The following is a 56575-nucleotide window of genomic DNA, read 5'->3' on the forward strand; positions in this document are numbered from 1 at the left end:
CAGCATGAGCGCCATCTACACGGTGCTGGCCGAGGGCGACGACCAGCAAGACCCGGTGGTCGATACGGCGCGCGCAATTCTCGACGGGCACATCGTGCTCACGCGCGAACTGGCCGAGCGGGGTCACTACCCCGCCATCGACATCGCCGCCTCGATCAGCCGCTGCATGGCGCAAGTGATTACGCCTGAGCACATGCAGGCGGCGCGCGCGCTGAAGGCGTCGATGGCGCGCCATGCGCGCGTGCGCGACCTGATCCCGCTGGGCGCCTACGTGCCCGGCGCCGACCCGATCACCGACCGCGCCGTCCAGCTGCACACGCCCATCGAAGCCTTCCTGTGCCAGGGCACCAAGGAAGAGGCGCCGATGGGACCGTGCATCGAACAACTTGAACAGATCATGGCCTAGGAGCATATGTGAGCGACGCGCATACCATCCGCAACCTGACCACCCTGGTCGGCCTGCGCAGCACCGAAGTGGAACGCCTGCAAGGCGAAATGGCGGCGCAGACGGCCGTGCGCGAGCGCTATCAGAAAAACCTGGAGCGCCTGACGGGCCTGTACACGGAGAGCGGCCCCAGTGGCGCCCTGCCTCTGGCCCTATCCGTCAATTGCGGCAACTTCAAGCAAGCCGTGATGCAGATGGCCGACCAGCACCGTACCGACCTGCACTTGCACGAAGCCAACATGGCCGTTTCGCAACGCGCGCTGAATACGGCCTGGGCCAAGCGCGAGGTGCTGGACCAGGTGCTGACGCAAAAACAAAAACATGTTGCAAATGAGCAACAACGTGTCGATGCCAAGCGGCAAGACGAGCTGGCGACGCAGTTCTGGTTCCGCGGGCAGGTAAAATGAAGCTTGTGTAAGTTTCTTTCAGGAAAACTTCACGAAACGGGAATGGGGGTCGCCTTATACCGGTATATCCCTTTATTCAGGAGTCTGGCATGGCAAACGCAATTACCGCACCACGATACGATCCACTCGTCACAGCAGAACAACTGGCTACCAAATCGGTCGCGGCGCAAAAGGCGGCTCTGGCGGCTCAGACCACGCTTGCCAACAACACCTCCAGCGCGCTGGGCAACCTGAAATCGGCCATCTCGGCATTCCAGCTGGCGATGACGACCATGACGTCCAGCAAATCCGTGTTAAGCCAGTCCGCGACCTTCAGCAATACCGCGTATGGCACGGCCACGGCAGGCATCAAGGCGGCGCCGGGCAGCTACGCGTTCTTTGTCGAACAACTGGCCACGGCCAGCCAGACTTCGTATGGCGGCTTGAGCAGCACCACGCCCGCCAACGGCGGCAACATGACCATCCGCATCGGCGACCCGCTGGCCGCTGTCACCGCCGACAACGCCTTCGACATCGACCTGGCTGCCGCCAACAAGGATGGCGACGCCTACTTGACGCCGCAGGAAATCGCCGCCGCCATCAATGGCAACAGCAAGAATAATGCGCGCGTCACGGCTTCCGTCATCAATATCGGCAACCAGGCGCAACTGGTGCTGACGTCGAACCTCACCGGCGTCGCCAATGCCGTTTCGATCGACACCAACAGCGTGACGGATCCGGCGTTGCAGACAGCGCTGCAGAGCGACATGAAAAACCTCGTGGTGTCCAAGGATGCCATCGTCTGGCTGGGCGCCCAGGGTTCTGGCACCAAGATCACCCAGGCATCGAATACGTTTACCAACGTGCCCGATGTAAAAATGACGTTCACCAAGGCCATGACGGCAGGCGAGAGCCCGATGACCGTGACCGTCGGCACCGACAGCGCCGGCACGATTGCCAATGTGCAAGCCTTCGTCGATGCCTACAACAAGCTGAAAGGCGTGATGGATGGCCTGGCCAGCCCCGGCAATCCGCAGAAAAACATCGCCGCCGGCATCTTTGCCCACGACTCTGGCTTGAACGCGCTGCGCTCCAGCATGGGCGATGCCTTGCGCCTGAACGTCGATGGCGTGTCGCTGGTGGCGTATGGCATTACCGCCCAGCGCGACGGCACGATCAGCCTGAATACCGCCAAGCTGACGGCCAAGCTGGCGGACAACCCTGCCGGTTTGGACAAGCTGTTCGGCAATAACAGCCTGTCGGCGCCTGCCGGCGTGCTCGGTGGCCTGGACAAGGTGCTGGGCCAGTGGAGCAATGTCACCAAAGGCCAGATCACCCAACGTATGGCAGCGACGGACAAGTTGCAGAAAAGCCTGGCCAAGAGCAGCGAGCGCCTGACCAATCAGTACAACACTGCTTACAGCCGCTTCCTGGACCAGTATTCCCGCTTGCAGGTATTGCAGGAGCAAATGATCCGGAATTCTGACATGTTCGATGCCATGTTTAATAACAGCAAAACCTAAGGCGAACGTGCCAGTCGCGCCGCCACAGTTAACATAGCGAGAAGATAATAATGTTGAACAATGAAGCTTACGGCAGCTACCACGCCGTCAACCTGGATTCCCAGACCGCCCGCGCCACACCGGTCGAACTGGTGCTGGTGCTGACGGACGGCCTGCTGGAAGAACTGGCGCGCGCGCGCGGGCATATCGTGGGCAAGCGCTACGAGCAAAAGGCCATCAGCCTGGATAAATGCACGCAGATCATCAACGGTCTGTCGAGCTCGCTCGATTTCGACAATGGCGGCGAAGTGGTGGTCAACCTGGCGCGTCTGTACGACTATTGCGTGGCGCGTCTGTACACGGCCGGCATCAAGCTGGACCCGACGCTGATCGATGAAGTGACGACCTTGATGACTACCATCAAGCGTGGTTGGGTGGGCGTCCAGGCCAACAATGCCTAGGCGCGCCGCGCTGCAGCAGCTGAGCCTGCAATTCAGCGCGGCGATCGCGCAGCCGGACTGGGATGCGATAGAAAAACTCTCGGCCAGCCTGGCGAAAAACATCCCGCTATTGGCTGAACGGGGCGCATGGACTGCGCTGGAACACACAGAATTGTTGCAATTGCGCAAAATTCACGCGCAAGCGGTTAAAATTTGCTCTGAGGAAAAAGAACGCCTGGGCTTACACCTGGGTGCATTACAGGCAAATAAGGAAGGTTGGGTCGCCTACGCCGCGCTCGGCGAATACGACACTGAAGGGTATCAAGCATGATCATGAACTTCAACACGGCGCCGGCCGCTCCGGCACCGACGGCCAATGCGGCGCCAGCGCCGACACAGACGACCACCTTGCCCGGCACACCGGGCTATGGCAGCAGTGTGCCCGCCGCCGCCAATGGTGCCGTGACCGCCGCCCTGCCCCTGTTTGCGCAGGTGCTCGATGGCGCAGGCGAGCCGACGGCCGATGCCGATATAGCTGAACCGGCCAAAGAGAGCGACAGCCAGGCCGACAGCAGCCTGCCAGCCATGGCCGCCCCCGTCCTCGGTTTGCCCGTGACGCTGCTGCCACCGGCGGACGCGGCAGCAACGGAGGCACGCGCCAGCGCGCAGGCGCAAGCACAGACACAAATGATGCAGGCGAATGTGGCGCAGGCCAACCCGGCACTCAATATCAGCCTGCATCCGGCGGCCATCACCCTCACCGCGCAGGTAACGGCGCAACCGGCAGGACGCGACATGCGCGAACCGCTGGCAGCCGCCAACCCGGCAACAGCTGCCAAAGGCAGCGCGCCGGCACAGCCTTTCGAATCGCTGCTGCAGCAAAGCACGCCGGCAACAGCCGTCGCCGCCCCGGCCGTTGCCACGCGCGAAGGCGAACGTGGCGCCGCGACGCCGGCGCCCAACCTGGGCCTGACGGGCGCGGTCGGCAATACCGCCACGGCGGCCCCGGCCGGCGATACCATCAAACTCAACGGCCCGGCCCAGCAATGGCAGGAACCGCTGCGCGAAGCGCTGGGTGAACGCCTGCAGACACAGATCGGCCGCAACAGCGAACACGCGACGATTCGCCTCGATCCGCCCATGTTGGGCCGCATTGAAATTTCCATCCGCCACACGGCCGGCGCGCTGCAAGTGAACGTCACGGCGTCGAACTCGGAAGTCTTGCGCCAGTTGCAAGGCATCGGCGAAAACATGCGCAGCGACCTGGCACAGCGTCAGTACACCGACGTGGCAGTGAATATCAGCGCTACCCCGCGCAGCCCTGCCGCCCAGGCGTTTGCCGAAGGCGATGCGCGCGGCCAGCGTCAACCGGGCCGCCAGCAGGACGATGCCGAGCCGGGCCGCGCCCTGTCCGACGGCAGCACTGCCGCTACCACTTACGCCATGCACGAGCGAGAGACTGCCTGATGAATATGAAAATGAAACTGATCGCCGGCTTTATCGCCGTGGCCGTGCTGGCCGCCGGTGCGGCTGGTGGTGCCATGTGGTACCTGGCCAAGCCGGTCGCCGGCCATGCCGAGGTTGCCGAAGCAAAAGCCCCGCCACCGCCCGCCACGGGCAAGAAGGCCCGCAAGTTCCTCACGCTGGACAAGGTCATCGTGATGCTGCGCCGCGGGCCCGGCGACGGCGAAACGCATTATCTGTCGGCCGACCTGGTGATCGCCACCACCGAGGAAAAGGAAAAGCTGACCAAGGACCACTTGCCGCTGATGCGCTCGATCGCCGTCAGTACCTTGTCGAGCTTTCCCATGGACAAGGCACAGACCATGACGGTGGAGCAATTTGCCGAACAGATCAACAAGGCCTTCAATCTCAGCTATGAACGTGAGCAGATGGAAAAACCCTACACCGAAGTCATGGTCGGCAAGCTGATCATTGAATAAGCCAACACGCCAGACGACCTAGTGGGAGATCCCGTGGCCTATGTAGAGCAATACCAGGAAGCGTATGGCGCCGGCGAATACGCCGCCGCCAGCGCTTGCGCGGCCGCGCTCAGTGTTGCTGAAGAGCAACAGCATCTGGTGGCGTATGCCCCGTTGGTGAAGCGCATCGTGCGCCAGCTCAATGCGCAAGTGTCGGGCGCCATCGACCGCGACGACATGGAACAGATCGGCCTGATGGGCTTGCTCGAAGCGCTGCGTCGCTACGGCGTGCCGGACCAGTCTTTTGGCAGCTATGCCAGCCTGCGCATTCGTGGCGCGATCCTCGATGAACTGCGGCGCCAGGACTGGCGCCCGCGCGCCGTGCGCCAGGAAAGCCATCGCCTGCGCGACAGCGTGCGCGTCCTGACCCGGCGCCTGGGGCGCGAGCCGCTGGAAGCGGAAATCATGGCCGCCCTGAAGCTGACGCCCGAAGCCTTCTTGGAATACCAGCTGGCGGAAAACGCCGAGCTGATCATCAGTTTCGACGAAGTGCTGCAGGAAAGCCTGGGGCAGGCCGACAGCGCACCGAGCCCGGAAGAGCAATTGATGGTGCGGCGCAGCCTGGAACAGGCGCTGCGCGCGCTCGACGAACGCGAGCAGCGCGTGATCCAGATGTATTACGAATTCGAACTGAGCTATAAAGAAATTGCCGCCGTGCTAGACCTGAGCGACGCCCGCGTCTGCCAGCTGAACAAGACGGCACTGGGCAAGATGAAAGCCATGCTGCAAGACGCATAGAGGTTAAGCGGTAGTTCGGCAATAGTTTCAGCAAGACCCATCAAATTGACGTAGCACAATGACGCAGAAAGGCAGTTGACATGGTAATTATCGGTATCTTAATCGTGATGGGGTGTGTATTCGGAGGCTTCGCCCTGATGGGCGGCACCGTCCACGCGATCTGGCAACCGGTCGAGTTGATCATCATCATCGGCGCCGCCGTCGGCGCGCTGGTGCTGGGCAACCCCAAGCATGTACTCGGTGAAATGCTGCACCAGATGCGCAAGATCGTTACGCACAAAAAGCAAGGTTCGGAATTCCAGCGCCAGTTGCTGCTACTGATGTATGAACTGCTGCAAACGGCCGCCGGCGGCCTGAAGGCGCTCGACGCGCACGTCGAGGCGCCGCGCGAAAGCGCCCTGTTCCAGCGCTATCCGCTGGTGCTGGAAGAGCCGAAGTTGCTGGCCTTCATCGTCGACAACTTCCGTTTGATGGCAATGGGAAAAATCAACGCGCATGAACTCGAAGGCGTGCTGGAGCAGGAACTCGAAGCCATCCACGACGAGCTGCTGCAACCGTCGAAGTCCCTGCATAAAATCGCCGAAGCCATGCCGGGCTTCGGTATTCTGGCGGCCGTTCTGGGCATCGTGATGGCCATGAATTCCGTGGCCGACGGCGCCGATGCGGCGGAAATTTCGGAAAAAGTGGGTGCCGCCATGGTCGGTACCTTCATCGGCATCTTCTTTTGCTACGGCGTGCTCGATCCGATGTGCAACATGATGAAACAGCTGGTGGGCGAGGAAGGCTCGACCATGGAATGCGTGAAGGTCGTGCTGGTCACCCACGTGGCAGGCAAACCGCCCCTGCTGGCCATCGATGCGGGCCGCCGCCTGGTGCAGCTGAACATCAAGCCGAGCTTCGCCCAGCTGGAAAGCTGGATCAATGCGCTGGAAGATGGCGGCGCCGAACAAGAGCAAGGCCAAGGCCGGGGAGGCCGCCGTGCTAAAGCCGCATGAGAAACATGAACAGGCCATCATCAAGCGTGCTGGTCGCAAGCATGACGACGATGGCCATGGCGGCGCCTGGAAAGTAGCGTTCGCCGACTTTTGCCTGGCCTTGCTGTCGCTCTTCCTCGTGCTGTGGCTGATGGCCGCGCGCGAGCAGCAGGCGATGAAGGAAATCATGATGGACGCGTCGGCAGGCAGCCGCCAGGGCGAAGGCCAGGGCGTCATGCCGGAACAGAAGGGCGGCCCGCGCGGCAGCCTGATCGAGCGTTTCCCCATGCCCCGCAAGGGCACGGGCGACACGCGCACGGAAGGCAAGCAGACGCAGGACGGCAAGGCCGGTGCCGCGCCGCAGAACCAGACGAAAGTCAGCTACCAGTCGCCGGAAGACTTGATGTCCTTGTCGCGTGCGCTCGACAAGCTCAGCGACGAAGCGGGACTGAAAAGCAATCTGCAATCGGTGATCACGCCGTACGGCTTGCGCGTCATGCTGCACGATACGGACAAGCAAGGCATGTTCGTGCGCGGCAGCGCCGTGCCGACCGACCGCTTCCGCAAGCTGCTGCGCCAGATGGGGCCTGTCTTCGCCCAGATGGACAACCAGATGCTGATCGTCGGCCACACCGACTCGATGCAATACGCCAATAACGGCTATGAAGGCTATTCAAACTGGACGCTGTCGGCCAACCGCGCCATGTCGGCACGCGCGCAATTGTTGATCGGCAGCATGAATCCCGAAAGCGTGCTGCAAGTGGTGGGCATGGCCGACCGCGCGCCGCTGGACGTAAAAAATGCCAGTGCCGGCATCAACCGCCGCATCGAACTGTTAATATTGACGCGTGGCCAGGCCGACAGCATCGCCGCCATGTTCGGCATGGCCGGGCAAAAGGCACAGGGCGACGAGCTACAGGTGGGCGAACCAGACTCGGGCACTTTGCAACGTCTGCGCGAGAAACTGGGCCTGCCGGCAAAGAAGGAGCGCGATGAGCATGCAAATTAAGGGCAAGGGACAACGTATGAAAATCTCCTCCGGCAATACCGGTGCTGCCGTACGCAGCAGCGCCGTCGCGCCGGCCGAGGCGATCGCCGAGAACGCAGGCGCCGCCGGCGTCATGCAAGGCTCGTCGGCCGGGGCGGAATTGCAATCGGCCGTGCTGCAACCGGCCATGGCCGCCCTGCGCGCCATGCCCGAGATCGACCACGAGCGCGTGGCCATGCTGCGCGATGCGCTGGCCAAGGGCGAATTGCCATTCGATCCAGCGAAACTGGCAGGCCTGATCCAGCGTTTCCATGGCGGTGAATCGTGACCGCAGCGCGCAAGGGCATCACGCGTCAGGAAGCCGTACGCCGCGTGCTGCAAGGCATGACGGACGACAGCGTCGGCTACGCCGCCCTGCAAACATTATTGGAAGAGCAATTTAAGGCCACCTTGCACCACCAGAGCGCGCAGCTGACGGTGCTGGCAGACCAGGTCATCGCCGCCGTCGAGCCCCTCGATGCGCGCCGCCGCCAGCGCGTCAGCCTGGTCACTGCCCTCTTCGGCCCGCAAGGCGATATGCCGCAGTTGTTTGCATTGTTGCAAGAAGAAGCGCGCAACAAGGCTGAGGCAGACTGGGCCGCGCTGGAGCAGATGGTGCTGGAATGCAAGCGATTGAATACCCGCAACAGTGATTTATTAACAGAGCAGTACAGCATCATGCAGCGCGTGCTGCATGGCGAGGAAGATACGTATGCGCCAGGCTGATTTCCCCACACCCCGCGCCACGGCGGCGACACCATCGACGGCGGCAACGCATGCAGTGCAAAGCAATATGCGCGCCACTGACGCCACCAGCTCCAGCGGCAATTTCAGCGGCGTGTTCCGGCAAGTGCAGGGCGAGGTGGCGCGCTTCATCGAACAGGGCGGCGGCAACGCCACAAGCCTGAGCCCGCAAGGACGCGCCTACCTTGAGCAGAGCCAGCCCGTGAATGTGCTGGGAAGCATCAACCGGGGCGGCGAGATCGGCGAAGTGCAGCAGCAGTTCCTTGCCTCGATCAAGCCGTGGACGGAAGAAACGGGCGCGCGCCTGGGCGTGGCGCCGGACATTGTCGCCGCCCACGCCGCACTGGAATCGGGCTGGGGCCAGCGTCCGCTGCGCCAGGGCACGGGCGCGGACACGCATAATCTGTTCGGCATCAAGGCAGGCGGCAAATGGCAGGGCGACGTGGCCAGCAATGTCACCACCGAATACGAGGCGGGCAGCGGTACGGCGCTGAAGAAAACCGAGCGTTTCCGCAGCTACCCGGACCAGGCCAGCGCCTTCCGCGACTATGCCCAGGTATTGCTCGACAACCCACGCTACCGCGCTGCCCTGAACACGGGTGCCGACGCGGGCGCCTTCGCGCAAGGCCTGGCGCGCGGCGGTTATGCTACCGACCCCCACTACGCCACCAAGCTGACGCAGCTGGCGACGCGCTTGCAGCGCACGGCCGCCGCCGACTGACTTTCCTTAACGGCCGGCAATATCGGCCGGTTCCACCACGCCCGCATCGACCACTCTGGCACGTATCACCGTGCCGCTGGCGGCGTTGCGCACGCGAATCACCTCCCCCAGCGCGCCCGGGTCCATCGCTACACCGGCCATGCTCACTTCCACCTGCTCCTTGCGCGCCACGATATTCACCGCACTGCCCCGTTTGATCAGCATGGGCGCAGCCAGCTGCCCCTGGCGCAGCACTTCGCCGGCGCGCAAGCTGCGCCGGCTCGACAGTCCGACGACGCCGGGCAAGGAAGAAATACTGTCCGGCACCATCGTCACATCGCGCCGCGCCAGAGTCACGTCGCCCGCCTGCAAGGGCGTATTCGCCGTGACGGGTGCGCTGGTGACGGCGACCTGAGCCGTAATGCTGCCGCGCGCCAACATTTCGTAACGCCAACCGTTGCTTCCAGGACACACTGCGACAAAGCGCATGCGCTGCGCCGAACGGCTGTCCGCAGTTTCCAGCGCGACAGGCGCCGCGCAAGCCGGCATGGGGCGCGTGCTTTTCACCACGGCCACCTGAAACTGCGGTTCCAGCAATCCTGCCGTGCCTGCCTGCTGCGCCAATTGCTCTCGCGCCAACTGTTCCACACGCGAAAATATATTGTCGGCTGGCAATTCTGCGCGACCTGCACTACTATATAGGCTGGTCAGTAAAATTAGTCCAGGAAGCAGTATGTGACGACATGGCACCTTGTTCCACATCATGGAATAGTTCTCAAAGTAAATCATTGCTAACCTTAATCAAAGAGACTGAAGCGGCATGACCTTACCATGCGTCAACATGACCAGGCTGGAATTTTACTTCTGCACCACCTATTTTCTGGCCCGAACCGCTAAAAGCACGATCGAATTCAATACAAAGGATGACCATGGGGATTAATTTCAAGGATGCGCTGGGCGTGCACGCTGATGCACTCGCGCTGCGTGCCGACCGTACCCGCGTGCTGGCGGCCAATATTGCCAATGAAAATACGCCCGGCTTCCAGGCCATGGACATGGATTTCGGCAGCGCCCTGCAGCAGTTGCAGGACAACGAGGCCGGCCTGCTGTCGACCGATGACGATGCCAGCGCCCTGTACCGCGTACCCTACCACCCCAGCCGCGACGGCAATACCGTCGAAATCGGCGTCGAGCAGGCGGCGTTCTCGCAGAATGCCACCGACTTCCAGACCAGCCTCACTTTCGTTAACATGAAACTGAAGGGTCTGTCCAAGGCCATTTCCGGCCAATAAGGATCAGCATGAGCTTCCAGGATATTTCCAAGATCGCCGGTTCGGCGATGGCGGCGCAAACCGTGCGCCTCAATACCATCGCCAGCAACCTGGCCAATGCCGATTCCGTTGCCGGTTCCGAAGGCGAAACCTACCGCGCGCGCAAACCCGTGTTTGCGGCCGTGATGGACGGCCCCGGTGCCAGCGGCGCCGGTGGAAGAGTACAGGTGCTCGACGTGGTGCAAAGCGATGAACCGCTGCGCAAGGTGTATGAACCGGGCCACCCGATGGCCAACGCCGATGGCATGGTGTTCTATCCCAACGTCAACCAGGTAGCCGAGATGACCGACATGATGTCGGCTTCACGCGCCTTTGAAACCAATGTCGAAGTTCTGGGCCGCATCAAGTCGATGCAGCAATCGCTCCTCAAATTAGGTGAAGCATAATCCATGGAAACCAATCTCTTTACAAATAACACCAGCGGCAGCAACAGCGGCAACAATGCCGTCAAGTCGCAGAGCAATGCCACCCAGGACATGTTCACCAAATTGCTGGTCGCGCAGATCAAGAACCAGGATCCCCTCGCGCCGACCGATCCAAGCCAGTTCGTCAATCAATTGACGCAGCAGGCGCAGACGGAAGCGATGCAAAACCTGTCGGCGCTGACCAGCGCCAATGCCAGCGTGCTGCAATCGATGCAAGTGCTGGCCCTGGGCGCCCAAGTGGGCTCCGAAGTGATGGTCAACAGCGAAACGGTCCAGCTCGACAAGAGCAAGGTCAGCGGCAGCATCGCGCTGGCCGCCAGCACCACCAAGACCACCGTCACCCTGAAAGGGCTGGACGACAAGGAATACAAGATCGAACTGGGCGCCAAGGCGGCCGGCACGGTGCCATTCACCATCGATCCCGTGGCCTTGGGCTTGCCTGCTGGCACCTACAGCATGAAGGTCAGCACCAGCGGCACTGAAAAACCGACGGTCGACATCGCAGGCAAGCTCAACAGCGTGCGCCTGTCGTCCGGCGGCAGCATGATACTGAGCGTGTCGAACCTGGGCGAAGTCAACCCTGGCGCGATCACCGGCTTTAACGGCAAAACGGCCTGATCCGCTCGCCCCTTCGTTTCCTGAACACTAATCTCGTCCTTCACTAAAGGAAGTCAACATGAGTTTCGACATCGCCCTGTCCGGCATCCAGTCCATCAACCAACAGTTGAACAGCACCAGTAACAATATCGCCAATGCCGGCACCTACGGCTTCAAGAGCAGCCGCGCCAACTTCTCGGCCATGTATGCCGGTTCGCGCGCCACGGGGACGGAAATCGGTTCGATCACGCAAAGCATGTCGCTCAATGGCGGCGTGCTGAACACGGGCCGCGCGCTCGACGCAGCCATCGACGGCCGCGGCTATTTCGTCGCGCGCGATGCGCAAAACACCATGAGCTACAGCCGCGTCGGCATCTTCTCGGCCAGCAGCGACGGCAAGCTGATCGATTCGAACGGCCGCCTGGTACAGGGCTATGCCGCGGTCAAAGGCAGCACCACCCTGGGTACCATGGGCGACATGCTCATTCCGACGGGTCAGATTCCCGCCGTAGCGTCGACCAAATTGGCATATGCGGCCAACCTGTCGTCCGAATGGACTATCAAAACCCCGGTCTTCAGCAAGACCAATGAGCTGAGCTACAACAGCGCCAAGTCCTCGATCGTCTACGATTCGCTGGGCGCCAAACACTCGCTGGGCCAGTACTTCGTCAAGACGGCAACGGGCGTGGACGTGCATTACACCTTCGACAACGCCGATGTGACGCCGGTGACGAGCATGACCTTCGACACGAATGGCAAACTGGTGACCGGCACGTCTGCCACGCCAGTGCTGCCGACGCCGGCCGGTGCGGCGGCGCTGTCGATCGCCATCGATTACACGGGCACCACCCAGTTTGCCGGCGAAGCGACCACCTCGACCGACCGCGCCGACGGCTATGCCTCGGGCACTTACACGGGCGTGGAACTGGCCGATGACGGCTCCGTCGTGGCGAAATACACGAACGGCCAGAAGCAAAGCATCGGCGTGATCGCCCTGGCTACCTTCCCCGACGAAGGCGCGTTGACGGCCGTCAACGATACCAGCTGGGTCGCCTCGACCACCTCCGGCACCGCCATGTACGACCGTCCAGGCGTCGGCATGGCCGGTAAACTAGTGACGAGCTCGCTGGAACAGTCGAACGTCGACATCACCTCCGAACTGGTGGGCCTGATGACGTCGCAGCGTAACTACCAGGCCAACTCGAAGGTGATCTCGACCGAGAACGCCATGCTGCAATCGCTGATGCAAGCGCTGTAATCCACGATACGCAAAGGTAAAGAGCAATGGATGCGCTGATTTATACCGCCATGAGCGGGGCCGACCGTGCCCTGCGGGCACAGCAGGTACACGCCAACAACCTGGCCAATATCGAGACGGGCGGCTTCCGCGCCAACCTGGAAGTGTCCACTGCCCAGCCGCTGCAAAACGGTTATGGCTACGACGACCGCCACATGACGCAGACGCAGTCGAGCGCCATCGGTACGCGCACGGGCGCCATCAAGGAAACCGGACGCGAACTCGACGTGGCCGTCACGGGCCCCGGCTTTCTCGCGGTACAGTGGCAAAACGGCGAAGCCTACACGCGCGCCGGCGCCATGGACCTCGATGAAACGGGCGCGCTGACCCTCAACGGCCGGCCGGTGCTGGGCGAAGGCGGCCCGATCACGATTCCCGAGCATACCAGCCTGTCGATCGGCGCCGATGGCACGATTTCCATCCAGGTGCCGGGCACCGCGCAAATGCAAACCGTAGACAAGCTCAAGCTGGTCAACGCCGAAGGAGGCGAACTGACCAAGAACGAGGCGGGCCTGATCGTGGCGCGCAGCGGCGAAGACTTGCAGGCTGACCCGACGGTACGTATCCGCGACCGCCACCTGGAAGGCAGCAACGTCTCGGCCGTCGAGGAAATGGTCGCCACCATGAGCCTGAATCGCAGTTTCGAGATGCAGATGAAAGTATTCAAGGCCAGCGATTCCATGACCGAATCTGGCAACCGCCTGCTGGGCGCCTAAGCCCAACGCCAATCAATTACTAGGAGCAACACATGAATCCAGCAATGTGGATCAGCAAAACCGGCGTGCAGGCACAAGATGCCAAACTGCAAGCCATCGCGAATAACCTGGCCAACGTCAATACGGTAGGCTTCAAGCGCGACCGCGTCGTCTTCGAAGACCTGTTTTACCAGGTCGAGCAGCAACCGGGTACGCAGCGCGCCGACAACACCCTCTCGCCATCGGGCGTACAGTTGGGTAACGGTACCCATATGGTGGGCACGCAAAAAGTATTTACCACCGGCAGCCTGCAAACGACGAGCCGCGAATTCGACGTCGCCATCACCGGTAACGGCTTTTTGCAAGTGCTGCGCCCGAACGGCGAAGCGGCTTACACGCGCGCCGGCCAGTTGAGCCTGAATGAAAATGGCGTGATGGTCAACGCCCAGGGCTTGCCCCTGGTGCCGCAGATCACCGTGCCGAACAATGCCACCGCCATCACCATCGGCGAAAACGGCATGGTCACGGCCACCGTGCCGGGCAATGTCAACGGTACCCAGTTGGGCCAGCTGAACCTCTCCAGCTTTGTCAACCCGACCGGCTTGCTGGCACTCGGTGAAAACCTGTTCCAGGAAACGGCATCGAGCGGCACGCCGACGGAAGGCCGTCCCGGAGAAGGCGCACTGGGCAAGTTGAAACAGTTTGCGCTGGAAGGCTCGAACGTGCAGGTAGTCGAAGAGATGGTCGACATGATCGCTGCCCAGCGCACCTATGAAATGAACACCAAGGTGCTGTCGGCCGCCGACAATATGCTGCAATACCTGGCGCAAGCGGCGCGCTGATGACAGTCGCCATGAAAGCCACGGCGGCCCTGCTGCTGGTATTGATGGCCGGTTGCGCCAGCCAGCCGGCCGCGCCGGTGGCGCCCAGCTTTTCCGACACGCCGCTGCCCGTGGCACCGCGCAGTGCGGCGCGCGGCGGCGTGGGCGGTGGCGTGTTCAATCCCGATGCGGGCCTCGACCTGATCTCGGACAGCCGCGCCTTCCGCGTGGGCGACGTCGTCACGGTAGCCCTGCAGGAAACCACGCAGGCCAGCAAGAAGGCCGGCACCTCCTTCAACAAGGGCTCGTCGGTCGGCGTGAATGCTGCCAACATCCTCGGCAAGACCTTCCCCAAGACGGGCATTGATCTCTCCGCCGACCGCAACTTCGCCGGCGACTCGACCAGCACGCAGCAAAACGCGCTGTCCGGCGCCATCACCGTGATCGTGCAGGAAGTGCTGCCGAACGGCTTGCTGCGCGTGCAGGGCGAGAAAACGCTGACCCTGAACCAGGGCGAGGAATTCGTGCGCCTGCGCGGCTACCTGCGCGCGGCCGACATCGATTCCAACAACCAGGTCTCGTCCTTGCGCATCGCCAATGCACAGATCGCCTATTCCGGCCAGGGCACCCTGGCCGAAGCCAATACACCAGGCTGGCTGACGCGCTTTTTCGTCGGCCCATGGATGCCGTTTTAAGGTGACCTCATGAAATTTCGTTCCGCCCTGCCCCTGGCAGCCATGCTGGCCGTGCTCTCCGGCCTGTCCCTGCCCGCCAGCGCCGCGCAAGTGCTGCGCAACCTGGTCAGCATCGAGGGCGTGCGCGACAACCCGCTGGTCGGCTACGGCCTCGTCGTGGGCCTGAACGGCAGCGGCGACACTACCCAGGTGAAGTTTTCCAGTCAATCCGTGGTCAACATGCTCAAGCAGTTTGGCGTGAAGATGCCTGACGGCGCCGAAGCGAAAAGCAAGAACGTCGCCACCGTCATGGTCAGCGCCGTCTTCCCGCCAGGATACCGCCGAGGCCAGGCCATCGACGTCACCGTCTCGTCCCTGGGCGATGCGAAAAGCTTGCGCGGCGGCACCTTGCTGCTGACGCAATTACGCGCCGCCGACAATGAAACGTATGCGCTGGCGCAAGGCAACGTGGTCGTCGGCGGCTTGAACGCCACCGGCAAGAGCGGCTCGTCCGTCACCGTCAACACGCCCACCTCGGGCCGCATTCCCAATGGCGCCAACATCGAGCGCGAGATTATCAGCGACTTTTCCACCAAGCCTTCCGTCACCCTGAACTTGCGCCACCCGCATTTCGAGACGGCCATCAATATCGTCGAAGCCGTGAACCGCCGCTTTGGCGCCGTCGCCACCACGCGCGACGCCACCAGCGTGGACGTGCTGGCGCCGGAAAACCCGACCCAGCGCGTGGCCTTCATGGCCAAGCTGGAAGCCTTGAGCGTCGATGTGGGTGTCGACACGCCGAAAGTGGTGTTCAATTCGCGCACCGGCACCGTGGTCATCGCCGAAGGCTTGCGCGTCAAGGCCGCCGCCGTCACACACGGCTCGCTGAAAGTGGTCATTTCCGAGAGTTCCAACGTCAGCCAGCCGGCGCCGTTCGGCCGCGGCCAGACCACCGTCACGCCGCAATCGAAAGTGTCTGTCGACCAGGGCAATGGCAATATGTTCAAATGGCCGGCCGGCGCCAAGCTGCAATCCATCATCGACGTGGTCAACAGCCTGGGCGCCTCACCCGATGACATCATGGCAATCTTGCAAGCCCTCGACCAGGCTGGCGCAATCGAAGGCGAACTGGTGGTGATTTGATGCTTAATGTAAACGACAGCAGCAGCGCCCTGCCCTCGGCGCTGGACGACAAGACCCCTGCGGCGGCCACGCCGGCCGATCCGCGCTACGCGGCCAAAGCCACCGAAGCGGCCGTCAAGTTCGAAGCCTTCTTTATCTCGCACATGTTGCGCCAGATGCGTTCTGGCACGCGCGAGATGGCAGGCGAAGACAGCGTCTTCAAGGACCCCATCAACAGCGACATGCTGGAAATGGCCGACAACCTGGTGGCCGACAAGATGGCCGGCCAGCGCGCCTTCGGCATCGCCGACGCTATCCTGCGCCAGTTGCTGCCGGCTGCCAGTGCCCCCGTGGCAGCCAAGAATACGGCCAACAGCGCTGCCAAGACCGACAATATTGCAGCAGCGCTTAATAAATCCCTCTGAAGTGTCGCCTGTACAAGGTAACCACGATTCAATGCCTGCCCACCCGCACGCGCCACTCTCACGAAAGAAACTTGCCCAATGAGCATCATCAGCAATGCATTGTCAGGCAGCATCGCCGCCCAGGCCGCACTCAATGCGGCCAGCCAGAACATCGCCAACCTGCAAACGGCGGGTTACACGCGCCAGGGCGTACTGCTGTCCTCGCTTGGCGCAGGCGTGGGCGTACGTTCGGCCGGCAATGGCGTGGAAGTGTCGGCCCTGCTGCGCTTTGCCGATGCCTACAAGAGCCAGCAAATGTGGCGCGCCGCGTCCGACCAGGGCGCCCGTTCGCAGACTCAGCCTTACCTGACGCAGCTTGAGCGCGTGATGGGTGATGATGCCTCCAGCATCAGCAATGGCATCGACGGCTTTTTCGCCGCCCTCAACGCCTCGGCCGTTGACCCGACGTCGACGCCGCTGCGCCAGCAGATCGTCACCTCCGCCGACGCCATGGCGCAGCGCTTCAACAGCATCAGCACCGTCATGGGCAACCAGTTGCTGTCGGTGCAGCAGCAACGCGCAGCGATCGTGCCGCAAGCCAATACCACCCTGGCCAATATCGCCGCGCTGAACCAGCGCATCAGCACTTCCACGGCTGCGGGCACGAATGTATCGTCGCTGATGGATGCGCGCGACCAGCTGATCGATGGCCTGGCCGCGCAAATGGGCATCGAAGTGCTCGACCAGCCGGACGGCTCGCGCAATATCGCGCTGAAATCGGGACAGCCGCTGGTCATCGGCAGCATTGCCGGCACCCTGAGCAGCAATATGACGAACACGGGCGACCAAACCCTGAGCCTCGATTTCGCCAAGTCGACGTACACCCTCGACCCGGTGGCCATCGGCGGCCAGATGGGCGGCCTGGGCGAATTCGAGAAAAATACCCTGAAACCGCTACAGCAGTCGCTGCAAGACATGGCCACGCAGTTAACCGCCAAGGTCAACGCGCAGCTGGCCCTGGGCAAGACCATGGCCGGCACCGCTGGCGGTCCCCTGCTGGCCTACGCGAACGGCAAACTGAGCATTACTCCCGGCTTCAACGCCAAGGATCTGGCCCTGTCGCTGACGGGCCAGACTGGCGACAGTGGCAACTTGCAGAAATTGATCGAAATCAAGAATCAACCGATCACCGTCAGCTGGGTTGGCTCCGTCCTGATGAGCGACGCCGACACGCAACTGGTCGGCAAGCTGGCTATCTACAGCCAGCAAAACCAGGCCCTGCTGAAAACGTCCAACACGGTGCGCGCGCAAGCCATCGATGACTGGAAGTCCACCAGCGGCGTGAACAAGGACGAAGAAGCGATGAGTCTGGTGGAATTCCAGAATATGTACCAGGCAAACATGAAAGTCATTTCCGTGGCGAATAGCTTGTTTGACGCCACTTTGGCAATGATGGGTTAAGGAGAAGATCATGCGTGTCGCCAGTAGCCAGTACCAATCGCTGATCAATATTTCGCTTCAGCAAAACCAGGAACGCATCAACTTCCTGACCCAGCAAATGTCTTCCGGCTTGCGCATTCAGCTGCCATCGGACGATCCGATCGGCAACGTGCGCATTTCGCGCCTGACGCGCGAGCAAGCCATGGTCACGCAATACCAGGACAATATCGCCACGGTGAAAGTGCGCCTGCTGAAGAATGAAAACTACCTGTCGAGCATGGTCACCGACATGGGCCAGGCGCGCGACCTGCTGGTGTGGGCCGCCGACGGCAGCAACACGCCAGGCGACCTGAATGCGATGACGCAATCGCTGACGGCCATGCGTGACAGCGTGCTGTACACGGCCAACCTGAAGGACCAGGAAGGCCGCTACATGTTTTCCGGCACCGCTACCGACCAGCCCGCGATCAAATACGACCCGACGGCAGCCGTCGGGTCGCGCTATAGCTACATCGGCAATACCGACACGCAGACCGTGGTGGTAGGCAATGGCGTGACGCAGGCGGCCAACGTCGACGTGAAGAACCTGGAAGTGTGGCTCAACAAGATCGACCAGGTTGTCACCACGCTCGGTACGCCAGGCGTCAACCCCAGCGACCCGGCCGTGCGCGCCATCGTCAATGACGGTCTCGGCGGCACCGATGATGGCATGGATTTACTCTCTGGCAAGATCGCCATCTTCGGCGGCGCGCAAAACATCCTCACCACGCTCTCCGGCAACCTGTCCAATGTGTCGCTGTCGAACAATTCGGCCCTGTTGGACCTGAAAAAGACCGATATGGGCGCGGCGGCCATTGAACTGACCGGCTACCAGACGGCGCTGCAGGCAACCTATAAAGCCTACGCCAAGGTTGGCACCATTTCCCTGTTTGATCTTCTCTGACCATCATGCAAATCGTTCAGACTTCCTCCTCTGCCGGCGTCAATGCCAAAGGCGCCGGCGCAGCCCGCGTCGTCGATGACGCGTCCGCCGCAGTCAAAGACGGCGCCAGCGCGCGCAGCGAGGCGCCGGCAGCGAGGAGTTCGACGGCGAGTCTGCAGCGCGGCCTGAGCAACTGGGATCATCAGTTGCAGGGAGAAATTTCCAACGCGCAGCAAACGCTCGATTACCTGGAACGCAGCAGCAGTCAGCTGCAAGCGCTGAAAAGCGAACTGGCGGCCAAGCTGGCCGCGCGCCAGGGCCGCGAAGGGCAAGTCGAAGCGCGCGTGCGCCAGTTCAGCAATACCTGGCGCCAGCGCGCCAGCGCCTCGGGCGGCACGCTCGACGCACAGCTCAGCTATACCAGCCCGCAGGCGGCACAGCAGAACTTCAGCATCCGCGGCCTGACCATGGCCAGCCTGCAGGAAGGACCGCAGGAAGTGCTGGCGTTTTCCGTCGGCGGCGCGAACCAGGCCTTGCGCTCGGTGAATATCGAACCTGGCCTGAGCCAGAGCGAAATCATGTCCCGCTTCGACCGTGCACTCATGCCGTCAGGCATCGGCGTCAAGCTGGGCGAGAATGGCGAGCTGGTGTTTAGCACGTCGGAAGCCGCCTGGACCAACGTGCGCGACAGCCTGTCCGTGCGCGGCAGCGGCATCCGCTACCCGACCGGCCAGATGAGCCGCGTGCGTACGGATGCCGAACCTGCCGCCATCGCCCCGGAAGAATGGCATACCGGCGACGTGGAAGCCTTGCGCGCCACCTTGCAGCAAGTGGTGCAGGCGCTGGCGCAGTTGCAGGCGGCGCGCAGTTCCGTCAGCCTGGCCCTGGCGCAAGCGACGGGACGGGTCGCCCGCGCACAACCGGTGCAAGTGAGCGTCAGCATGGATACGCTGGCGGAAAACTTCACGCAAAAGGCTAGCCAGCCCGGCTATGAATCGCTGCTGGCGATCAGCTCGGCGCTGGTCGGCATCAGCCGCGAGCGGGTCGTCGCCTTGCTGGGCCTGGAATAAGCCCCCGTCCACGTTCGCTGCCCTGGCGCACGCGGCACTGAATGGGGCGGAGCCCCTGGCTCAGAACGGTGGACATCCGCAAGATGCTGCTGTTGCTGGCGCTTTGACGAATACGCCAGCGCATTCCGTTATCCACTTCCGACAAGCAGCCACTCGATATCGCCCTCGTCCGCAAGGTATTGATTTTGCGCAACGACAAGATCGGCCACATGATCGTCACCTCGGCCCTGCTGCGCGAGCCGAAGAATGGCGACGGGCCGGCGCAGACGACCGTTCAGGCAGCTGGCCGAGCCGCCAGCAGGCGGTTCATCTGCCCCGCCGGCAACGCGCGGGAAAAGAAATACCCCTGCGCATAATCGCAGCCGGCAGCGCGCAACAGATCGCGCTGCGATGCCGTCTCCACGCCTTCGGCCACGACTTTCAGACCCAGCCGCTGCGCCAGCGCAATGAGCGCCAAGCACAGGCCCTGCCCGGCATCATCGCGCCCCAGTTCGTCCACCAGCGAACGGTCGATCTTGAGAAAGTCAATATCGGCCGTTTTCAGGCACGCGAGCGACACTTGGCCGCGACCGAAATCGTCGAGCGCCAGCGCCAGGCCCATGGCGCGGAACTGGCGCAAGCGGTCGACCACCTGGCGCGCCTCGTCGAGCAGCACCGCTTCTGTTGTTTCGATGACGATGGCGCCCGGTGCCAGGCCCTGACGCGCCAGGTGCCCACCCCAATCCTGATACAGCGCGGCGTCGCAGCGGAATTCCACGGCCGACTTGTTGATGCTGATCTGGAACGCGGCGCCATGCACGTCTTGCCACTGCCGCGCCTGGCGCACGACTTGACGAAACACCCACTCGCCGATATCGATGATCAAGCCGTTCGCCTCGGCAAACGCAATGAAATCGGCGGGCAGCAGCAAGCCGCGCAGCGGATGACGCCAGCGCAGCAGCGCCTCGGCCCGCTCGATGGCGCCATCGCGCAGGCGGATAATGGGTTGATAATGCACTTCGAACTGGTCCTGCGCCAATGCCAGGCGCATCTCGCGCACGGTGTTGCGGCGCACTTCGGCCGCCTGCTGCAAGGCCGGTGTGAAATAGCTGTAGCCGTTGCGCCCCGCACTCTTGGCCGCATACATGGCCTGGTCGGCATGCCGCAGCAAAGTATCCGGCGCCTCGGCATCGGCCGGATAGAGCGCCACGCCCACGCTGGCCGACACTTGCGCCGTGTCGCCGTCGAGCATGAAAGGCAGGGCCAGCGCCGCCGTCAATTCCTGCAGCACGCGCTCGATGCCGCCCAGCTGCCCCACGCCGGCCAGGATGACGGTGAACTCGTCGCCGCCCAGGCGCGCGACCGTATCGGTGGCGCGCACGCGTTCGCTGATGCGCCGCGCCGCCTGGCGCAGCAGCATGTCGCCCTTCTCGTGGCCCAGGCGGTCATTCACCTGCTTGAAATGGTCGAGGTCAATGAACAACAGGGCCAGGCAAGCGCCTTCGCGCCTGGCGTGATGCGCTTCGTGCTGCAGCCGGTCGAGAAACATGTGGCGGTTCGGCAAACCCGTCAGCTGGTCGAAATTGGCTTGCCGCCAGATGCGCTCGGACGCTGCGTGCTGCGCCGTGATGTCGCTGACCAGCGCCAGCGCACCCAGGTAAGTGCCGCCCGAGTCGAAGATGGGATTGGTGGCCAGCGTGACCCACAGGGTGCTGCCGTCACGCCGCAGGAACTTGAATTCGTGGCGTTCGGCAATGCCATCCTGGCGCCGCGCAATGTTGCGCTCCAGAATGGTGCGTCCCTCGTCATCCATGAAGGCGGCCAGCGGCTGGCCCAGCATCTCCTCGATCCGGCAGCCCAGCATCTGCGCCATCTTCGGATTGACAAAGCTGGTCAGCGCCTGCGCATCGATTTCCCAAATGCCCTCCTCGGCGCTGTGTACGATGCGCCGGAAGCGTTCTTCGCTGCGTTCAAGCGCCGCCAGCTTGCCCTCGGCCTGCTCCAGCACCAGGCGCAGCGCCTGGCCGTTCGGGTCGGCGCTGCCCAGCAGGCTGACGGGCAAGCCGGCCTCGCGCGCGCCGGGACGGGACCGCAACTGCACTTGCAGCTGGATGCGCTCGGGCTCGCTGCTATTGAGCACGCGCTGCACGAACTGCTCGTAATCGTGGCGGAACGCTTCGTGCACATAAGAGCGGAACAGCACGTGGCCGGGCCGTTCCCGCGGCAGGCCGAACAGCTCGGCCGCCACCAGGTTGACTTGCAGGATCACGCCATCGAGGCCCAGCACGAAATAGGCGACGGGCGCCAGCAGATATAAATCGTTGAAATACGCTTGCTCGCGTTCAGCCTTCACCCGCTCCGGGCTGAAAACGCCATCGTCAAGCAGCGGCGCGGCATGCTGCGGCATGCCGTCGTGGCGGGGCGGAGAGGAATCCGGAGCAGGTACCGCTTGCGGTGGTGTATCCATGGCTATCCTTGGCACCGCCGCCCTGGCAAGCAGGTGGGTGCAGTACCGAGACTAGCATGCGCGATGCGCAGTGTCGAGCGATGCATGCCGGTACGCCACTTTCACCACAAGCGCCCCGGCGCGCCGCCGTCAAGACAGCTGCGCTGGCAGCGCAGCGGTGCGCGAGCGGCCTCGCGTGAGCGCATGCCAGCCGGCGCGCAAGGCAAGCAGGCAGGCATCGGCGACCATGGCGGCGCCACCATTGAGGCGCCGGCGCAATACGCGTGCCGTCATCCGGTAGCGGCCGGAGCGATACAGCTGCTTGATCAGCCCGCGCGCGGCTGGCGTATGTATGATGGCATCGTCGCACAGGAGCAGGTAGCCGGTCAGTTCCGCGTCATCCAGCACCCGACCAAAGTTGAAAAAACCATGGAAGCCGAGCGTGGGACCGGTGGGCAAAATGCCTTCGAAGGCAAAGCTGGAAGCCAGGCTGGCGTCGGCAAAGCGTATGCCGAAATCCGCGCGCAGCCGGTCGCCATGCAGTTCACAGATCGCATAGTCCTCGGGATGGGGCTGCTCGATGGCGAGCTGTGGCAAGACCTCGTACAGGCGCCGCGATCGCAGCGAAAAGCCGCCATTGCCGACGGCCACCGGGCGATGCGACCACGGTGCGCCTATGTAATCACAATCCAGAAAAGCGCTCTGCCATTGACGCGCATCCACGATGAAACTGTCCCACTGCATGATGAGCACATGCGTGCCGCTGAAATGGGCGCCCAGTTCATGCACCATGAATGCCGAATACGCCTCCACGCTCTCGATGGGGGCAATCAGCACCTGGCGTATGTGCGGGGGCAAGTCATGCAGGCGGGAAGTGAACAGCAGGCATTCTTTGAAAGCGGCGCCGGCCAGGCAGCGCTCGATGGCAAAGCTGGCCAGCTCGGGATAGCGCGTTTCCACGCACACCAGGCTGATGTTGCGGAGGTCGAGCTTGTCATTATGCATCGCAGGCTTTTCATCGGAGTGTAGGGCGGAAGGCATGCCACGCGCGGGCATGGCATATTTTGCAACGCCAATATCATACAGCGCAAACCGGAGCCGGACAAGGGGCATGGCCCCACCGCCGTGCGAACGGTCAGCGGCCCATGCTGCGCCGGCGCAAGCCGAAATCATGACCCACCACCAGCAAGGTGCTGGCCACCAGGCTGGACAGACCCACGATCAGCTGGATGAGTTTATCGTCAGGCAAGATCCACAACGACGCGTCCGGCGCCTCGCAGCCCGTCGCAGCACTGATGAGGGGCGAGACCCAGGCCGCGTCCGGCGTCACGTCGAGCACGACGGCGCCGTCGGCGCTGGTCTGCATATAGATATCCCCCCCTTCGGCCAGGGTGAAACAGATGCCCACGCCCGTTTCCGTGGCGCGGATATTGTCCTGCATGCTGCGGTTATGCTCCTCGATCCACACTTCCACGTCGTACGGTGTTTCCAGGTGCTCCCACGGACGGGGGCGAAAACGGGGACGTTCGTCCGGGCTGGCGTCGCCGGGGGTGTCGGGGATGTTGCTGTCTGCTGCGCCTTGCATGCTCGTTGACCTCTTCTACGGTGATGCGGCGGGGCCGGTTGCCCGCCAGCCTCCATTATCCACCGTTCACGGCCAGCCTGGCATTACTGGCGCACATCCATCAGAAAAACTGATGGCTATTAACTTTTAACATCAGCAAGTCTGACTTAAAATAGCCACCATCTCTTCTTTACAGGCTTTACATGCAAGGCATCAAACGCAAAATCGTCTACGTCACCGCCTTTGAAATCATCGGCATGGCCATTTCCACGGCCTGGCTGACTCTGCTTTCGGGCGAATCGCCCACCAGCACGGGCCCGTTGGCGATCATGATCACCAGCGTCGCCGTGATCTGGAACCTGCTCTACAACACGGCCTTCGAGTATTGGGAAATCCGCCAAGTCTCGCGCACGCGCACCGTCTGGCGCCGCGTCCTGCATGCGATCGGCTTCCAGATCACGCTGGTCATCTACCTGATCCCGCTGATCGCCTGGTGGCTCAACATCAGCCTGTGGCAAGCCTTCGTACTGGACTTCGCCCTGATGCTGATCATCCCGTGCTACAGCTTCATCTTTAACTATTTCTTCGATGGCCTGTTCGGCGTGCCCCTGTCGGCGCAGCAGCCGAAGGAAGAACCGGCCGGACTTCAGGGAGCCACTGCCGGCACCTCGGTCAGCAACTGAAGGAAGGACCGTGCCGCCATGCCCAGCGGCCGGTCCTTCATCCACACCAGATGGATGGGCACGACCAGGCCATTGCCCGTATTCTTGAATGCCACGCGGCGCACGCGCCCCGCCGCCAGCGAGTGGGCGATGGCCGAGGCGGCAAAGTTACCCCAGCCCAATCCGGCCTCCACCATCGCCAGCGCCATCGGCAAACTGTCCGTGCGCCAGTAGGACAATCCCACCACGGGGCGCGCATCGGCCAGGTCGAGTTCGCGGCTGGCCACGATAATCTGGCGCAAATTCACCAATTCCTCGATATACAGGGGCCGGCCCGCCGCGCTGGGCGGATGCTGGGTGGAAATAATCGCCAGCAAGGCATCGCTGCCCACCAGCTGGAACTGTTCCTCGTGATTGATGCGTCCGCCAGCGAAAGCCATGCAAGCGCTGATGCGGCCCCGGTGCAACATGTCGAGCACATCGTCCTGCGGCGCCGTCAGCACCTCGATGTCAAGCAGCGGATGGCGCTGCGACAGCGCGCGCACGGCGGCCAGGAGGGGCGCATGGTCGAGCTCGGCCGCGATGCCCAGCGAAATGCGGCTTTCCAATCCCTGCGACAATTCCTGCACGTGCAAGTGCAATTGCTTCAACTGCTCGGCGATCAGGCGCGCGTGGGGAATCAGCGCCGTGGCGGCGGGCGTGGGCACGGCTTCGCGCGCGCCGCGGTCGAACAGGGCGATGCCCAGTTCCGCCTCGATGTTGGCAATCGCCATGCTGACGGCCGACGGCGCCCGCCGCAAGGCGCGCGCGGCGGCCGAGAACGAGCCGCCGTCGACGACGGCCAGGAACAATTCGATGTTATGGCTGGAGAGTTTCATGGGGTGGAAAAGGGTGGCACTTTTTGACGCGCCGACGGTCAAATCGGCAATGACCGGAGCCAACATGCCTCATCCACTGCCCTACCGCTGCGGCGGCTATATAACGCTTGCCCGGCGTGGGGGCTTACCCTTTCCAGGTGCGCTGCAGTCCGGTATCCGCATGGATCCAGCCGCCACGGGGGCCTGAGCGGTAATAGAAGCCCACGCCGCCCTGCTTGAAGCTGCGCACCAGCGAACCGAGCACTTCCGCGTTCAGATTCGCCACGCGGATGTCGGCGGCGCGGCCCGAGATATGCAGCGACTGGCGCGCCGCCGGCACACCAGCTTCACGCAGGCGGCTGTTCGATTCGGCCGTGCGGTAGCCCGACAGGATCTCCAGCGGCTGCTCGATGCCGTAGCGGGCCACGAATGCTTGCGTGCCCCACAGGGTTTCCAGCAATTTCGGGTCGATGGGCGCCGTCTTCTTGCCGTTCACGTCGCGCAGCAAGTGGCACAATTCCTGGTAGGCCGAATCGATGACTTCGCCATCTTTCCAGTACAGCAGTTTCGCCTTTTCATTGCTGGCTGGGCGCACCACTTCCAGGGTACGCGGCTTGAGCCAGAATTCCAGGTCCAGCGCCTGCGCGTCGAAGATGTCGGGAGGCGGCGCCATCTCGCTGATGGCCTGGCGCGACTGCGAAGTGATCGAGCGGTCGACGCTGGCCAGTTGCGTCGGCTGGGGCGGCACGCCCGTGCGCGGCGCGCGCGGCTTGGCGCTGGCCGAAGCCGAGGCGGGAGCAGCCGTGCGCGAGGCGCAGCCAATGAGAGGGGTGGCTACCAGGCCCAGCGCGGCCAGGCCCATACCGTGGTGTAGAAAATTTCTGCGCGATGCCATAGTCAGTCCAATTTAACGATGGGAATACTATAGCGTATTGTGCTGCGAAGAAAAACCCTCAATGTCTATCGTGTCGCCCTCATTTCAACATCTGGCGCCCTACGCGGCGGCGCCGCTGGCCACAACATCCTGCTTTGCCTGCGCCAGCGCCGTCAGGGGCTTGTCCTGCAAATAGCCCTGGGCCACGATGGGCAAGCCCGTGATGGCGGCGACGCGCTGCAGCGCGGCCAGCGCCGCCAGCGTGTCGAGGCGCTTGAAGATGACGCGAATTTTCGCCGCATGGCACAGGGTGACGAAGCTGGCAACAGCCTGTTCATCGCTGAGGTTGCCCGCGTCGAGCTTGAACGCATGCGGGTGCAAGCGCTCCAGCATGCCGCTTGCCTCGTGCACGCTGGCCACGTTGATGGCCAGACGGAAACCGTTGCGCCGGTAATTGTCGGCCACGTAGTTGAGCAGCCAGCCCTGGTTCGGCGTGACCGTCGGCAATTGCAGCACGATGCGCTCGATGGGCAAGCCCAGCGCATCGAGGATGCGCTGGAAGGCGTGGCCGTGATTGCTGCTGACAGCACTCAGCAGGCGGTCATGCACGCTCAGGTACAGGTCGGACTGCTCCGCTTCACTCTGGCGGAAGAAATTAATCGCATGCAACATGCGGCACAAACGGTCCAGCTCCACCGATTCGTCGTCGCTGGCCGCATGGTCGAGCAGGCGCCACAGCGACAAGCCCTCGTCCGCCTTCGACACGCTGCGCGCCAGCCCCTCGAACGCCACCAGCTTGCCGCTGCCCAGTTCGCGCAGCGGCTGGAAGGCGCTGGTCATGGTGCAATTGAAAAAGCGCCCCAGCGCCCTGCCCTCCCCGTCGAGCCAGACACTGGTGCCGGCCTGGGTTTGATGCGACAAACGGGCCAGGTAGTTCTTCAGGACGGGAAATGGCATGGATGCTCCTTCATCGGGCTGCGCCAACTGCCCTCATGGGGAGATGGCGCCAAAGTGTGCAGAGTAAGGCAGCGCCAAGCAAAGGAGAACGAATGGTTTCGCCGTTTCATATGCGGCCAGCAAATAAGAACACCGTCATGGACAGCGCATAACGATAGTCGGAAACATTCCTTCCCGCCCCAGACGCCGGCCATTACTGTGGACGTGTACCGATACCATCAGAAGGGCCGCCATGTGCCAGTTACTCGCAATGAACAGCAGCAAGCCGGCCGCGCTGGGATTTTCCTTTGCCGGTTTTGCCGAACGGGGCGGACGCACGGACGAGCACCGCGACGGCTGGGGCATCGCTTATCATTCCAGTAGCGGCTGCACCTTGCTGACGGACCACCTGGCGGCCGTCGATTCGCCGCTGGCCGCCACCGTGCAGCAGCATCCCGTGAAGGCGAAAAACATCGTCGCGCATATCCGCAAGGCCACGCAGGGCCGCATCGCGCCGGAAAACACCCACCCGTTCGCCCGCGAACTGTGGGGCAAAACCTGGTCCTTCGCCCACAATGGCGACTTGAAAACGTGGCGCGCGCCTGCCAATGCGTATTACCATGCCAGTGGCGACACAGACAGCGAACAGGCTTTCTGCCACCTGCTGGCCCGCTTGCGCACGCAGTTCCCCCTGGGGGAACCCACGCGTGCTGCGCTGCGCGCCGCCATCGCCGAGGTCGCCACGGACATCGCCACGCACGGCAGCATCAATTTCATCCTCTCGGACGGCGAGCTGCTGTTTGCCCACTGTTCCACGCATTTGCACTATGTGATACGCGAATACCCGTTTTCCGTGGCACAACTGATCGACTGCGAGCGCAGCATCGACTTTCGCCAGCATAACCACCTGGACGACCGCATCGCCGTCATCGCCACGCATCCCCTGACGCAAAACGAGGACTGGCTGGCGTTCGCGCCCGGCGAACTGAAACTGTTTGCCGGCGGCACCTTGCTGCAAGTGAACGATCACGCGCAACAAGGCATGCAAAAAGGCGTGTATATCCAGATCAGTTACTGAAGGGAAATAGTCAAAGGGAGGAAAAAGCCCGCCGCCGGCTGGGCGGGCTGCAGTGCAGGATAGCCGTCAGGCCGAATTGCAGTTGCAAAAGCGCTTGCGCTTGGGGTCGCCGCTAGCAATACCTGCGGGGTCAATCTGTTTCCAGCAAAAAATGGTTTCCACGCCATATGGCGAACGCACATTGCCCGCCTCGACATATCCCTGCTTGACGAAAAAGGCCTGGCTGCTGGCCGTGCTGTGCAGTTGCAGGGCCTTGATACCCCACTCGCGCGCTTGCGCTTCCAGCTGTTCCACCAGCGCCTTGCCGGCGCCCTGGCCTTGCGCATCAGGCAGCAGGTAGCATAGGGCCAGCTTGCCGGCACGCGTCAGCAAGGCGACGCCGACAACGGTGCCCGCCTCGACTGCGACCAGCGAAAAGTTGGTAGGCGACGCAAACCAGCACGCCACCATCTGTGGTGTTTTATTGCCCAGCCAGGCTTCCAGGATGGCCGGATCGTCCCGATGATCGAGGCTGCAGCATTCGACGATGGAGCGTCGTAATACGTTGCACGCCTCGAAAGCGTCGGTCGATGTTGCAATACGAATTTCAAGACTCATGTACGCTCACAAAATATTCCAGTTACCAATGCAGACGGTTTTACCCCTGTATCGTGCGATTCGACTATACACCAAGCGGCGCAATCAGGTTTTTTGCCGCACGCCACAAGCTGGTTTTGCCTATGGCGCAATGCTTGCAGACTAAGTGCGGATGCGCACCTTGCCCACGAATGTTTCCAAAAATCGATATCTGTTTTTTAGCGCAAACGGGAATCAAGTCTAAGCATATTACGAAAAATTCGTTTCTTTTCCGGCCGGAATTTTAGACTATGTCTATCTATTCTCACAACAAGAGTTCAACATGACCCATTCCAACGCCGTATCGACTAGCGCAGCGACGCTCACCCAACGCTCGCGCCGCTGGTTCCTGGCCAGCGCCCTGGCCGCGTCGGCTGCCGCCATGAGCCTGCCGATGGCCGCCAGCGCCGCCGAACCCGTGGTCTTGCTGAATGCCTCGTACGACGTGATGCGCGAACTGTTCAAGGACGTGAATCCCGCTTTTATTGCTGATTGGAAAGCCAAAACGGGCGAAACCATCACCATCAAGCAGTCGCACGGCGGTTCCAGCAAGCAGGCGCGCTCCGTTGCCGATGGCCTGGAAGCGTCCGTCGTGACAATGAACCAGGCAAATGACATCGATATCCTCGTCGACCGCGGCCTGGTGGTGGCCGACTGGGCCAAGAAATTCCCGAACAATGCGGCGCCGTTCTATTCCACCATGGTGTATCTGGTGCGCAAAGGCAACCCGAAACATATCAAGGATTGGGACGACTTGGCCAAGCCCGGCATCAAGGTCATCGTGCCGAACCCGAAAACCTCGGGCAATGGCCGTTACACGTATCTGGCAGCCTGGGGCTATGCGGTGAAAAAAGGCAGCAGCGAAGCGCAGGCGCGCGAGCTGGTGACCAAGTTGTTCAAGAACGTGCCTGTGCTCGACGGCGGCGGCCGCGGCGCCACCACCACGTTTACTCAGCGTGAAATCGGCGACGTGCTGGTGACGTTTGAAAATGAAGTGCAACTGGTGCGCGCCGAATTCGGCGACAACTTCGAAGTGGTGTATCCAAGCATCTCCATCCTGGCCGAGTCGCCGGTGGCCGTGGTCGACAAAGTCGTCGACCGCCGCGGCGTCCGCAAGGAAGCCACGGCCTACCTGCAATACCTGTACTCGGAACCGGGCCAGGAACTGGTCGCCAAGCACTATCTGCGCCCCCGCTCGGCCACGGTAGCGAAGAAATACGCGGCCAGCTTCAAGCCGATCACCCTGTTCACCGTCGATGACGTGTTTGGCGGCTGGAAACAGGCGCAAAAGAAACACTTTGACGATGGTGGTGAATTCGACAAGATTTATCAGAAGTAATCTTCGCGTATCAGCAAAAAACCGGGACAATGTCCCGGTTTTTTTATGGCGGCGCGCCAGCGCCCCACTCCAGTGCGCTAAACAGGCTGGCGATCTCGCTGCTGCGGCGCGTGCCCGTCTTGGCCAGGATCGCCTGGATCTGGCTGCGAACGGTACTGATGCACACGCCCTTGCGCTGCGCGTACTCGGCAGGCCCCACGCCGTCCGCCAGCGCCAGCGCCAGCGTCCACTCGGCGCCCGTCAAACCGCATGGACGCTCGGCCGTGCCCGGCCAGTGCCGCCGCCCTGCGCGGAACAGCGGCCGCAGGGACAGCATGGCCAACGCCGCCCCATCGCCGGCACCATCCTGTTCTATGCGCACGGGCAACGGCAGAATGCCAATTTCCAGCGCCGGCCGTCCATCCTCATCGCAGGCATACAAGGGAGCGGGACGGTGGCAGGCCAGCCCTGCGCACGCTTGCCGCACGCGTTGCGCCAGTTGCTGCTGCAGCTGGCTTGCGCGCACGTCCACGCTGCCGCCGCGCAAGGCAAGCAGCGGGCGCGTCGGGGGCATGGCGGCTAGCAGGCGCTGCGCCGCCAGGTTCATGAAAGCCAGTCGCAGGCAGGCGTCGACCAGCAAGATGGCGCGGGGCAAGGTATCGAGTGCCTCCCAGGCCAGTGCGCCATGGGCCTGGGCCTGCTGCGCCGTATCGCGCAGGCTCAGCACCTGCGGCAAATGGTCGAGCACGCGTTGCAGTTGGCTGCGCGTGCTCCTGTCGAAGCGCCCCTGGCCGGCAGCACGGTGGGCCGACAGGATGGTGAGCGCGCCATTGTCGGGGACGACACCGCTGCAGGAATAGCGCAATCCGGTGCGCAAGTAAAAGTCCTGGAAATACTCGCTGTGCGCCACGGCCTGGTCGCTGAAATAGTCCTGCATCAGATGTACGCGCCCCGGCGGCCCCTGGGTCAGGACCGCATAGCCGGGATCGAGCGCGTGATAGTAGCGGCGGTAACCGTGCTCCCACGCTTGCTCGTCCAGTCCTGTGACGCAGGCACGCGACGGCGCCATCCCCGCTGCCGATTTCAGGAAGCAGCAGGCAACGTCGCCGCCGGCCAGCCGCGCGAACGCGCGCAGGGCCGCGCCCCACTGCGCCGGCTCCAGTGCCGCCCGGTAAAAGGCGGCGATGACCGGATCGGCACCTTCTTTATTCATTCCCTCTCCTAACGACACTACCTCTTCAGATGAAGGATGCGCACGCGCGCCAAGGCAAGCACCATGATGGCAATGGCGGCAGCATCCGGCGCTGCCGCCTGCCAATCAATACAACCATCAACGTTCAAGGAGCCATATCATGCCCGCCACCCATACCACCGTTTTCGACAAGACTGTATCGGCTCGCCTCATTCATGCATCGCAGCGTCTGGCCGTGGGCAGCGCCGTACTGCTGTCGCTCTCGGCCTGCGCCAATTTCAACACCATCGATCGCACTACGGCACTGCCCAAGCATGGCACTGCGATACATCTAGATGCGCCGCAACGCCTGGCATATGCCGATGCCGAAGGCGTGATTTGTGCCGAACCTACCCCCGACGCCTTGCAAACCTACATTTCATCGCTAGGCGCATCTGTCAGTGCCGCGGACAACGCAGCTTCGGTATCGAATGCGTTGCAGGCCAATTCGCAAAGTATCGGTCTGCATTCGCAATCGATCACCTTGATGCGCGAGCATCTATTCCGTATTTGCACCTTCGCACAAAATAATTGGCTTTCCGACGGCGATGTCATGATGCTCATGGCGCGCTCGCAGGATCTCACATTAAGAGTATTGGCCATCGAGCAATTAACGGGCGTGATGACTCCGCGCACGACAGCCAAATTGCCGCTTTCAGACACGGAGGCCACCAAGCAATTGCAAAACAAACTCGAACAGGCAAAACTTGATCTTAACGACAAGAAAACAGCTCTGACACAATTGAACGACGCGGCAGGCACGCAAAACGCGCGTAGCGGCGATCACCCCGACAGAGCAGCGCTCCTTGAAGATCAGACAAAAGACGGCAAGAACAGTTCCGCGCCGACTGAGGTAGCAGCCGCGCGACTGGCGGTGGCATCTGGCCAGGACAAGGTATCGTTACTGCAACAACAAGTCGAAACAAGCAAGGTACAGGCCGGGTTTGTGACTTTGCCCGATGAGAGCGGCATCAGCTTTCTCCAACGGCAGCCGAGCATATCGCTAAGGCCACGCAGCATATCGTTGAGCAGATTTTGCAGAAAAATCATCTGACTGACATGTGCATCAATATGTTCAACCGCTTCAGTCGCAACAAACAACTGCCTGAAAAATAGTTAGACATGATGGCGCGATGTGACCTCGTCCTTCAGAACGCGATTACGCACGTTGCTGCGACGCTCTGACGTACTTTTCCACATGAACTTTTTCGCATAACGATATGCGCATCGATTCGTGGTCAAAACCGCGCGCGCGCCGTACTCTGGCCATGTCGTGCCGTATGGCGCATCACCGCTGTAAAGGAAACATCATGGCTATCTCGGAAGTGAATGTACGCAACCAGTTCCGCGGCAAGATCAAGGAAATCATATTCGGCCCCGTGGTCTCGGAAGTGGATGTGGAAACGCCGCACGGCATCGTCACCTCGGTGATCACCTCGCGCTCGATCAAGGACCTGGACCTGAAAGTGGGCAGCGAAGTCATCGCGCTGGTGAAATCGACGGAAGTGTCGATCGCCAAGATACAGTAAGCGCAGCGCAGCCCCGCCAAGTGCGGGGCGTTTGCATGACAGCTTAATCACGAAACAGATGCGTAAACGTGCGGCTGACGGGCAGCTTTTCCGTGCTGCCGCGCAGCAGCACCTGCATGCGCTCGGCGTCGATGCGTTCGGCCGCCTCGATGGCTTTCACGTTGACCATGGTGCCGCGATGGATTTGCCAGAACTGGTCGGGATCCAGGCCGCCCAGCAAATCCTTCAGCGGCGTGCGCACCAGCGCTTCCGAGCCTGCCAGCACCACGCGCGTGTACTTGGTGTCGGCCTGGAAGAACAGCACGTCGTCGATGTCGATCAGACGGATCTGCTTGCCCACGCTGGCCCTGATCCATTTCAGTTTTTCGCGCGGCGGTGCCGGCAGCGCCGCGCGCAGCGATTGCAGCAAGTGGGCCATGTCCGCCGGCTGCGCGCCCAGCTTGTCGCGCAGCCGGGCCAGCGCCCGCTGCAAGCGCTCGGCCTGCACGGGCTTCAACAGATAATCGACGGCACCCGCGTCGAAGGCATCGACGGCGTACTGGTCATAGGCCGTGACGAACACCACGTGGGCGCGCTTGCCGATGCGCTCGGCCACTTCCAGGCCCGACAGGCCAGGCATACGGATGTCGAGAAACACCACGTCCGGCTCGTACTCGAGGAAACCGTCCCAGGCATCGTTGCCGTTTTCCGCCACCAGCACGATGCGCGCCTCGGGCCAGGCCAGCGCCAGCATTGTCTGCAGGCGTTCGCGCATCAGCGGCTCGTCTTCGGCGATCAGGATGGTGGCGTTCATGCGGCGGCTTCTTTCACACTGGTTTCAATTCTGATGGGCAGCAATATGTCAGCGATCACGCCGCCCTCCTCTCCATCGCACACGGTCAGGCTGGCGGACGGATCGGACAACAGCAGCCGGCTGCGCACGTTTTCCAGGCCCAGGCCGCCGCCCTGCACGCTGCCCGTGCCGCTTTCCGGCAACCCCATGCCCGTGTCCTGGAGGCGCAGGCGCAGCATGCCGTCCACCCGCAACGCCGACAGGCTGATCTCCCCGCCGCGCAAGGACGGTTCAATACCGTGCTTGATGGCATTTTCCGCCAAAGTCAGCAAAATCATGCTGGGAATCGTCGCGTGCGCAAACTCGGCCGGCAAATCCAGCGCATAGCGCAGGCGGGAGCCCATGCGCGCCTGCATCACGCGCAAATACGCTGCCACCATGTCGAACTCGCTTTGCAAGGGCACTTGCTCGCAACGCATCTCCGCCAGGCTGGCGCGCAGGAAAGCGATTAGGTCGGCAGTCAGCGCCGCTGCCCTGGGCGCTTCCTGCTCGGCCAGCTGCTGCACCGCACCCAGGGTATTGAACAGGAAATGCGGCTCGATTTGCGCGCGCAGCAGGCGCAGCTGCGATTCGCTCAATTCGCGCGCAAGGCGGTCGCGCTCGGCATCCCGCTGCAGTTGCAAAGTCAGCGCTTCGTATTGCCGGTTGCGCCAGGTGGTCACGATCGCCAGCGGCACCATGTAAAACAAACCGGCCACGAGCAAGGCGATTCCGCCCACGCGCAGCAATCGCTCGAAAGCCATGTCCATGGAGCCCGTATCGCTCAAGCCGGCCAGCAGCACGCCGGCCGCAACCCCTGCGGCGCAGGTCGACACGATCAGCAAGAGTTTCCTGAATTTGTAGCGCACGGAACTGCGGTAATTGAACCAGACACCCACCAGGCCCCACGCCAGCGCAAAACCCAGGCCGTTGCTGAAGACGAGGGCCTTGAGCAACTCGAACTTGGCCGGCAGCAGCAGGTGCAGGGCAACGCCGATGGCGCTGAACAGCAGCGTCAGCTTGAACGCGGCGATGTAAAACCCGGCGCCACGGTACTTGAGCAGGAAATCGTGCAATTGCTGGCGCTCGATCGGCGTCAGCTTGGCCAGCTTGATGGCGATGTAGCGGCGCGCCCGTCCCCGGACCTGCGCCGCCATCTCGGGGTGTTTCAGCACCAACAGCGATTCTTCGTCGATGCTGCGGTACCAGTCCGTATATTTTTTTAACACGATGCGTTCTCCGTGGTCTGTAATTCAGGCATGAACGCAGTCTACGGTGCCCCCGTTGCAGGGCATAGCGCGGGGCGACGAAGCACGAAGCGGCAGGCCCCAACGACGAAGCGCGCGGCGCCTGCCCGACCAAGGCTACCAATCTTGCTGAAATAATACGAAGTTTCCAAGACGAAATCAATAATCGCGTAACAATTTTCACTACGGCAAGATTAGCGGCTTTTATTTGCCAAATCGGCCGCAACACCGCCTGTCACGGGCCTGTACCGTAGACATCGCTTGATCTTTAATGGTATTGTTTAAGCTTGGCAAATATTGCCTCCGGGATACACGCCGCGTCCCCACGCGACCGGCTTCCGGATTTGCGCGCAGCGCCCATGATGGCGCCCCAAAACTGCTTTCCCATCTACGATCCCATGCTCAAAAAAATGTTCGCCGCGGTGCTGATGACGCTTTCGACAGCGGCCATCGCCGTGCCTTTCGGTTCCCAGTCTATCCTGGTGGTCGAAGATGGCACAGGCAAAGTCTTGCTTGAAAAAAATTCCAACGTGGTGGTGCCCATCGCCTCGCTGACCAAACTCATGACCGCCATGGTCGTGCTCGACTCCAAGGCCAACATGCAGGAAGAGATCAGCATCGACCGCGAGGATGTCGACACATTGAAACACAGCACCTCGCGCGTGCCCGTGGGCGCCACCCTGAGCCGCCACGACGTGCTGCAACTGGCGCTGATGTCGTCCGACAACCGCGCCGCCGCCTCGCTGGCGCGCACCTTCCCCGGCGGCCCCACCGCGTTTGCCGTGGCCGTCAATGCCAAGATCAAGGCCCTGGGCATGCGCCAGACCATGATCGAAGAGCCGACGGGCTTGTCACCGAATAACCAGTCGACGGCAGCGGATCTCGTCAAGATGGCCGTGGCCGCCTCGCGCTACCCGGAAATCAGCCGCATCACCACCGATTCGAAGGACGTGATCCAGATCAAGGGCCGTGACGTGGAATACCACAACACAAACCGCCTGGTGGGCGCCAAGGGCTGGGACATCGGCCTGTCGAAAACGGGCTACACAAATGAAGCGGGCCGCTGCCTGATCATGCGCATCAAGTCGGCCGGCAAGTTCGCCACCATGATCTTGCTCAATGCGCGCGCCAATTCAGTGCGCGCCATGGACGCCGTCAACATCCGCCGCATGCTGGCGGCCGAGAACGGCATCGAAGAGCCGAAAGTGATGCGCGCTTCCGTCAGCCGGCATAAAAAAGCGCCGGCCAAGCCGAGCAAGCGCCGCCGCGCACAATAATTATTTCGCTTGCCGGTTGGTCATCACCACGCCGGCTATCGTCACCGCGCCGCCCACCAGCATCGAGGCAAGCACCGGCTCGCCCAGCAGCGCCGCCGCCAGCATGATGCCGAACACGGGTACGAGGTTGTTGAACACGGCCGTGCGCGACGGGCCCAGTGCTTTCACGCCTTCGTAATACCAGACAAAGCCGATCACCGTGCCGAACACGCCCAGGTAGCCGATGGCGGCCCACACTTGCCAGCCGAAACTGTGCCACGGCACGGTGGGAAATTCCACCACCGCCCCCACCAGCAGGAAAGCCAGGCCCCACATAGCCGCATACGTGGTGGCGGCAATCGGGCTCAAGCCCTTTAGCGCGACCCGGCCGATCAGGGTGTAGGCAGCCCAGCTGGAAATGCCGCAAAACATGAACACTTCGCCCATGCCAATGCCGCCACCCGTGCCGTGCAGCACGCCAGCGAGATCGCCGCGCGTGATGACGATGGCCGTGCCGCAAAACGCCAGCATGATGCCCAGCCACTTGAAGGAACCGAGGCGTTCGCGGAACAGCATGGCCGAGGCGAGCGCCGTGACGATGGGGTTCAAGGCCACGAACAGGGCCGTACGCCCCGCCGGCATGCGCGACAGGGCTGCCAGGAAGCACAGGTTATACAAAAAGATGCCCGTCAAGCCCAGCGCCGCCGTCGTCATCAATTGCTTGCGGTCCAGGCGCGGCAAGCCTCCTTCCAGTTTCCAGGCCAGCACGACCAGCAGCAGCACGGCCACGCCAAAGCGTCCGCTGGCAGCCGTCATGGGCGGCATCTGCTGCGCCAGCACGCGCCCTGCGATAAAGGTGCCGCCCCAGAACAGGGCGACGAAAATCAGTTTGAGGTAGACGAGCGGCGATTGCACGGAAGGCAAGGCGGCTGAAGGTAGGGCGGAAGTGTGCATGGAAAGTCCTATGATGTCGCACGTGCAGCGGACGCTGCACGTGCGGTATACTTATATATTAATACTAATATCAACTCATGAAATAATGAGCAAATACTCATAACTCAAAGAAACCACACCATGACCTTCACGCAACTGGAAATCTTTACCCTGGTGGCCGAACTGCACGGCTTTTCCGCCGCCGCCGCGCAGCTGGGCATCAGCCAGTCGGCCGTCTCGCATGCGTTAAAAGCGCTGGAAAAGGAAATGGGCGTGGACCTCATCGTGCGCCACCAAGCGTCGGCCGAGCTGACGGACGTGGGCCGCCAGTTGCTCGTGCGTGCGCGCGAAATCCTCGGTCTGTCGGAAGCCATGCGCCAGGAAGCGGCCGACGTGCTGGGCCAGCGCCAGGGCAGCTTGCGCATAGGCTCGTTCGGTCCCACCTCGTCGTTGAATCTGCTGCCGGCCATCACGGCGCAGTTCCGCCTGCGCTATCCGGGCATAGCTCTGCGCATCGACGAAGGCGCCGACCACGAAGTGGTGCAATGGATACGCGAGCGCAGGGTCGACGTGGGCTTTGTCGTGCTGCCCGACGAGCGCTTCGACACGGCGCCGCTGGTGGAAGACCAGATGATGGCGCTGGTGCCGCGCAGCCATGCGCTATCCAGCGAAACGGCCATCACCCTGGCGCAGCTGTGCGAAGGGCCGTTCATCATGTCCGAGGCGGGCTGCGCCTGCCTGATCGAGCCGCTGTTCGCCAACGCAGGGCTGCAACCGCACGTGCCCTACCGCATCAGCCAGGTGATCACCATCCTCGACATGGTCAGCCGTGGCGACGGCCTGTCCATCGTGGCCGAACTGGCCCTGCCGCAGCGCCTGCGCGAGCAATACCCGGACTTGCTGGCCCTGCCCTTGAATCCGCCCGTCAGCCGCAAGGTGGGCCTGGCCGTGCGCGACCGGCGCCAGAACACACCGGCCACCAACGCTTTTTTTGAGGTGGCCAGACAGATGGCGCCGACCCTGGCACCCCGCCGCGCATGAAAGTTTAAAACGTCTCCCACTCCTCGCTGCGCTCCTGCTTGGCGGCGGGCGTTGTCGCGGGACGGCTGGCGATGCGCGGCGCGATGGATGCGTGCACCGCGGGCCTGGCCGGCTGCTGCACGGCGACCCGCCCTTCATCTAGCTTGAACACGCCCACCACCTGCGACAGGGTGCTGGCCTGGTCTTGCAGGCTTTCGGCGGCCGCCGCCGCCTCTTCCACCAGGGCCGCATTCTGCTGCGTCACCTGGTCCATCTGCGCGATGGCCTGGTTCACCTGCTCGATGCCCGCGCTTTGTTCGACGCTGGCGGCCGTGATCTCGCCCATGATGTCGGTGACGCGGCGCACGCTGTCGACGATTTCCTGCATCGTCGCGCCGGCCTCGTCGACCAGGCGCGCGCCGGAATCGACCTTGCCCACCGAATCATCGATCAGCAGCTTGATTTCCTTCGCTGCGCCAGCGGATCTTTGAGCCAGATTACGGACTTCCGTCGCCACCACGGCAAAGCCGCGTCCCTGTTCGCCCGCGCGCGCCGCTTCCACGGCCGCATTCAAGGCCAGGATATTCGTCTGGAAGGCAATGCCGTCGATGACGCTGATGATGTCGACGATTTTCTTCGACGAGTCATTGATCGACGCCATGGTATCGACCACTTGCGCCACCACTTGGCGGCCCTTGCTGGCCACGCCGGACGCCGATTGCGCCATCTGGTTGGCCTGGCGCGCATTGTCCGCATTCTGTTTCACGGTACTGGTCAGCTCTTCCATCGAGGCGGCCGTCTCTTCCAGCGAGCTGGCTTGTTGTTCCGTGCGCGACGACAGGTCCTGATTGCCGGCGGCGATTTCCGACGACGCTACCTTGACCGATACACTGGCCGTGCGGATTTTCACGAGAACGGCGGCGATCTTGTCGATGAAGCGGTTGAAGGCGCCGGCGATCTGCGCCAGTTCATCCACGCCGGATGCGTCGAGGCGGCGCGTCACATCGCCCTCGCCCGAGGCGATGTCGTCGAGCGCGTCGCGCACCAGTTCCAAACGCTTGAGCATTTTGAAGACCAGCAGCGACAACAACACCGCCGCCGCGCCGGCCAACAGCACGGCCGTGACGGTCGCCGTCGTCAGCATCGTCTGCAAGGCTTGCATGGCTTCCTGCTGGTCCAGCACCACGGCCAGCAGCCAGTCGGTGCCCGCCACGCGCGCGACGTACAGCATGCCGTCGCGCGCATTCAGGCGCACGGCCTCGCTCGTGCGCGTGCTTTCCAGCCGGTTGACCTGCGCGGCCGACAGCGCCGCATCGATTTTGGCCAGCGGCTGCAGGCTCAGGTCTTTGTTGGCATGGGCGATGATGGTGCCACTCTGGTCGACCAGGAAGGCAAAGCTGTGCGGCGTCGGCTTGATCGCCACCACGTTGGCGATCACCGTGTCGAGCAGCACGTCCGCGCCCGCCACGCCCAGCAGCGCCTCTTTCGGGCCGACAGGCGCCGTAAACGACACCACCAGCTTGTGGCTGGCCGCATCCACATACGGCGGCGTGAGCATCGGCACGCCGGCCTTGACGGTGTCCGTGTACCAGGCGCGCGCGGTGGGATCGAAATCGGCCGGGCGCCCCGGATGGGTAAATACGGAGCGCTTGTCCGCGTAGCCGATGAAGACCTCCGCAAAATCACCGGCCTTTTCCGCGATCTGGAAGGCACGCAGCGGATCGGGCGTCTCGGCTGACATCACGACGGATGCCATGACCTTTTTCTTGCCATCGACCCATTGCGCCAGCACGGCCGACTGGCTGTGCAGCAGTTGCTGCATCTGCTGATCGGCCGACGCCAGCATGCTGCTGCGCGTGGTGATGTAATTGGCGACCGACAAGGCCAGCATGGACAGCACGACGATGGCCACGCAAATGAGCACCAGCCGCGTGCGAAGGGAAGACAACATGATGGACTCCTCGTTTCAATTTTAATGGCGTGAAATAGTGGCAAAAAACAGTGCTTCTGCACCACTTTCTCTACGAAAGCATTTTCACACAAAAATCGGAACAATTTCAATCAATATTCGGAATTCAGCACATATATTTCCATATGGAAACCTATCAAACCCAGTCCAGCCATCAGCCGATCAGCCCCCTCAAGCCGCTGGCCCGCTGCGTGCGGCGCAGAATCGCGTCGAACAGCACTGCTTGCGTGGGCGAGACGAGGGTAAAAAAGTCGCGCGCGCGCGTGATGCCCGTGTAGACCAGTTCACGCGCCAGCATGGCGCCGCCTTCCTGCGGCAGCACCAGCACCGTGTGGCGAAACTCCGAGCCCTGCGATTTATGTACCGTCATGGCGAACGCCGTTTCCACGTGGCGCAAGCGCGTGGCCAACACGCTGCGCACGTTCTCGCCTTCCAGAAAATACACGCGCAGGGAGCCGGGCCGCGCAGGGTCGCGCAAGGTCAGGCCGATGTCGCCATTGAACACGCCCGTGCCATAGTCGTTGCGCGTGACCATCACGGGACGTCCCACATACCATTCGCTGCGGCGTATCAGCCCTTCTTTTTCCAGCCGCAGTTCGATGGCCGTGTTCAAGCCCGCCACGCCCCACTCGCCTTCGCGCACGGCGCACAGGATGCGGAACGACTCGAACGCGTGCAGCACGGCGCGCACCCAATCGTCATGCTGCGCGTAGCCTTCGCCGCCGGCATTCACCAGCGCCAGGTAAGGCTGATAACCACCCGGCGCATCCGGACGTCCACGCAAGGCCAGGCGCAGCACGTCCTCCTGCTGCGCCGGCACGCTCCACGCCAGCTGGCCGCCGCTATCGCTGGCGAAACAAGCCTTGGCCAGATCGGGCCTGCCGCCATTCACGGCCAGCGCCAGCTCGCCGATCGGGCCGCCGAAGCGGTGGCTGTGGCGCAACATCACCGTCTGCTGCGCCAGCGCGCCAGCCGACCCTGCGAAGGCGGCTGGAATGGCCACGCCGCTGGCCGCCTGCGCATACGCGATGGTGTCGTCCGTGTAGCCGCCCGCCTGCGCATCGTGGCACAAGTCGCCCAGCACCGCGCCCGCCTCCACCGACGCCAGTTGGTCTTTGTCGCCTAGCAGGATCAAAATGGCCGTCGGCGGCAAGGCATCGAGCACCGACGCCATCATTTCCAGGTGCACCATCGACGCTTCATCGATGATCAGCACGTCGACGTCGAGCGGGTTGCCCGCGTGGTGGGCAAAGGCGCGCGTATCGGGCCGCGCGCCCAGCAAGCTGTGCAGGGTGCGCGCCGCCCCCATGCGCCGCGCCAGTTCCAGCAGAGGCAAGGCATCGCCTGCCTTCGCCGCCAGCCCCTCCAAGGCCTTGTCGATCGATTGTTTCAGGCGCGCGGCCGCCTTGCCTGTCGGTGCGGCCAGCGCGATGCGCAGCTGCTCCGGCTGCGGCGAAACGGCAAACAGCAAGGTCAAAAGGCTCGCCACCGTGTACGTCTTGCCCGTCCCCGGCCCGCCTGTGATGATGGCCACCTTGCCGCGCAGGGCGATGGCGCATGCCACCTTTTGCCAGTCCGGCCCACCATCCTGCGTGGGCTGGTCGAACAGGATATCGAGCCATTGCCGCACCTGCGCCAGCGGCGGATTAGTCAGACCCTGCGCGCGCACGGCGATTTTTTCGCCCACCAGGCTTTCGTCGCGCCAGTAGCGGCGCAAATACAGACGGTCGCCATCGAGCACCAGCGGCTGGCGCACATCGGGCGCACCCACTTGCCACACCTGCGGCGCGCCGGCCAGCAACGCGCACCAGCCATCGGCGCTGTCCGGCAACGGGCCGGAAACGGCCAGCACGGCATGCCACAGTTCCTCGCTCCAACCCAGCAGCTGCGACGGTTCGCTGGCCAGATCAAACAGCATCAAACAGCTGTGGCCCCGCCCTTCCAGTTCGGACAGCACCACGCACGCCACGGCCACGGCAGCCGCATTCGGCGCCTCCTCGTCCAGGCTGGCGATGAAGCGGGCAAAGGCGGCGCTCAGGCGGCGCAGATGGCCGTCTTCAGCGACGCTGTCGAAGTGCGTGAATAAGGCGTCGAGCATCGCATCATGCTGCATGGTGTTCCGTTTCTTCTAACAGTTGATCGAGGCCATCCAGCAATTCCAGTTGCGGCGCCAGCCAGTAGCAGCCATGCGTGTCCGCATTCGCGATACCGCGCAGGAACAGGAAGATGGCGCCGCCCAGGTGTTCGGCCGGGTCATACGCATCACCGAGGCGGCTTTTCAGCAGCCGGTGCAAGGCCAGCATGTAGATGGCGCCCTGGATATCGTAGCGGTGCTGCGCCATGCCGGCCGCCAGCGCCTGCGTGTGGTAGGCGGCGTCGTTGGCGCCCAGCGCATTCGACTTGTAGTCGAGCACCCAGTAGCGGCCATCCTGTTCGATGACCAGGTCGGCGAAGCCTTTCAACATGCCGTGCAGCTGGCGCCGCGGCAGCACGGGGCGCGGCGCGCCATCGAGCAGCAAACGCGTGCACAGCTGATCGAGCGCGCCGGTGGACAAATGCTCGCTGGGGAACCAGAACTCCATCTCGGACAGGGTGCTATCGAGCTGCGACAGCGACGCATCGAGCAGCGGCAACGGCGTAAGGGCGATTTCCCTGAGCCAGGCGATGGCGTCCTCCTGGCGATGGCCCCAGCCCGCCCGTTCGCAGCGCGCCGCCAGACGGGTATGGAAATTGTCGTCGTGGACGCTGTCAAAACCTTCGCTGCCCATCCACTCGAGCTGCTCGTGCAGGAAATTGCCGGGCACGGAGCCACGCGGGAAGCGGTGCCAGGGCGCGTCGCCCATCTGCATCGGCGAGGTCACGGCTACAGCCGTGCCATCTTCCAGCAGGGTTTCCTCCAGCGCCCGTTGCGGCACGTGCGCGGCAGCCACGGCGCCGATCTGGCGCGTCAGCGAGGTAAAGCTGCCCACCGACCAGTCGCGCTCGAATTCGCCCAGGAACACAGGCGCGGGCCGCAAGGCGGGGCGCCGCTCGACCCGGTCGAGCACCGTGCAGGCGTCGGGCTGCGCCAAAGAGCCCACGTAGATGGCGTCGCAGCTGCCCGCCACCTGCTGCCAGCGCAGCAGCAGCTGCTCGGACGGCAGCTTGTCGCCGCCCGTCAGCAAGTAGCCGAGCGCCGATTCGTGCAAGGTATTCTCGCCCGCCTTGCGCGCCGCCTGAGCGGCCACGCCCAGCCACAAAAAGTGGCGCGCGCGCGTCAGGGCCACGTACAGCAGGCGCAAATCTTCCTCGATGCGCGCTTCTTCGACCGCCGCCATGGCCTCGTCGGACAGGGACAGGTCGAGGCGGCGTTCGCCATCCTCGCCCGCATACTCGAAGAAGCTGCGGTTGCGTTTATCCACCTTGCGCGCCGTGACGGCAAACGGCAGATACACGAGCGGGTATTCGAGGCCCTTGGATTTGTGCACGGTGATGACCTTCACCAGTTCCGCATCGCTTTCCAGGCGCAGCACGCGCTCGTCGCCGCCATCGCTTTCGCCGGCGATCTGCTCGGCCAGCCAGCGTATCAGCGCCTGCTCGCCGTCTAGCTGCCGGCTGGCCGATTGCAGCAATTCGGCCAGGTGCAGCAGATTCGTCAAACGCCGCTCGCCGCCCGTCTGCTGCAGCAGCATGGCCGGCAACTGCAGTTCGTGGATGAAGCGGCGCAGCATGGCCAGCACGCCCTGGCGCTGCCAGATCAGGTGCAGGGCCTTCAATTGCTCGACCCGGCGTTCCCATTCCAGTTCATCGCTCGACAGGCGCGCCAGCTCGCCCAGCGACAAGCCGATGGTGCGCGTGGCAAATGCGGCGCGCGCCAGTCCCCCGTCGAGGGGATTGGCCAGCGCCGCCAGCCAGCGCAACACATCTTGCGCTTCCTCGCTGTCAACGACGGAATCCTTGTCGGACAGGTAGACGCTGGCGACCCGGCGGCGCGCCAGCGCGCGGCGGATGGCTGCAGCCTCCTTGCGGTCGCGCACGAGGATGGCGATATCGGCCGGCTGCAGCCGCACAAAGCCGTCGGGACCAGCGAAGCCGGCTTGCGCATCGCCCAGCATGGCGACGATGTGCTCCGCGCAATGCTGCGCGAAATACTCGCGGTAGCTGTCGCCGCGCAGTCCTTCATCGCTGGCGCAGGCGGCCAGCAGCGCCGGCAGCGGGCCGCCTGCATTCACCAGGTGCTCGTCGCGGCCCTTGGCGTCGACAGCCTCGAACGGCAGCGGATTTTCACCATCCTTGCGGTAGCGGAAGGCACCAAACGGCACCTCGGCGCGCTCGGCGTGCAGGAACAGCTGGTTGACGGCCGCCACCAGCGGCGCCGTCGAGCGGTAGTTGGTGCCCAGCTGGTAGTGGCGTCCTGCCGTGGCGCGCCGCGCCGCCAGGTAGCTCTGGATGTCGGCGCCGCGAAAGCCGTAGATCGACTGTTTCGGGTCGCCGATCAGGAACAGACCCAGCGCCGGCTCGTTGTCGGCAATGCGGTACAGCAGGTTGAAGATCTGGTACTGGGCGGGCGCCGTATCCTGGAATTCATCGACCATCGCCAGCGGGTATTGATCGATGATGCGCTGGCGCAGGGCCGCGCCGTTTTCGCCGGCCAGCGCATCGTGCAGGCGCTGCAGCATGTCGGCAAAGCCGAACTGGCGCGACTGGCGCTTCAATTGATCCATGCGCCGCGCAATGGCCGCCGCCGCATGCAGGTGCAGCTTGTGCGCCAGCGGCGTCAGGGCAGCCAGGGCAATCCCCAGCGCTTCCGTATGTTCGAAGCACTCGGGCACCTGGGCCGTGAAACTCTTGGCAAACGCATCTTCGATGCCGAACGGCGTCAAGCGCTCCCACGCCTTGGCTGTGATGGCCGGCTGCAGCAAGAGCGGATCTTGCGCCCACTTGCGCAAGCCGTCGAACCACTTTGCCAGGTTCTCCGGCTTCATCTTGACACCGTTAAAACACTTGGGATTGGCGGCGCGGTGATCGTTGATCCAGGCGGCCATCCGATCCACACGCTCGACCCAGCCCGCCTTCAGGGTGGCCAGCTGCGCGGCCAGCGCCCGCTGTTCGCGCGCGATCAGCGCGGACAACGGTTCCTCGTCCGCCATGCCCTTGATGTCCGCGCGGCGCGCCAGCTCGCGCGCGCCTTTCTTCAGCGCGTCAACGTCGGGCCAGCACGCCAGCAACACGTCTAGCGCCTGCGGCGGCAAGGGATACACTTGCTGGCGCCAGTAATCGTGGGCCGCATCCTCGAACAGCGCTTGCTCGTCGCTGACCAGTTCTTCGTCGAACAGGCTGCCGCTGTCGAACGCGTGCTCGCGCAGCATGCGCTGGCACCAGGCGTCGATGGTAAAGATGGCCGCTTCATCCATCGTCTCGGCGGCCAGCATCAGCCGGTGCGCGGCCTTTTGCCGCTCGCTCTCGTCCGGATAGGACTCCAGCAAGGCGTCGAGAAACGGATCGCTGCCGCCGGATTCAATGCGCAACTCATTGCGAAAATAAGTGGCCGCCTCGATCAGCCGCTCGCGCACGCGGTTCGACAGTTCGCGCGTGGCGGCGCGGGTAAACGTCATCACCAGGATGTCGGCAGGCAGCAGCGGACGCGCGAAACGGCTGTCGTCGTCGCCATGCCCCAGCACGAGCCGCACATACAGCGCGGCGATGGTCCAGGTCTTGCCCGTGCCGGCCGAGGCTTCGATCAGGCGCGAGCCGTGCAGCGGGAATGCCAGGGGGTTGAGCAGATGGCTCGTCATTGTTCTTCTCCCGCGCCGTCTGCGGACGCGCTAATCGGGTCAATCGTGATCGGGTCGATCGTGATGTGTTGTTGCAGCCAGTCGGCCAGCGGGCCATACAGCTCGCGCGTGCAGTCTTCCCACGCTTCTTCGGCGGCCAGCGCGGAAAACTCGGGCCACAGGCGCGCCAGGCACAGTTCTGCGCGCTCGCCCGCGATGTCAAAGCCGCCGTCATACACCGCGCGCGGGTCGCCCTGCTGCACCAGCGCCAGCCCCGTCTTGCACGCCGTGGGCAGCGGATGGTTCATGCCTTCGCGCCACAGCGCCAGCAAGGTGGCCAGCGCTGCGCGCGACGTGGCCGGGTCGAGCGGCGCCATGCTGACGATGGCGTCGCGCGCCACCAGGTAGCCGGTGACGGGAAAGCCGAGGGCGGCGGCGGCCAGTTGGCGCAGCCACATCAGCATCAGCTTGTCGCCGCGCGCCAGGCCGCCCTTGTCCGTCACTTTCGAGGAAATCTGCATCAGCCAGGCCGTGTCCTGCCCATTGCTGCACAATTTGTCGAGCCAGTCGTCGATCTGCAGCTCGCCGAAAGGCAAGTTGATGGCGCGCTTGTCGGCCGCCAGCGGGAACGAGGCGCGCAGCGATAGCCACGCGCTGCGCACGGGCACCAGCGCCTCGACCAATTGCGCCTGTACTTGCTGGCCGATCAGGCCGATGGGCAGCACGCCTACACGCGCCAGCTTCTCTGCGCGCGCTTCCAGGCTGGCGCGCACGTCACCCGCCGCTTCCACCGCACCACCGTCGTCGAGCATGGTGTCTTCCAGCAGATAGCGCTCGAGCGCATTCAGGCCGAACGGCTCTTCATCCTCGCCCAGCATGGCTGCATCGGCGAAATAGACGCTCAGGCGGCGACGGAAAAAATATTTGACGGGCTGGCGCAGGAAGCTGGCCAACTCGCCCAGTTTCAAACGGGTGCCGGGATCGAGCTCGTAAGGACCCAGCGGCAGCACGGCGGCCTGCGCCTCCGCATCGGCCGCATCGGCATCGGTATGGACCACGCGCCATTCGCGCGCATACGTGAGCAAGCCATCGGCCTCGAAATAGCGGCGGCTGAACGGCTGCAGCGCGTGCTCGGTGGTGAGCGATGCCAGGTGCCGGTCCAGCGACCAGCCGGCGGCCAGGTAATCGCGCAGCTGCGACACCAGCACGGACGGCGGCTGCTCGGAATTGTCGCGCACATTGCGCCCTACCCAGCTCACGTACAGTTTGTCGCGCGCAGCCAGCAAGGCTTCCAGCATCAGGTAGCGGTCATCGTCGCGGCGCGAGCGGTCGCCCGGGCGCGCCATGCCGGGCAGCGCCAGCAAGTCGAAATCGGCCTTCTGCGCGCGGCGCGGAAAATCGCCATCGTTCATGCCCAGCAGGCACACCACGCGGAACGGCACGGCGCGCATCGGCATCAGGGTACAGAAGGTCACGCCGCCGGAGACAAATTGATGGTTCAGGGTCGGCTCGTCCAAGGCGCCCAGCCACGCAACGCGCAAGACGGACAACGGCACCTGCTCGACAAAGCCCGCATGCTCGCAGGTTTCCAGCCAGCCCTGCAAGGCGCCTTCCAGCTGCGCCAGGGTCAGGCGGTCGCCCTCGTCGTCGGCATCAAAAAAAGCCGCCAGCAGCGCGCGCGCCTGCACGCCCCATTCGGCTGGCGTGCAGGCGCCGGCCAGCACGCTGCGCCAATGCAGCAGCGCCTCGACCAGCTGCGCCAGCGAACCCGCCAACGCCGCATCGAGGCCGCCCACTTCCGCATACGGTTCGATGCCGCCAAAGCTGGCGCCACTGCCGCTGGCATAGCCGAGCAACATGCGCCGCACGCCGAATATCCACGCATTCTGTTCCCCGGCCGCACCCAGCCCCAGGCCGGCGCGATGCGCCTGGTCCAGGCCCCAGCGCACGCCGGCTCCTTCGATCCAGGCGCCCAGGGTGACCAGGTCGTCCGCCTGCAGGCCGAAGCGGGCCGCCAGCGCGGGCACATCGAGCAGGTCGCGCACCTCGCTCTGGCGGCAGCGCTGCTGCGGCAGTTGCAGCAGCCACTCAAGCGCGACGAGCAGCGGATTGACGCTGCGGTCCTTCACGTCACCGATCTCGAACGGGATGAAACGCTCGTCATTGCGCCGGTACTGGCCAAAGACGGCGTGGATGGCAGCCGTAAAGGTGTCGATATCGGGCACCATCACCACCACGTCGCGCGGACGCAAGCCCGTCACGGCGCTGTGCGCGAACATGGCCAGCAGCTGGTCGTGCAGCACTTCCACTTCGCGCTGCACGCTGTGCGCCACATGAAATTCGATCGAGCGGTCGCCCGCCTCGGGCGGCGTTTGCTCGTGCTCGGCCAGCGGACGCAGTTCGCGGATGGCCACCTGCACCTGCTGCAGAAGAGTCTCGCCCGTTTCCTCGCCAAACAGGTCGATGCGCAGGCTGTCGTCGCGTCCTTCGGCTTGCGCGTGTTCATCGAATTCGTCGAGCATGCGGATGAAATCGCGTCCTTGCCTGCCCCAGCTGGCCAGCAGCGGGTGGCTGTGCGCATGCAGCGCTTCGAGCGGAATCTGCGCCAGGTCGCGGCCATTGCGCTGCCGCTGGCGCTTGTTTTCGGCGCGTAGCAAATCGCGCCCGTCGATAATGTCGCCCCAGTAGAACTGGCACGGGTTGGGCACGGCCAGCACCACCTGCGTGTGGCGCGCCAGTGCGGCCAGCGCTTGCAAGGTTTGATACGGCAGGGCCGATACGCCAAACAGCACCACCCGGCGCGGCAGCTTGCCGGCAGGCGGTTCGCCGGCGGCGATCGCCGCCAGGAAGGCATCGTGAATGTCGGCGCGTCCCGTGTCGCGCTCGAAGGCGTCGACGTCCAGGCCCACGGCACGCCACAACTGCGCCTGCCAGCGCTGGTCTTCTTTCAATACGATGGCCTCGCCGCGCGCCGTGCGCAACTGGTCGCGCCCGGCAGCCCAGTCGGCCAGCCAGTCGGCGCGGTAGACCTGGTATTGGTCAAACAGGTCGGCCAGGCGCTCGGCCAGCTGCAGCCGGCGTTCGCTATCGCCATCGGCAAGGAAGTAGCGCAGCGGCGCAAAGACGGGGTCGGCCAGCAGGGAGGGCAACAGACGCATCAGGCGCCACGTCAGCGGAGATTTATCGAACGGCGACACGCGGGGGACGCGCTCGCGCCCCAGCATGCCCCGGTAGCTTTCCCACAGCAGGCGCGCCGGCAGGGCGATGCGCGTGGCGGCGCAGACTCCCATCTCCTCGGCCAGGGCGATCTTCAGCCATTCGGCCACGCCGTTCGACTGCACCAGGAAGATATCCGTTTCCAGGGGCGCCAGCGGATGCTGGCGCAGCCACTGGAAGACGGCGGCGCGCAGCTGTTCCAGCTGGTTGCCATGCAAGATGAGGAGGCCGGGCGTGACGGGAGTATGCATGCTGATCCGATGGGTTGCCGCATTCCTTGCCGTGTGGCAGGGGATGCAATACACGTATAAACGCGTATTATCGCCGCTGCCTGCGTCAGGGGGCGTCGCTGGCGACAAATTCCAGTGAAATTTGTTCTGCCACCTGCGCCAGCGCCGGCTCCAGCGCCGCCAGCAAGGCGCGCGCCTGCTGCAGCTCGCCGCCCAGGCGCAAGCCTTCGATCGACATGCACAGGGTGGCGAAAGCATGGGCGCCCACGGCCAGCGCCGACGATTTGCTGCGGTGCCCCAGGTCGGCCAGGCGCCCCAGGTCTTCCAGCGCCATGGCTTGCTCCATTTCGGCGATGCCGTCGCGCGCCGTATCGAGAAACAGCTGGGTATATTTGCGCATCTTCACGGCGTCATTGCCGAACGTAAGCGCCAGGGTGGCCAGGTCGAGGATGGCCGTGTCGCGCAATTCCAGCAAGGCGGCCGATGGCGGCACTTTCGGCACTGCCGCCAGCCTGTCGCCCGCCTGCGCACGGCCGATGCTGCCGATGCCACCGCGCAGACGGAACCATTTCGCCAGCAGGTGAAACAGCAGATTCGGGGCAATCGGCTTGGTCACGAATTCATCCATGCCCGCCGCCAGGCAGCGGGCACGGTCTTCGCTGCCCGCATTGGCCGTCATGGCGATCACCAGCAGGCCGTTGAGCTTTGGGTCGGCGCGGATGCGGCGCGTCGCTTCGAAGCCGTCCATCTCCGGCATCTGCACGTCCATCAGCACGCAGTCGTAGCGCTGGTGGGCCAGCAATTCCAGCGCTTCGCGGCCATTGCAGGCGACGCAGACGGTGGCGCCGGCATCCTCCAGCAATTCACAGCCCACCTGCTGGCTGAAGACGTTATCTTCCACCAGCAGGATGGATGCGCCGCGGATCACCCCCAATACTTCGGGCTCCACTTCGGCGATAAGCTCGTCGCCCGCTTGCACGCTTTTCTCCAGGCGCGCCGTGAACCAGAAGGTGCTGCCCTGGCCCGGCTGGCTGTACACGCCCACCTTGCCGTCCATGAGTTCAACCAGCTGCTTGCTGATCACCAGCCCCAGGCCGCTGCCGCCATACTTGCGCGTGGTCGAAGGGTCGGCCTGATGGAAGGAGCGGAACAGTTGCGCCACCTCTTCCTGCTTCATGCCGATGCCCCGGTCCTGCACCTCGAAGCGCAGCATGGCGTGACTGCCACGCTCCTCTGACTGGCGCACGCGCACGAAGATGCTGCCATTGTCGGAAAATTTGATGGCGTTGCTGGTCAGGTTCAGCAAGACCTGCTCCAGGCGCAGCGGATCGCCGCGCCAGCGCTGCGGCAGCTCGGCCGCGATATCGAACTGCAGCGCCAATCCCTTGACGGCGGCCGCATCACCGAGCTGGCTGGCGATATTCGCCAGCAGGGTGTCGAGACGGAAGTCCAGTACTTCCAATTCCAGCTTGCCCGCCTCGATCTTGGAAAAATCGAGGATGTCGTTGATCAGGCCCAGCAAATGCTGGCCCGAATGGAAGATTTTTCGCAGATAATCGCGCTGGCGCGCATCGGCCACCGATTTCAGCGCCAGGTGCGCCATGCCAATGATGCTGTTCATCGGCGTGCGAATTTCATGGCTCATGTTCGACAGGAAGTCGCTCTTGGCCTGACTGGCCGCGTCGGCCTGCTCCTTCAGGCGATGCAGTTCCGTCACGTCGGTGGACAGGCCGATCAGACCCGTGACGGGACCAGGCAAGCCCAGCGGCACCTTCACGCTCCACAGGTGATGCACCTGGCCCTGCGCATCAACGAAGCGCTCTTCGCCGACAAACTTGGTGCCGCTGTCGAAGACCTGGCGTTCGGTCAGCTGCGCGGCGGCAGCCGCATCGCCGAGCATCAACTCGCCATCCTGGCGGCCGATCAACTGCTCCGCCGAGCGACCCAGTATCTTCGCCGTGCGCGCATTCACGTAGCGGTAGCGCAGGTCGGCATCCTTCATGTAGACGTAGGCATCGACGCTGTCGAGCACCGTATCGAGCAGGGTACGCTGCGCCACCGCGTTGCGGCGCGAACGGTACAGGGTAAAGATATAGCCATAAATGAGCAAGGTGCCGGCCACGCCGACGGCCAGCGACAGCCACGGAAAATAGCGGTCAAAGCTGCTGTACAGCTCCACCTTGCGCACGCGGAAATGGGCTTTCCACAGGCCGCCCTGGTAGGCCACCGGCAGCACCTGGTCGAAATAAGCGGCATCGCTGCCCGGTTGCGGCGGCGGTGTCGCCAGGTCGCCGTCATCGTTGAACAGCAGGCGGTCCTGCGGCGTGATGCGCCATGCGCCATCGGCAGGACGAGGTTCGGCGGCGCTGTACAGGGTCAGGTGCAGCGGCTCCAGGGCGCTGCGTTCTAGCGCGCTGTGCACCAGTTGCGCCACGCCAAAGCCAATGCCCACGGACCCCTGGTAGGCGGCGCGGCGCTCGGCCACGCTGCCTTGCGGCATGCCATTGCGGTACACGGGCAAGCGCATGCCCAGGCCCACGTGCGCGGGCGGTCCCTTGATCATGATCACCTGGCCCGACGCGCTCACTTCGCCGGTGTCGCGCGCCTGCTCCAGGGCCTGCGCCACCAGCGGGTTGGCACCGATATCGACGCCCATGCGTTCAGACAGCAGGGAATCGGGCTCCAGGTAAGTGAGCACGGTGTATTCCGGCCGCTCGCCGGGCGGGCGGATGGTGAATGCGGGATAGCCGCCCGGCGCCAGGCTGGTGTCACGGCGTACATCGGCGACATAGGCCGCGCGCTGCGCCTGCGTCAGCGCCACCGCATAGTTGACCGATTCGATGGCGGGGAACTGGCGCACGATATCGAGACCGGCCACGTAATCGTGGAACTGGCGGCGCGTCAGCTTTTCGCTGGTGCGAAACAGCGCTTCAAGGCCACGCAGCAAGTCGGAATAGCTTTTTACGCGCGTGGCCAGGCTATGCTGGGCACCATGCGTGAGATTATCGAAACGCTGTTCGGCGTCGTCATTGACCGTGCGCGCCGCGCCCGCATACAGGGCGCCGCCCACCGCCAATGCCAGCAGCAGGCCACCCGCCCAGATCCTGATGCCCGCTACCGTCCCGCCCTTGCTCAAAGTGTGCATTGTCAATCGCTTATTCCGGTTCCTCGAATGTGCGGCACAGGCCACCCGACAGGTACGAGGATACTATCAAAGCCCCTGCCCGACGCGCTTGTGGAAGAAAAAAAGCGCGCATGATGGTTGCACTGGAAAACACCCAATCCCTATGCCGCCTGCAGCGCCCCCGCCAGGAAGTCGCAAAAGGCACGCACCTTTTCCTGCACGTGGCGCCCATCGGGCATCAATGCATACACGCCGCGCCTGGCCATGCCATGCGATGGCAGCACGCGCACCAAGGCGCCGCTGGCCAGCAGAGGCATGGCGACGAAGGATGGCAGCGCACCCACGCCGATGCCCGCCACCAGCATATCGGCCAGCAGCAGGCTGCTGTCGGCGGAAAAGCGCACGGGCAGGACGATGCTGCTCGCGCCTTCCGGGCCGGCCAGCTGCCAAATGCCTGGACTGTCGGCCAGACGGTAGGCCAGGCAATCGTGGCCGTGCAAATCCTGGGCCTGCCGGGGCGTGCCGCGCCGCGCCAGATAGGCGGGCGCCGCGCAGATCATCTGCTCGACATCGCCCAGGCGGCGCGCCACCAGGGTCGAATCGGCCAGCGCGGCGCGGATGCGCAGCGACACGTCATAGCCCTCGCCCACCACGTCGCGCAGACGGTCGTCCAGGGTCATCTCGATGCTGACTTCCGGATAGAGGGCCATGAAGGCCGGCAACAGGGGCGACAACACTTTCAAGCCAAACGACAGCGGTGCATTCACGCGCAGCCGCCCCGCCACCTTGCCGGCACAGCAGCGCGTGGCCAGTTCCAGCGCGTCGATCTCGTCGAGCAGACGGCAGCATTCAAGATAGTAGGCGCGGCCGCCATCCGACAAACTCATGCGCCGCGTCGTGCGCACCAGCAGCACCGTCGCCAGATGCGCTTCCAGCTGGCGCACCTGCTTGCTGATGGCCGCCGCCGACTGGTTCAGATCTTGCGCCGCCTTGCTGAAGCTGTCGCGCTCAACCACCTTGCGAAACACGCGCATGTGCGCCAGGACATCCATGATTCTTTCCATTTGGTTGAATATCTTATTATTTTATCGCTGATTATCATTGAATTGGAAAACAATATGATGGCGGCTTCATTCTTCACTACACAAGGAATCCCTCATGTTCAACGTCCCTATCCCATTGAAATCGCTGCCGCTGCTGCTGGCCCTGCTGGCTGGCACAGCGCAGGCGGCCCCGGCCACCGTCGCCCTGCCTGAAGTGGGCATCAGCCCCTGGGGGCCGAAAGACGAAATCGGCCGCCTGAACCTGATGACGCCGGCCTCGCGCGCGGCCATCCTAGCGCGCATCGACGGCGGCAAGAGCTATGACCTGGCCGTCGATTTCTATATCGGCATGCCCAGCTGGCAGGCGGCAGGCGATCCGCCCTACCAGATGTGGATGACGCACACGCCGAAGGGCAACGTCGTGGCCGACTCCATGAACGTAGGCGAAACGATGAACCGCCACGTCAGTTACACGGGGTCGGCCGTGTCCATGTATGCGCACATGGGCACGCATATCGACGCGCTCAACCACTTTGGCTTGAACGGCAAGATCTGGAACGGATTTACGGAAGAACACTACCTGGGCGACCGTGGCTGGACGGTGACGGGCGCGGAAAAGCTGCCGCCCATCGTGGCGCGCGGCGTGCTGATCGACGTGGCCGTGGCTAAGGGACTTTCACAGCTGCCCGACAATTACCGGGTCACGCGGCAGGACTTGCGCGCGGCGCTGGCGCAACAAAAAATCACGCTGGAAAAGGGCGACGTGGTGCTGATACGCACGGGCCGCATGCAACACTATGAGCAGGCGCAAGCCTACATGGCCAATCCCCCCGGCCTGTCGCTCGATGCGGCAAAATTCCTCGTGGAAGATGGCGGCGCCATGGTGGTAGGCGCGGACAACCTCAGTTTCGAGGCGTTCCCCTCCGAAGTGGTCGGCAACTACCTGCCCGTGCACACCTATTTGCTGGCGCAGCAGGGCACGCCCATCCTGGAACTGGTCGACCTGGAAGCCTTGTCGCGCGACAAGGTGTACCAGTTTGCCTTCATCGGCGCCTCGTTGAAATTCCGTGGCGGCGACGCGGCGCCCATCCGTCCCGTGGCGCTGCCGATACACTGAAGTCAGACGGCAGCGGCCAGCAAGGTGCCGGCGCCATGGTCGTCCCAGGCATCGGCGCAGCGCACCACGTCACCCACGACGATGATGCTGGGACTGCCCAGGCCGCTGGTCAGCAAGTCGTGCGGCAAGGCGTGCAAGGTACTCAGCAACTGGCGCTGCGTTGCCAGGCTGGCCGATTGCACCACGGCCACTGGCGTGCCGGGCGCCATGCCGCCGGCCAGCAAGCCCGCCTGGATGGCCGCCACCCGGGCCACGCCCATGTAGATGACCAGGGTCAGGCCGCTTCGCGCCAATGCCGCCCAGTTCGGCTCCGAGGCGCTATCCTTGCCATGGCCCGTGACGAAGATCGCGCCCTGGCTCCAGCCGCGGTGCGTCAGCGGCACGCCGATGGACGATGGTGCGGCCAGGCCGCTGCTGATGCCGGGGATCACCTCGACGGCCACGCCGTGGCTGCGCAGGTAGGCGCGCTCTTCGCCGCCGCGTCCGAACAGGCAGGGGTCGCCCCCTTTCAGACGCACCACATGCAGGCCGGCGCGCGCTTCGGCCAGCATCAGGCGCTCGATGAAGGCTTGCGGCGTGGAAGCGCAGCCGCCCCGTTTGCCCACCTCGACCACGCGCACGCCAGGCGCCGCATGCGCGAGGATGGCCGGGTTGACGAGGTCATCGATCAGCACCACGTCGGCCCGCGCGATGGCTTTTGCTGCCTTGATGGTCAGCAAGTCCGGATCGCCGGGACCGGCGCCGACCAGCGTGACGCGTCCTTGTTGTGCCATGATGCAGTCTCCCGTCAGAAATTCAGTCAAAAACAATGGCCGATGGCAAACGACGCCGCATAGGCTTCCGGCGCGCTGCCGTCCCACACCACGCCGTCGCACAGGGTCGAGCTGCGCATCGTTGCCTTTGGTACGGGCGTCGCCGTCATCTCCGCCGCCTGGCGGTACAGGTCGATGCGGTTCACCTGCCTTGCCACTGCCAGGTAATCGGGTTCATCGCGCAGCAAGCCCCAGCGCCGGTGCTGGGTCATGAACCACATGCCGTCGGACAGGTAGGGGAAGTTCACGCCGCCGTCGTGGTAAAACTTCAAACCGTGCGCCTCGTCCCAGGTCTTGCCCAGGCCATCCTGATAATGACCGAGGATGCGCGGCGCCAGCATTTCCTGCGCTGCATTCAGATAAGCGGGTTCGGCCAGGGTAGCCGCCATGGCCAGTCGGTTGGCATCGCTGGCGTCGATCCAGCGCCCCGCCTCGAGCACGGCGGCGATCAGGGCGCGGCAGGTATTCGGATGCTGACGCGCAAACGCGGCGCTGGTGCCCAGTACCTTGCCCGGATGGTCGGGCCAGATGGCGCCGCTGGTGGCGGCTGTCACGCCCACGCCATCGACAATAGCCTTGTAGCCCCACGGTTCGCCCGCGCAAAAACCGTCCATCTGGCCCGCGCGCAAGGCCGCCACCATTTGCGACGGCGGCACCGTCATCACGCGTGCGTCGCGCAGCGGATCGATGCCATGCGCGGCCAGCCAGTATTGCAGCAGCATCGCGTGGTTGCCGGTCGGGAAAGTATGCGCAAACGCAAACGGCCGCGCCGCGCCGCGCATGTGCCGCGCCAGAGTGGGACCATCGTGGGCGCCCTCGCGCGCCAGCGCCGCCGACAGGGTGACGGCCTGGCCGCTGTGATTGAGGTTCATCAGCACGGCCATGTCGCGCTGATGCCCGCCGATGCCCAGTTGCACGCCATACACGAGACCGTACAACACGTGGGCGGCGTCGAGTTCGCCGTTATTCAATTTGTCGCGCACGCCGGCCCACGACATCTCCCGGCTCAGTTCGATCTTGATGCCGTATTTCTCGTCCAAGCCGAGCTTCGACGCCATCACCAGCGAGGCACAATCGGTCAGCGGCAGATAGCCGATGCGTATCGTTGTTTTTTCCGGCTGTACTGATCGCATCAGCTGGGCGCTGCGTTCTGCCTGCCTGCCCGTTTGCTCTGTCATACCATTCCTTGCTGATAAATACTGTTTTGCCGCGCCGATAT

Annotated in this window: 53 protein-coding genes (1 of these 53 running past the window's edge); 33 read left to right on the top strand and 20 right to left on the bottom strand. The window is 63.5% G+C overall.

Translation table 11 applies throughout. The features are described from left to right. The 13 genes from fliI to ACP7DE_RS15650 form a co-directional block, all read left to right on the top strand. On the top strand, positions 1 to 406 hold the final stretch of the coding sequence (gene fliI / locus ACP7DE_RS15590) for a flagellar protein export ATPase FliI (RefSeq protein ID WP_426072946.1). It extends 905 nt beyond the left edge of the window; 406 of the gene's 1311 nt are visible here — the last part of the coding sequence; its start codon lies beyond the left edge, outside the window; it ends in the stop codon at positions 404 to 406. Between the two features lie 8 nt (positions 407 to 414). Then, positions 415 to 852, top strand: a complete 438-nt coding sequence (locus ACP7DE_RS15595) for a flagellar export protein FliJ (protein ID WP_426072947.1) — start codon at positions 415 to 417, stop codon at positions 850 to 852. Positions 853 to 941: 89 nt separating this feature from the next. Further along, entirely contained in the window at positions 942 to 2354 is a 1413-nt protein-coding gene (gene fliD / locus ACP7DE_RS15600; protein WP_426072948.1) for a flagellar filament capping protein FliD, read from the top strand. Between the two features lie 50 nt (positions 2355 to 2404). Then, entirely contained in the window at positions 2405 to 2794 is a 390-nt protein-coding gene (fliS, locus tag ACP7DE_RS15605) for a flagellar export chaperone FliS (protein WP_034757830.1), read from the top strand. Beyond that, positions 2787 to 3104, top strand: coding sequence for a hypothetical protein (locus ACP7DE_RS15610; protein WP_426072949.1), 318 nt, complete (start codon positions 2787 to 2789; stop codon positions 3102 to 3104). The genes fliS and ACP7DE_RS15610 overlap by 8 nt, the downstream gene beginning before the upstream one ends. Next, positions 3101 to 4240 carry a flagellar hook-length control protein FliK gene (locus ACP7DE_RS15615; RefSeq protein ID WP_426072950.1) on the top strand — a complete coding sequence of 380 codons (1140 nt, stop codon included), beginning with the start codon at positions 3101 to 3103 and terminating at the stop codon, positions 4238 to 4240. The genes ACP7DE_RS15610 and ACP7DE_RS15615 overlap by 4 nt, the downstream gene beginning before the upstream one ends. Before the next feature lie 11 nt (positions 4241 to 4251). Then, positions 4252 to 4716, top strand: coding sequence for a flagellar basal body-associated FliL family protein (locus ACP7DE_RS15620; RefSeq protein ID WP_426072951.1), 465 nt, complete (start codon positions 4252 to 4254; stop codon positions 4714 to 4716). 33 nt (positions 4717 to 4749) lie between these two features. Next, positions 4750 to 5493, top strand: coding sequence for a FliA/WhiG family RNA polymerase sigma factor (locus ACP7DE_RS15625; RefSeq protein ID WP_426072952.1), 744 nt, complete (start codon positions 4750 to 4752; stop codon positions 5491 to 5493). Positions 5494 to 5573: 80 nt separating this feature from the next. After that, positions 5574 to 6488: a flagellar motor stator protein MotA gene (gene motA / locus ACP7DE_RS15630; RefSeq protein WP_034757817.1), complete on the top strand. Its 915-nt coding sequence runs from the start codon at positions 5574 to 5576 to the stop codon at positions 6486 to 6488. Continuing rightward, on the top strand, positions 6415 to 7476 hold the full coding sequence (locus ACP7DE_RS15635) for a flagellar motor protein MotB (protein ID WP_426072953.1): 1062 nt from the start codon (positions 6415 to 6417) through the stop codon (positions 7474 to 7476). The genes motA and ACP7DE_RS15635 overlap by 74 nt, the downstream gene beginning before the upstream one ends. A gap of 16 nt (positions 7477 to 7492) precedes the next feature. After that, positions 7493 to 7783 (top strand): flagellar biosynthesis anti-sigma factor FlgM, encoded by a 291-nt coding sequence (flgM, locus tag ACP7DE_RS15640; RefSeq protein ID WP_426072954.1) that lies wholly within the window; start codon positions 7493 to 7495, stop codon positions 7781 to 7783. Next, positions 7780 to 8220 carry a flagellar export chaperone FlgN gene (flgN, locus tag ACP7DE_RS15645; protein ID WP_426072955.1) on the top strand — a complete coding sequence of 147 codons (441 nt, stop codon included), beginning with the start codon at positions 7780 to 7782 and terminating at the stop codon, positions 8218 to 8220. The genes flgM and flgN overlap by 4 nt, the downstream gene beginning before the upstream one ends. After that, positions 8207 to 8959: a glycoside hydrolase family 73 protein gene (locus ACP7DE_RS15650; RefSeq protein ID WP_426072956.1), complete on the top strand. Its 753-nt coding sequence runs from the start codon at positions 8207 to 8209 to the stop codon at positions 8957 to 8959. The genes flgN and ACP7DE_RS15650 overlap by 14 nt, the downstream gene beginning before the upstream one ends. 6 nt (positions 8960 to 8965) lie before the next feature. Here the strand turns inward: ACP7DE_RS15650 and flgA are convergent, their stop codons facing one another. Next, entirely contained in the window at positions 8966 to 9586 is a 621-nt protein-coding gene (gene flgA / locus ACP7DE_RS15655; protein ID WP_426073143.1) for a flagellar basal body P-ring formation chaperone FlgA, read from the bottom strand. Between the two features lie 281 nt (positions 9587 to 9867). On the opposite strand from flgA, the gene flgB reads away from it, so the two are divergent. The 12 genes from flgB (at position 9868) to ACP7DE_RS15715 (ending at position 19736) form a co-directional block, all read left to right on the top strand. Then, complete coding sequence (flgB, locus tag ACP7DE_RS15660; RefSeq protein WP_034758109.1) at positions 9868 to 10230, top strand: flagellar basal body rod protein FlgB; 363 nt, start codon at positions 9868 to 9870, stop codon at positions 10228 to 10230. Positions 10231 to 10238: 8 nt separating this feature from the next. Then, positions 10239 to 10655, top strand: a complete 417-nt coding sequence (gene flgC / locus ACP7DE_RS15665) for a flagellar basal body rod protein FlgC (RefSeq protein ID WP_034757795.1) — start codon at positions 10239 to 10241, stop codon at positions 10653 to 10655. Between the two features lie 3 nt (positions 10656 to 10658). Beyond that, on the top strand, positions 10659 to 11312 hold the full coding sequence (locus ACP7DE_RS15670; protein WP_426072957.1) for a flagellar hook capping FlgD N-terminal domain-containing protein: 654 nt from the start codon (positions 10659 to 10661) through the stop codon (positions 11310 to 11312). Positions 11313 to 11370: 58 nt separating this feature from the next. Next, positions 11371 to 12549: a flagellar hook protein FlgE gene (locus ACP7DE_RS15675; protein WP_426072958.1), complete on the top strand. Its 1179-nt coding sequence runs from the start codon at positions 11371 to 11373 to the stop codon at positions 12547 to 12549. 26 nt (positions 12550 to 12575) lie between these two features. After that, on the top strand, positions 12576 to 13304 hold the full coding sequence (locus ACP7DE_RS15680; RefSeq protein WP_426072959.1) for a flagellar basal body rod protein FlgF: 729 nt from the start codon (positions 12576 to 12578) through the stop codon (positions 13302 to 13304). Positions 13305 to 13336: 32 nt separating this feature from the next. Next, positions 13337 to 14125, top strand: a complete 789-nt coding sequence (gene flgG / locus ACP7DE_RS15685; RefSeq protein WP_326456109.1) for a flagellar basal-body rod protein FlgG — start codon at positions 13337 to 13339, stop codon at positions 14123 to 14125. Continuing rightward, positions 14125 to 14799 (top strand): flagellar basal body L-ring protein FlgH, encoded by a 675-nt coding sequence (flgH, locus tag ACP7DE_RS15690; protein ID WP_244199138.1) that lies wholly within the window; start codon positions 14125 to 14127, stop codon positions 14797 to 14799. The genes flgG and flgH overlap by 1 nt, the downstream gene beginning before the upstream one ends. A 9-nt stretch (positions 14800 to 14808) precedes the next feature. After that, positions 14809 to 15921, top strand: a complete 1113-nt coding sequence (locus tag ACP7DE_RS15695; protein WP_426072960.1) for a flagellar basal body P-ring protein FlgI — start codon at positions 14809 to 14811, stop codon at positions 15919 to 15921. Further along, entirely contained in the window at positions 15921 to 16325 is a 405-nt protein-coding gene (locus ACP7DE_RS15700; protein WP_426072961.1) for a rod-binding protein, read from the top strand. Before ACP7DE_RS15695 ends, ACP7DE_RS15700 begins: the two co-directional genes overlap by 1 nt. A 78-nt stretch (positions 16326 to 16403) precedes the next feature. Continuing rightward, the gene (gene flgK, locus ACP7DE_RS15705; RefSeq protein ID WP_426072962.1) at positions 16404 to 17765 is read left to right on the top strand and encodes a flagellar hook-associated protein FlgK; all 1362 of its coding nucleotides are present in this window, start codon (positions 16404 to 16406) and stop codon (positions 17763 to 17765) included. A gap of 10 nt (positions 17766 to 17775) precedes the next feature. Beyond that, a complete protein-coding gene (gene flgL, locus ACP7DE_RS15710) occupies positions 17776 to 18687 on the top strand; it encodes a flagellar hook-associated protein FlgL (RefSeq protein WP_426072963.1) in 912 nt (303 codons plus the stop codon). 5 nt (positions 18688 to 18692) lie between these two features. Continuing rightward, positions 18693 to 19736 (top strand): hypothetical protein, encoded by a 1044-nt coding sequence (locus ACP7DE_RS15715; protein ID WP_426072964.1) that lies wholly within the window; start codon positions 18693 to 18695, stop codon positions 19734 to 19736. Between the two features lie 274 nt (positions 19737 to 20010). On the opposite strand, the gene ACP7DE_RS15720 is transcribed toward ACP7DE_RS15715, so the two are convergent. The 3 genes from ACP7DE_RS15720 to ACP7DE_RS15730 all read right to left on the bottom strand — a co-directional run bounded on the left by ACP7DE_RS15720 (position 20011) and on the right by ACP7DE_RS15730 (position 23746). Further along, on the bottom strand, positions 20011 to 22182 hold the full coding sequence (locus ACP7DE_RS15720; RefSeq protein ID WP_426072965.1) for a putative bifunctional diguanylate cyclase/phosphodiesterase: 2172 nt from the start codon (positions 22180 to 22182) through the stop codon (positions 20011 to 20013). Between the two features lie 129 nt (positions 22183 to 22311). Then, the gene (locus ACP7DE_RS15725) at positions 22312 to 23166 is read right to left on the bottom strand and encodes a DUF5672 family protein (RefSeq protein ID WP_426072966.1); all 855 of its coding nucleotides are present in this window, start codon (positions 23164 to 23166) and stop codon (positions 22312 to 22314) included. A gap of 130 nt (positions 23167 to 23296) precedes the next feature. Then, on the bottom strand, positions 23297 to 23746 hold the full coding sequence (locus tag ACP7DE_RS15730; RefSeq protein WP_426072967.1) for a hypothetical protein: 450 nt from the start codon (positions 23744 to 23746) through the stop codon (positions 23297 to 23299). Positions 23747 to 23928: 182 nt separating this feature from the next. Here ACP7DE_RS15730 and ACP7DE_RS15735 point away from each other — a divergent pair, with 182 nt between their 5' ends. Next, positions 23929 to 24408, top strand: coding sequence for a PACE efflux transporter (locus tag ACP7DE_RS15735; protein WP_426072968.1), 480 nt, complete (start codon positions 23929 to 23931; stop codon positions 24406 to 24408). Here the strand turns inward: ACP7DE_RS15735 and ACP7DE_RS15740 are convergent. The 3 genes from ACP7DE_RS15740 to ACP7DE_RS15750 form a co-directional block, all read right to left on the bottom strand. Beyond that, the gene (locus tag ACP7DE_RS15740) at positions 24372 to 25331 is read right to left on the bottom strand and encodes a LysR family transcriptional regulator (RefSeq protein ID WP_426072969.1); all 960 of its coding nucleotides are present in this window, start codon (positions 25329 to 25331) and stop codon (positions 24372 to 24374) included. The genes ACP7DE_RS15735 and ACP7DE_RS15740 overlap by 37 nt on opposite strands. 58 nt (positions 25332 to 25389) lie before the next feature. Continuing rightward, the gene (locus tag ACP7DE_RS15745) at positions 25390 to 26139 is read right to left on the bottom strand and encodes a YcbK family protein (protein ID WP_426072970.1); all 750 of its coding nucleotides are present in this window, start codon (positions 26137 to 26139) and stop codon (positions 25390 to 25392) included. Between the two features lie 99 nt (positions 26140 to 26238). After that, positions 26239 to 27075: an EAL domain-containing protein gene (locus ACP7DE_RS15750; protein ID WP_426072971.1), complete on the bottom strand. Its 837-nt coding sequence runs from the start codon at positions 27073 to 27075 to the stop codon at positions 26239 to 26241. A 232-nt stretch (positions 27076 to 27307) separates the two neighbouring features. Here ACP7DE_RS15750 and ACP7DE_RS15755 point away from each other — a divergent pair, with 232 nt between their 5' ends. Next, on the top strand, positions 27308 to 28132 hold the full coding sequence (locus tag ACP7DE_RS15755; RefSeq protein WP_426072972.1) for a class II glutamine amidotransferase: 825 nt from the start codon (positions 27308 to 27310) through the stop codon (positions 28130 to 28132). A gap of 66 nt (positions 28133 to 28198) precedes the next feature. On the opposite strand, the gene ACP7DE_RS15760 is transcribed toward ACP7DE_RS15755, so the two are convergent. Further along, on the bottom strand, positions 28199 to 28729 hold the full coding sequence (locus tag ACP7DE_RS15760) for a GNAT family N-acetyltransferase (protein WP_426072973.1): 531 nt from the start codon (positions 28727 to 28729) through the stop codon (positions 28199 to 28201). Between the two features lie 301 nt (positions 28730 to 29030). Between ACP7DE_RS15760 and ACP7DE_RS15765 the strand changes: the two genes are divergently transcribed. Further along, positions 29031 to 30086, top strand: coding sequence for a sulfate ABC transporter substrate-binding protein (locus ACP7DE_RS15765; protein WP_426072974.1), 1056 nt, complete (start codon positions 29031 to 29033; stop codon positions 30084 to 30086). Positions 30087 to 30129: 43 nt separating this feature from the next. Here ACP7DE_RS15765 and ACP7DE_RS15770 read toward each other — a convergent pair whose 3' ends face one another. Beyond that, positions 30130 to 31278, bottom strand: coding sequence for a helix-turn-helix transcriptional regulator (locus ACP7DE_RS15770; RefSeq protein WP_426072975.1), 1149 nt, complete (start codon positions 31276 to 31278; stop codon positions 30130 to 30132). Positions 31279 to 31417: 139 nt separating this feature from the next. On the opposite strand from ACP7DE_RS15770, the gene ACP7DE_RS15775 reads away from it, so the two are divergent. Together ACP7DE_RS15775 and ACP7DE_RS15780 are read left to right on the top strand one after the other, a co-directional pair. After that, positions 31418 to 32350: a hypothetical protein gene (locus ACP7DE_RS15775; protein WP_426072976.1), complete on the top strand. Its 933-nt coding sequence runs from the start codon at positions 31418 to 31420 to the stop codon at positions 32348 to 32350. Between the two features lie 256 nt (positions 32351 to 32606). Next, positions 32607 to 32825 (top strand): TOBE domain-containing protein, encoded by a 219-nt coding sequence (locus tag ACP7DE_RS15780; RefSeq protein ID WP_034757699.1) that lies wholly within the window; start codon positions 32607 to 32609, stop codon positions 32823 to 32825. A gap of 43 nt (positions 32826 to 32868) precedes the next feature. Here ACP7DE_RS15780 and ACP7DE_RS15785 read toward each other — a convergent pair whose 3' ends face one another. Both ACP7DE_RS15785 and ACP7DE_RS15790 read right to left on the bottom strand, forming a co-directional pair. Beyond that, positions 32869 to 33618, bottom strand: coding sequence for a LytR/AlgR family response regulator transcription factor (locus ACP7DE_RS15785; protein ID WP_426072977.1), 750 nt, complete (start codon positions 33616 to 33618; stop codon positions 32869 to 32871). Next, positions 33615 to 34865, bottom strand: coding sequence for a sensor histidine kinase (locus tag ACP7DE_RS15790; RefSeq protein ID WP_426072978.1), 1251 nt, complete (start codon positions 34863 to 34865; stop codon positions 33615 to 33617). The genes ACP7DE_RS15785 and ACP7DE_RS15790 overlap by 4 nt, the downstream gene beginning before the upstream one ends. Before the next feature lie 416 nt (positions 34866 to 35281). Between ACP7DE_RS15790 and ACP7DE_RS15795 the strand changes: the two genes are divergently transcribed. Next, on the top strand, positions 35282 to 36160 hold the full coding sequence (locus tag ACP7DE_RS15795) for a serine hydrolase (RefSeq protein ID WP_426073144.1): 879 nt from the start codon (positions 35282 to 35284) through the stop codon (positions 36158 to 36160). Here ACP7DE_RS15795 and ACP7DE_RS15800 read toward each other — a convergent pair whose 3' ends face one another. Continuing rightward, positions 36161 to 37093 carry a DMT family transporter gene (locus ACP7DE_RS15800; protein ID WP_426072979.1) on the bottom strand — a complete coding sequence of 311 codons (933 nt, stop codon included), beginning with the start codon at positions 37091 to 37093 and terminating at the stop codon, positions 36161 to 36163. A 120-nt stretch (positions 37094 to 37213) separates the two neighbouring features. Between ACP7DE_RS15800 and ACP7DE_RS15805 the strand changes: the two genes are divergently transcribed. Beyond that, the gene (locus ACP7DE_RS15805) at positions 37214 to 38113 is read left to right on the top strand and encodes a LysR family transcriptional regulator (RefSeq protein WP_426072980.1); all 900 of its coding nucleotides are present in this window, start codon (positions 37214 to 37216) and stop codon (positions 38111 to 38113) included. A 4-nt stretch (positions 38114 to 38117) separates the two neighbouring features. Here ACP7DE_RS15805 and ACP7DE_RS15810 read toward each other — a convergent pair whose 3' ends face one another. From ACP7DE_RS15810 to ACP7DE_RS15835, 6 genes are all read right to left on the bottom strand, one after another. Further along, positions 38118 to 40043 carry a methyl-accepting chemotaxis protein gene (locus tag ACP7DE_RS15810; protein WP_426072981.1) on the bottom strand — a complete coding sequence of 642 codons (1926 nt, stop codon included), beginning with the start codon at positions 40041 to 40043 and terminating at the stop codon, positions 38118 to 38120. Positions 40044 to 40215: 172 nt separating this feature from the next. Beyond that, complete coding sequence (gene recD, locus ACP7DE_RS15815) at positions 40216 to 42174, bottom strand: exodeoxyribonuclease V subunit alpha (RefSeq protein ID WP_426072982.1); 1959 nt, start codon at positions 42172 to 42174, stop codon at positions 40216 to 40218. Next, on the bottom strand, positions 42164 to 45835 hold the full coding sequence (gene recB / locus ACP7DE_RS15820; protein WP_426072983.1) for an exodeoxyribonuclease V subunit beta: 3672 nt from the start codon (positions 45833 to 45835) through the stop codon (positions 42164 to 42166). The genes recD and recB overlap by 11 nt, the downstream gene beginning before the upstream one ends. Continuing rightward, positions 45832 to 49281 (bottom strand): exodeoxyribonuclease V subunit gamma, encoded by a 3450-nt coding sequence (recC, locus tag ACP7DE_RS15825; protein ID WP_426072984.1) that lies wholly within the window; start codon positions 49279 to 49281, stop codon positions 45832 to 45834. The genes recB and recC overlap by 4 nt, the downstream gene beginning before the upstream one ends. An 85-nt stretch (positions 49282 to 49366) precedes the next feature. Further along, positions 49367 to 52405: a CHASE domain-containing protein gene (locus tag ACP7DE_RS15830; RefSeq protein WP_426072985.1), complete on the bottom strand. Its 3039-nt coding sequence runs from the start codon at positions 52403 to 52405 to the stop codon at positions 49367 to 49369. A gap of 140 nt (positions 52406 to 52545) precedes the next feature. Further along, positions 52546 to 53436 carry a LysR substrate-binding domain-containing protein gene (locus ACP7DE_RS15835; protein WP_426072986.1) on the bottom strand — a complete coding sequence of 297 codons (891 nt, stop codon included), beginning with the start codon at positions 53434 to 53436 and terminating at the stop codon, positions 52546 to 52548. A 106-nt stretch (positions 53437 to 53542) separates the two neighbouring features. On the opposite strand from ACP7DE_RS15835, the gene ACP7DE_RS15840 reads away from it, so the two are divergent. Beyond that, complete coding sequence (locus ACP7DE_RS15840; RefSeq protein ID WP_426072987.1) at positions 53543 to 54544, top strand: cyclase family protein; 1002 nt, start codon at positions 53543 to 53545, stop codon at positions 54542 to 54544. A gap of 2 nt (positions 54545 to 54546) precedes the next feature. On the opposite strand, the gene cobA is transcribed toward ACP7DE_RS15840, so the two are convergent. Together cobA and ACP7DE_RS15850 are read right to left on the bottom strand one after the other, a co-directional pair. Then, positions 54547 to 55317, bottom strand: a complete 771-nt coding sequence (cobA, locus tag ACP7DE_RS15845; RefSeq protein ID WP_426072988.1) for a uroporphyrinogen-III C-methyltransferase — start codon at positions 55315 to 55317, stop codon at positions 54547 to 54549. 26 nt (positions 55318 to 55343) lie between these two features. Beyond that, on the bottom strand, positions 55344 to 56534 hold the full coding sequence (locus tag ACP7DE_RS15850; RefSeq protein ID WP_426072989.1) for a CmpA/NrtA family ABC transporter substrate-binding protein: 1191 nt from the start codon (positions 56532 to 56534) through the stop codon (positions 55344 to 55346). Positions 56535 to 56575: the final 41 nt, after the last annotated feature.

The sequence above is a fragment of the Janthinobacterium sp. DSP2-3-3 genome (genome assembly GCF_049897325.1).
GTDB lineage: Bacteria > Pseudomonadota > Gammaproteobacteria > Burkholderiales > Burkholderiaceae_D > Janthinobacterium.

Excerpts from the sequence above, each read along its gene's own strand:
- fliD (WP_426072948.1), top strand. The coding sequence starts at position 942 with ATGGCAAACGCAATTACCGCACCACGATACGATCCACTCGTCACAGCA.
- fliS (WP_034757830.1), top strand. The coding sequence starts at position 2,405 with ATGTTGAACAATGAAGCTTACGGCAGCTACCACGCCGTCAACCTGGAT.
- ACP7DE_RS15610 (WP_426072949.1), top strand. The coding sequence starts at position 2,787 with ATGCCTAGGCGCGCCGCGCTGCAGCAGCTGAGCCTGCAATTCAGCGCG.
- ACP7DE_RS15615 (WP_426072950.1), top strand. The coding sequence starts at position 3,101 with ATGATCATGAACTTCAACACGGCGCCGGCCGCTCCGGCACCGACGGCC.
- ACP7DE_RS15620 (WP_426072951.1), top strand. The coding sequence starts at position 4,252 with ATGAAACTGATCGCCGGCTTTATCGCCGTGGCCGTGCTGGCCGCCGGT.
- motA (WP_034757817.1), top strand. The coding sequence starts at position 5,574 with ATGGTAATTATCGGTATCTTAATCGTGATGGGGTGTGTATTCGGAGGC.
- ACP7DE_RS15635 (WP_426072953.1), top strand. The coding sequence starts at position 6,415 with ATGCGCTGGAAGATGGCGGCGCCGAACAAGAGCAAGGCCAAGGCCGGG.
- flgM (WP_426072954.1), top strand. The coding sequence starts at position 7,493 with ATGAAAATCTCCTCCGGCAATACCGGTGCTGCCGTACGCAGCAGCGCC.
- ACP7DE_RS15650 (WP_426072956.1), top strand. The coding sequence starts at position 8,207 with ATGCGCCAGGCTGATTTCCCCACACCCCGCGCCACGGCGGCGACACCA.
- flgB (WP_034758109.1), top strand. The coding sequence starts at position 9,868 with ATGGGGATTAATTTCAAGGATGCGCTGGGCGTGCACGCTGATGCACTC.
- flgC (WP_034757795.1), top strand. The coding sequence starts at position 10,239 with ATGAGCTTCCAGGATATTTCCAAGATCGCCGGTTCGGCGATGGCGGCG.
- ACP7DE_RS15670 (WP_426072957.1), top strand. The coding sequence starts at position 10,659 with ATGGAAACCAATCTCTTTACAAATAACACCAGCGGCAGCAACAGCGGC.
- ACP7DE_RS15675 (WP_426072958.1), top strand. The coding sequence starts at position 11,371 with ATGAGTTTCGACATCGCCCTGTCCGGCATCCAGTCCATCAACCAACAG.
- ACP7DE_RS15680 (WP_426072959.1), top strand. The coding sequence starts at position 12,576 with ATGGATGCGCTGATTTATACCGCCATGAGCGGGGCCGACCGTGCCCTG.
- flgG (WP_326456109.1), top strand. The coding sequence starts at position 13,337 with ATGAATCCAGCAATGTGGATCAGCAAAACCGGCGTGCAGGCACAAGAT.
- flgH (WP_244199138.1), top strand. The coding sequence starts at position 14,125 with ATGACAGTCGCCATGAAAGCCACGGCGGCCCTGCTGCTGGTATTGATG.
- ACP7DE_RS15695 (WP_426072960.1), top strand. The coding sequence starts at position 14,809 with ATGAAATTTCGTTCCGCCCTGCCCCTGGCAGCCATGCTGGCCGTGCTC.
- ACP7DE_RS15700 (WP_426072961.1), top strand. The coding sequence starts at position 15,921 with ATGCTTAATGTAAACGACAGCAGCAGCGCCCTGCCCTCGGCGCTGGAC.
- flgK (WP_426072962.1), top strand. The coding sequence starts at position 16,404 with ATGAGCATCATCAGCAATGCATTGTCAGGCAGCATCGCCGCCCAGGCC.
- flgL (WP_426072963.1), top strand. The coding sequence starts at position 17,776 with ATGCGTGTCGCCAGTAGCCAGTACCAATCGCTGATCAATATTTCGCTT.
- ACP7DE_RS15715 (WP_426072964.1), top strand. The coding sequence starts at position 18,693 with ATGCAAATCGTTCAGACTTCCTCCTCTGCCGGCGTCAATGCCAAAGGC.
- ACP7DE_RS15720 (WP_426072965.1), bottom strand. The coding sequence starts at position 22,182 with ATGGATACACCACCGCAAGCGGTACCTGCTCCGGATTCCTCTCCGCCC.
- ACP7DE_RS15725 (WP_426072966.1), bottom strand. The coding sequence starts at position 23,166 with ATGCATAATGACAAGCTCGACCTCCGCAACATCAGCCTGGTGTGCGTG.
- ACP7DE_RS15730 (WP_426072967.1), bottom strand. The coding sequence starts at position 23,746 with ATGCAAGGCGCAGCAGACAGCAACATCCCCGACACCCCCGGCGACGCC.
- ACP7DE_RS15735 (WP_426072968.1), top strand. The coding sequence starts at position 23,929 with ATGCAAGGCATCAAACGCAAAATCGTCTACGTCACCGCCTTTGAAATC.
- ACP7DE_RS15740 (WP_426072969.1), bottom strand. The coding sequence starts at position 25,331 with ATGTTGGCTCCGGTCATTGCCGATTTGACCGTCGGCGCGTCAAAAAGT.
- ACP7DE_RS15745 (WP_426072970.1), bottom strand. The coding sequence starts at position 26,139 with ATGGCATCGCGCAGAAATTTTCTACACCACGGTATGGGCCTGGCCGCG.
- ACP7DE_RS15750 (WP_426072971.1), bottom strand. The coding sequence starts at position 27,075 with ATGCCATTTCCCGTCCTGAAGAACTACCTGGCCCGTTTGTCGCATCAA.
- ACP7DE_RS15755 (WP_426072972.1), top strand. The coding sequence starts at position 27,308 with ATGTGCCAGTTACTCGCAATGAACAGCAGCAAGCCGGCCGCGCTGGGA.
- ACP7DE_RS15760 (WP_426072973.1), bottom strand. The coding sequence starts at position 28,729 with ATGAGTCTTGAAATTCGTATTGCAACATCGACCGACGCTTTCGAGGCG.
- ACP7DE_RS15765 (WP_426072974.1), top strand. The coding sequence starts at position 29,031 with ATGACCCATTCCAACGCCGTATCGACTAGCGCAGCGACGCTCACCCAA.
- ACP7DE_RS15770 (WP_426072975.1), bottom strand. The coding sequence starts at position 31,278 with ATGAATAAAGAAGGTGCCGATCCGGTCATCGCCGCCTTTTACCGGGCG.
- ACP7DE_RS15775 (WP_426072976.1), top strand. The coding sequence starts at position 31,418 with ATGCCCGCCACCCATACCACCGTTTTCGACAAGACTGTATCGGCTCGC.
- ACP7DE_RS15780 (WP_034757699.1), top strand. The coding sequence starts at position 32,607 with ATGGCTATCTCGGAAGTGAATGTACGCAACCAGTTCCGCGGCAAGATC.
- ACP7DE_RS15785 (WP_426072977.1), bottom strand. The coding sequence starts at position 33,618 with ATGAACGCCACCATCCTGATCGCCGAAGACGAGCCGCTGATGCGCGAA.
- ACP7DE_RS15795 (WP_426073144.1), top strand. The coding sequence starts at position 35,282 with ATGCTCAAAAAAATGTTCGCCGCGGTGCTGATGACGCTTTCGACAGCG.
- ACP7DE_RS15800 (WP_426072979.1), bottom strand. The coding sequence starts at position 37,093 with ATGCACACTTCCGCCCTACCTTCAGCCGCCTTGCCTTCCGTGCAATCG.
- ACP7DE_RS15805 (WP_426072980.1), top strand. The coding sequence starts at position 37,214 with ATGACCTTCACGCAACTGGAAATCTTTACCCTGGTGGCCGAACTGCAC.
- ACP7DE_RS15810 (WP_426072981.1), bottom strand. The coding sequence starts at position 40,043 with ATGTTGTCTTCCCTTCGCACGCGGCTGGTGCTCATTTGCGTGGCCATC.
- recD (WP_426072982.1), bottom strand. The coding sequence starts at position 42,174 with ATGCAGCATGATGCGATGCTCGACGCCTTATTCACGCACTTCGACAGC.
- recB (WP_426072983.1), bottom strand. The coding sequence starts at position 45,835 with ATGACGAGCCATCTGCTCAACCCCCTGGCATTCCCGCTGCACGGCTCG.
- recC (WP_426072984.1), bottom strand. The coding sequence starts at position 49,281 with ATGCATACTCCCGTCACGCCCGGCCTCCTCATCTTGCATGGCAACCAG.
- ACP7DE_RS15830 (WP_426072985.1), bottom strand. The coding sequence starts at position 52,405 with ATGCACACTTTGAGCAAGGGCGGGACGGTAGCGGGCATCAGGATCTGG.
- ACP7DE_RS15835 (WP_426072986.1), bottom strand. The coding sequence starts at position 53,436 with ATGGATGTCCTGGCGCACATGCGCGTGTTTCGCAAGGTGGTTGAGCGC.
- ACP7DE_RS15840 (WP_426072987.1), top strand. The coding sequence starts at position 53,543 with ATGTTCAACGTCCCTATCCCATTGAAATCGCTGCCGCTGCTGCTGGCC.
- cobA (WP_426072988.1), bottom strand. The coding sequence starts at position 55,317 with ATGGCACAACAAGGACGCGTCACGCTGGTCGGCGCCGGTCCCGGCGAT.
- ACP7DE_RS15850 (WP_426072989.1), bottom strand. The coding sequence starts at position 56,534 with ATGACAGAGCAAACGGGCAGGCAGGCAGAACGCAGCGCCCAGCTGATG.